49 protein-coding genes and 4 tRNA genes (2 of these 53 running past the window's edge) are annotated in these 57,479 nt (G+C 73.4%); 10 read left to right on the top strand and 43 right to left on the bottom strand.

From position 1 onward, the window contains the following. Positions 1-347, top strand: partial view of an LLM class F420-dependent oxidoreductase gene (locus tag ACWIX6_RS03770; RefSeq protein WP_448615515.1) — the end only. Its footprint begins 700 nt before the window's first position; 347 of the gene's 1,047 nt are visible here — the last part of the coding sequence; its start codon lies beyond the left edge, outside the window; its stop codon occupies positions 345-347. Between the two features lie 217 nt (positions 348-564). Here the strand turns inward: ACWIX6_RS03770 and ACWIX6_RS03765 are convergent, their stop codons facing one another. From ACWIX6_RS03765 to ACWIX6_RS03725, 9 genes are all read right to left on the bottom strand, one after another. Further along, the gene (locus ACWIX6_RS03765) at positions 565-4,470 is read right to left on the bottom strand and encodes a DNA-directed RNA polymerase subunit beta' (protein WP_448615514.1); all 3,906 of its coding nucleotides are present in this window, start codon (positions 4,468-4,470) and stop codon (positions 565-567) included. Between the two features lie 150 nt (positions 4,471-4,620). Beyond that, positions 4,621-8,130 (bottom strand): DNA-directed RNA polymerase subunit beta, encoded by a 3,510-nt coding sequence (gene rpoB, locus ACWIX6_RS03760; protein ID WP_448615513.1) that lies wholly within the window; start codon positions 8,128-8,130, stop codon positions 4,621-4,623. 494 nt (positions 8,131-8,624) lie between these two features. After that, entirely contained in the window at positions 8,625-9,014 is a 390-nt protein-coding gene (rplL, locus tag ACWIX6_RS03755) for a 50S ribosomal protein L7/L12 (protein ID WP_448615512.1), read from the bottom strand. Positions 9,015-9,031: 17 nt separating this feature from the next. Next, on the bottom strand, positions 9,032-9,643 hold the full coding sequence (gene rplJ, locus ACWIX6_RS03750) for a 50S ribosomal protein L10 (protein WP_448615511.1): 612 nt from the start codon (positions 9,641-9,643) through the stop codon (positions 9,032-9,034). Positions 9,644-10,084: 441 nt separating this feature from the next. Further along, positions 10,085-10,804: a 50S ribosomal protein L1 gene (gene rplA, locus ACWIX6_RS03745; protein ID WP_448615510.1), complete on the bottom strand. Its 720-nt coding sequence runs from the start codon at positions 10,802-10,804 to the stop codon at positions 10,085-10,087. A gap of 167 nt (positions 10,805-10,971) precedes the next feature. After that, a complete protein-coding gene (gene rplK / locus ACWIX6_RS03740) occupies positions 10,972-11,400 on the bottom strand; it encodes a 50S ribosomal protein L11 (protein ID WP_448615509.1) in 429 nt (142 codons plus the stop codon). A gap of 98 nt (positions 11,401-11,498) precedes the next feature. Then, positions 11,499-12,389, bottom strand: a complete 891-nt coding sequence (gene nusG, locus ACWIX6_RS03735; RefSeq protein WP_448615508.1) for a transcription termination/antitermination protein NusG — start codon at positions 12,387-12,389, stop codon at positions 11,499-11,501. Between the two features lie 44 nt (positions 12,390-12,433). Further along, complete coding sequence (secE, locus tag ACWIX6_RS03730; protein ID WP_448615507.1) at positions 12,434-13,015, bottom strand: preprotein translocase subunit SecE; 582 nt, start codon at positions 13,013-13,015, stop codon at positions 12,434-12,436. 97 nt (positions 13,016-13,112) lie between these two features. After that, a tRNA-Trp gene (locus tag ACWIX6_RS03725) sits at positions 13,113-13,188 on the bottom strand. Between the two features lie 259 nt (positions 13,189-13,447). Between ACWIX6_RS03725 and ACWIX6_RS03720 the strand changes: the two genes are divergently transcribed. Further along, positions 13,448-14,701: a pyridoxal phosphate-dependent aminotransferase gene (locus ACWIX6_RS03720; RefSeq protein WP_448615506.1), complete on the top strand. Its 1,254-nt coding sequence runs from the start codon at positions 13,448-13,450 to the stop codon at positions 14,699-14,701. Positions 14,702-14,773: 72 nt separating this feature from the next. Here the strand turns inward: ACWIX6_RS03720 and ACWIX6_RS03715 are convergent, their stop codons facing one another. The 9 genes from ACWIX6_RS03715 to ACWIX6_RS03675 all read right to left on the bottom strand — a co-directional run bounded on the left by ACWIX6_RS03715 (position 14,774) and on the right by ACWIX6_RS03675 (position 23,184). Beyond that, positions 14,774-16,237: a peptidase M1 gene (locus tag ACWIX6_RS03715; protein ID WP_448615505.1), complete on the bottom strand. Its 1,464-nt coding sequence runs from the start codon at positions 16,235-16,237 to the stop codon at positions 14,774-14,776. 11 nt (positions 16,238-16,248) lie between these two features. Beyond that, positions 16,249-16,677: a MaoC family dehydratase gene (locus ACWIX6_RS03710; RefSeq protein ID WP_448615504.1), complete on the bottom strand. Its 429-nt coding sequence runs from the start codon at positions 16,675-16,677 to the stop codon at positions 16,249-16,251. Beyond that, positions 16,674-17,120: an FAS1-like dehydratase domain-containing protein gene (locus tag ACWIX6_RS03705; protein ID WP_448615503.1), complete on the bottom strand. Its 447-nt coding sequence runs from the start codon at positions 17,118-17,120 to the stop codon at positions 16,674-16,676. The genes ACWIX6_RS03710 and ACWIX6_RS03705 overlap by 4 nt, the downstream gene beginning before the upstream one ends. Before the next feature lie 31 nt (positions 17,121-17,151). After that, on the bottom strand, positions 17,152-17,316 hold the full coding sequence (gene rpmG / locus ACWIX6_RS03700) for a 50S ribosomal protein L33 (RefSeq protein WP_014742879.1): 165 nt from the start codon (positions 17,314-17,316) through the stop codon (positions 17,152-17,154). A gap of 82 nt (positions 17,317-17,398) precedes the next feature. Beyond that, a tRNA-Met gene (locus tag ACWIX6_RS03695) sits at positions 17,399-17,472 on the bottom strand. A gap of 43 nt (positions 17,473-17,515) precedes the next feature. Further along, positions 17,516-17,588: transfer RNA gene (locus tag ACWIX6_RS03690), tRNA-Thr, on the bottom strand. Between the two features lie 253 nt (positions 17,589-17,841). Next, on the bottom strand, positions 17,842-20,376 hold the full coding sequence (locus ACWIX6_RS03685) for an EAL domain-containing protein (protein WP_448615502.1): 2,535 nt from the start codon (positions 20,374-20,376) through the stop codon (positions 17,842-17,844). Positions 20,377-20,833: 457 nt separating this feature from the next. Continuing rightward, positions 20,834-22,906 (bottom strand): hypothetical protein, encoded by a 2,073-nt coding sequence (locus tag ACWIX6_RS03680; protein WP_448615501.1) that lies wholly within the window; start codon positions 22,904-22,906, stop codon positions 20,834-20,836. Continuing rightward, positions 22,903-23,184: a hypothetical protein gene (locus ACWIX6_RS03675; RefSeq protein ID WP_448615500.1), complete on the bottom strand. Its 282-nt coding sequence runs from the start codon at positions 23,182-23,184 to the stop codon at positions 22,903-22,905. Before ACWIX6_RS03675 ends, ACWIX6_RS03680 begins: the two co-directional genes overlap by 4 nt. Before the next feature lie 165 nt (positions 23,185-23,349). On the opposite strand from ACWIX6_RS03675, the gene ACWIX6_RS03670 reads away from it, so the two are divergent. Then, positions 23,350-23,790 (top strand): pilus assembly protein TadG-related protein, encoded by a 441-nt coding sequence (locus ACWIX6_RS03670; protein ID WP_448615499.1) that lies wholly within the window; start codon positions 23,350-23,352, stop codon positions 23,788-23,790. Positions 23,791-23,885: 95 nt separating this feature from the next. Here the strand turns inward: ACWIX6_RS03670 and ACWIX6_RS03665 are convergent. Next, positions 23,886-23,967, bottom strand: a tRNA-Tyr gene (locus ACWIX6_RS03665). 95 nt (positions 23,968-24,062) lie between these two features. Here ACWIX6_RS03665 and ACWIX6_RS03660 point away from each other — a divergent pair. From ACWIX6_RS03660 to ACWIX6_RS03650, 3 genes are all read left to right on the top strand, one after another. Further along, positions 24,063-24,554 (top strand): YajQ family cyclic di-GMP-binding protein, encoded by a 492-nt coding sequence (locus tag ACWIX6_RS03660; protein ID WP_448615498.1) that lies wholly within the window; start codon positions 24,063-24,065, stop codon positions 24,552-24,554. 84 nt (positions 24,555-24,638) lie between these two features. Then, a complete protein-coding gene (locus ACWIX6_RS03655) occupies positions 24,639-24,782 on the top strand; it encodes a hypothetical protein (RefSeq protein ID WP_448615497.1) in 144 nt (47 codons plus the stop codon). A gap of 75 nt (positions 24,783-24,857) precedes the next feature. After that, positions 24,858-25,256 (top strand): GyrI-like domain-containing protein, encoded by a 399-nt coding sequence (locus ACWIX6_RS03650; RefSeq protein WP_448615496.1) that lies wholly within the window; start codon positions 24,858-24,860, stop codon positions 25,254-25,256. Positions 25,257-25,299: 43 nt separating this feature from the next. Here the strand turns inward: ACWIX6_RS03650 and ACWIX6_RS03645 are convergent, their stop codons facing one another. The 3 genes from ACWIX6_RS03645 to htpX all read right to left on the bottom strand — a co-directional run bounded on the left by ACWIX6_RS03645 (position 25,300) and on the right by htpX (position 27,509). Continuing rightward, positions 25,300-25,686: a hypothetical protein gene (locus tag ACWIX6_RS03645; protein WP_448615495.1), complete on the bottom strand. Its 387-nt coding sequence runs from the start codon at positions 25,684-25,686 to the stop codon at positions 25,300-25,302. A gap of 4 nt (positions 25,687-25,690) precedes the next feature. Then, a complete protein-coding gene (locus tag ACWIX6_RS03640) occupies positions 25,691-26,560 on the bottom strand; it encodes a hypothetical protein (RefSeq protein WP_448615494.1) in 870 nt (289 codons plus the stop codon). Positions 26,561-26,633: 73 nt separating this feature from the next. Next, the gene (gene htpX / locus ACWIX6_RS03635; RefSeq protein ID WP_448615493.1) at positions 26,634-27,509 is read right to left on the bottom strand and encodes a zinc metalloprotease HtpX; all 876 of its coding nucleotides are present in this window, start codon (positions 27,507-27,509) and stop codon (positions 26,634-26,636) included. Positions 27,510-27,667: 158 nt separating this feature from the next. On the opposite strand from htpX, the gene ACWIX6_RS03630 reads away from it, so the two are divergent. Together ACWIX6_RS03630 and ACWIX6_RS03625 are read left to right on the top strand one after the other, a co-directional pair. Further along, entirely contained in the window at positions 27,668-29,644 is a 1,977-nt protein-coding gene (locus tag ACWIX6_RS03630) for a 2-oxoacid:acceptor oxidoreductase subunit alpha (protein ID WP_448615492.1), read from the top strand. After that, entirely contained in the window at positions 29,641-30,774 is a 1,134-nt protein-coding gene (locus tag ACWIX6_RS03625) for a 2-oxoacid:ferredoxin oxidoreductase subunit beta (protein ID WP_448615491.1), read from the top strand. Before ACWIX6_RS03630 ends, ACWIX6_RS03625 begins: the two co-directional genes overlap by 4 nt. Before the next feature lie 102 nt (positions 30,775-30,876). Here the strand turns inward: ACWIX6_RS03625 and ACWIX6_RS03620 are convergent, their stop codons facing one another. The 18 genes from ACWIX6_RS03620 to ACWIX6_RS03535 all read right to left on the bottom strand — a co-directional run bounded on the left by ACWIX6_RS03620 (position 30,877) and on the right by ACWIX6_RS03535 (position 52,273). Next, the gene (locus ACWIX6_RS03620) at positions 30,877-32,076 is read right to left on the bottom strand and encodes a PQQ-dependent sugar dehydrogenase (protein WP_448615490.1); all 1,200 of its coding nucleotides are present in this window, start codon (positions 32,074-32,076) and stop codon (positions 30,877-30,879) included. A gap of 51 nt (positions 32,077-32,127) precedes the next feature. Next, positions 32,128-33,195, bottom strand: coding sequence for a polyprenyl synthetase family protein (locus ACWIX6_RS03615; RefSeq protein WP_448615489.1), 1,068 nt, complete (start codon positions 33,193-33,195; stop codon positions 32,128-32,130). 49 nt (positions 33,196-33,244) lie between these two features. Beyond that, on the bottom strand, positions 33,245-34,789 hold the full coding sequence (gene nuoN, locus ACWIX6_RS03610) for an NADH-quinone oxidoreductase subunit NuoN (RefSeq protein ID WP_448615488.1): 1,545 nt from the start codon (positions 34,787-34,789) through the stop codon (positions 33,245-33,247). Continuing rightward, positions 34,789-36,444: an NADH-quinone oxidoreductase subunit M gene (locus ACWIX6_RS03605; RefSeq protein ID WP_448615487.1), complete on the bottom strand. Its 1,656-nt coding sequence runs from the start codon at positions 36,442-36,444 to the stop codon at positions 34,789-34,791. The genes nuoN and ACWIX6_RS03605 overlap by 1 nt, the downstream gene beginning before the upstream one ends. Next, positions 36,441-38,354 carry an NADH-quinone oxidoreductase subunit L gene (gene nuoL, locus ACWIX6_RS03600; RefSeq protein WP_448615486.1) on the bottom strand — a complete coding sequence of 638 codons (1,914 nt, stop codon included), beginning with the start codon at positions 38,352-38,354 and terminating at the stop codon, positions 36,441-36,443. The genes ACWIX6_RS03605 and nuoL overlap by 4 nt, the downstream gene beginning before the upstream one ends. Positions 38,355-38,375: 21 nt before the next feature. Beyond that, the gene (nuoK, locus tag ACWIX6_RS03595) at positions 38,376-38,675 is read right to left on the bottom strand and encodes an NADH-quinone oxidoreductase subunit NuoK (protein ID WP_448615485.1); all 300 of its coding nucleotides are present in this window, start codon (positions 38,673-38,675) and stop codon (positions 38,376-38,378) included. Between the two features lie 52 nt (positions 38,676-38,727). After that, complete coding sequence (locus ACWIX6_RS03590) at positions 38,728-39,621, bottom strand: NADH-quinone oxidoreductase subunit J (RefSeq protein ID WP_448615484.1); 894 nt, start codon at positions 39,619-39,621, stop codon at positions 38,728-38,730. Then, positions 39,618-40,241 (bottom strand): NADH-quinone oxidoreductase subunit NuoI, encoded by a 624-nt coding sequence (gene nuoI, locus ACWIX6_RS03585; RefSeq protein ID WP_448615483.1) that lies wholly within the window; start codon positions 40,239-40,241, stop codon positions 39,618-39,620. Before nuoI ends, ACWIX6_RS03590 begins: the two co-directional genes overlap by 4 nt. Continuing rightward, positions 40,234-41,709 (bottom strand): NADH-quinone oxidoreductase subunit NuoH, encoded by a 1,476-nt coding sequence (gene nuoH / locus ACWIX6_RS03580; protein WP_448615482.1) that lies wholly within the window; start codon positions 41,707-41,709, stop codon positions 40,234-40,236. The genes nuoI and nuoH overlap by 8 nt, the downstream gene beginning before the upstream one ends. Further along, entirely contained in the window at positions 41,706-44,207 is a 2,502-nt protein-coding gene (locus ACWIX6_RS03575; protein WP_448615481.1) for an NADH-quinone oxidoreductase subunit G, read from the bottom strand. Before ACWIX6_RS03575 ends, nuoH begins: the two co-directional genes overlap by 4 nt. Next, positions 44,204-45,532: an NADH-quinone oxidoreductase subunit NuoF gene (gene nuoF, locus ACWIX6_RS03570; RefSeq protein ID WP_448615480.1), complete on the bottom strand. Its 1,329-nt coding sequence runs from the start codon at positions 45,530-45,532 to the stop codon at positions 44,204-44,206. Before nuoF ends, ACWIX6_RS03575 begins: the two co-directional genes overlap by 4 nt. 2 nt (positions 45,533-45,534) lie before the next feature. Then, complete coding sequence (gene nuoE, locus ACWIX6_RS03565; protein WP_448615479.1) at positions 45,535-46,590, bottom strand: NADH-quinone oxidoreductase subunit NuoE; 1,056 nt, start codon at positions 46,588-46,590, stop codon at positions 45,535-45,537. A gap of 73 nt (positions 46,591-46,663) precedes the next feature. Beyond that, positions 46,664-47,986: an NADH-quinone oxidoreductase subunit D gene (locus tag ACWIX6_RS03560; RefSeq protein WP_448615478.1), complete on the bottom strand. Its 1,323-nt coding sequence runs from the start codon at positions 47,984-47,986 to the stop codon at positions 46,664-46,666. A gap of 13 nt (positions 47,987-47,999) precedes the next feature. Continuing rightward, positions 48,000-48,719 (bottom strand): NADH-quinone oxidoreductase subunit C, encoded by a 720-nt coding sequence (locus ACWIX6_RS03555; RefSeq protein ID WP_448615477.1) that lies wholly within the window; start codon positions 48,717-48,719, stop codon positions 48,000-48,002. Beyond that, complete coding sequence (locus ACWIX6_RS03550; protein WP_448615476.1) at positions 48,716-49,390, bottom strand: NuoB/complex I 20 kDa subunit family protein; 675 nt, start codon at positions 49,388-49,390, stop codon at positions 48,716-48,718. Before ACWIX6_RS03550 ends, ACWIX6_RS03555 begins: the two co-directional genes overlap by 4 nt. A 27-nt stretch (positions 49,391-49,417) precedes the next feature. Continuing rightward, on the bottom strand, positions 49,418-49,780 hold the full coding sequence (locus ACWIX6_RS03545) for an NADH-quinone oxidoreductase subunit A (protein WP_448615475.1): 363 nt from the start codon (positions 49,778-49,780) through the stop codon (positions 49,418-49,420). A gap of 85 nt (positions 49,781-49,865) precedes the next feature. Beyond that, positions 49,866-51,158, bottom strand: a complete 1,293-nt coding sequence (locus ACWIX6_RS03540) for a geranylgeranyl reductase family protein (protein WP_448615474.1) — start codon at positions 51,156-51,158, stop codon at positions 49,866-49,868. Between the two features lie 389 nt (positions 51,159-51,547). Beyond that, positions 51,548-52,273, bottom strand: a complete 726-nt coding sequence (locus ACWIX6_RS03535; protein ID WP_448615473.1) for a demethylmenaquinone methyltransferase — start codon at positions 52,271-52,273, stop codon at positions 51,548-51,550. A gap of 38 nt (positions 52,274-52,311) precedes the next feature. Here ACWIX6_RS03535 and ACWIX6_RS03530 point away from each other — a divergent pair, with 38 nt between their 5' ends. After that, on the top strand, positions 52,312-53,586 hold the full coding sequence (locus tag ACWIX6_RS03530) for an isochorismate synthase (protein ID WP_448615472.1): 1,275 nt from the start codon (positions 52,312-52,314) through the stop codon (positions 53,584-53,586). An 87-nt stretch (positions 53,587-53,673) separates the two neighbouring features. On the opposite strand, the gene ACWIX6_RS03525 is transcribed toward ACWIX6_RS03530, so the two are convergent. From ACWIX6_RS03525 to ACWIX6_RS03515, 3 genes are read right to left on the bottom strand one after another with little or no spacing between them, the layout of a single operon-like run. Further along, the gene (locus tag ACWIX6_RS03525) at positions 53,674-54,438 is read right to left on the bottom strand and encodes a DUF427 domain-containing protein (RefSeq protein WP_448615471.1); all 765 of its coding nucleotides are present in this window, start codon (positions 54,436-54,438) and stop codon (positions 53,674-53,676) included. A gap of 60 nt (positions 54,439-54,498) precedes the next feature. Beyond that, a complete protein-coding gene (menD, locus tag ACWIX6_RS03520) occupies positions 54,499-56,193 on the bottom strand; it encodes a 2-succinyl-5-enolpyruvyl-6-hydroxy-3-cyclohexene-1-carboxylic-acid synthase (protein WP_448615470.1) in 1,695 nt (564 codons plus the stop codon). Continuing rightward, entirely contained in the window at positions 56,190-57,149 is a 960-nt protein-coding gene (locus ACWIX6_RS03515; RefSeq protein ID WP_448615469.1) for an o-succinylbenzoate synthase, read from the bottom strand. The genes menD and ACWIX6_RS03515 overlap by 4 nt, the downstream gene beginning before the upstream one ends. A gap of 63 nt (positions 57,150-57,212) precedes the next feature. On the opposite strand from ACWIX6_RS03515, the gene menE reads away from it, so the two are divergent. After that, positions 57,213-57,479: the 5' end (the start) of an o-succinylbenzoate--CoA ligase gene (gene menE / locus ACWIX6_RS03510; protein ID WP_448615468.1), read on the top strand. The gene runs 882 nt beyond the window's last position; only the first 267 of its 1,149 coding nucleotides appear in the window; its start codon is at positions 57,213-57,215; the stop codon falls past the right edge of the window.

Below are 57,479 nucleotides of genomic sequence, written 5' to 3'. Positions count from 1 at the left end.
ACCTGCTGGAGGCCGTCCGCCCGAGTCTCGCGTTGTACGTCGGCGGCATGGGCGCGAAGGGCAAGAACTTCTACAACGACCTCGCCCGGCGCTACGGGTACGAGGAGGAGGCCGCGACCATCCAGGACCTCTACCTCGCCGGCCGCAAGGACGAGGCCGCGGCCGCCGTCCCCGAGGACCTGGTGCGGGCCACGTCGCTGATCGGCCCGGAGTCCCACGTCGCCGAGCGGATCGCCGCGTTCGCCGAGGCCGGCGTCACCACGATCAACGTGCAGCCGATGGACGACACCCGCGAGAGCCGGCTGCGCACCGTGGAGACGATGCGCCGGCTCTGTGACGCCCTCTAGTCCCTCGGCCCCGGCCGGAGGCTCGCCCCGAGCCTGCGAGGGGTGAGCGGGCCGGGGTCCTTCTGCTCCGGGCCCCGTCGTCGGAACGGACGCGGCTTCCGCCGCGGGGTGGCACCCGTCCCCGACGTGGCCCGTGGTCACGTCACGTGACGCCCGCACGACGGCGAGAGGCCCCGGGAGCCGTGCTCCCGGGGCCTCTCGTCACTCACTCAGCGCGTCAGCGCCAGTCGTACTCCTCGAGCCGGACCGCCTCGCCGGAGCCCTGACCGAAGACGTCGGGGCTGTAGTACTGCCCGTCGTCGTAGCCGGCCATGGTGTACACCGCCGCGCGGGCCTCCTCGGTGGGCTCGACCGTGATGTTCCGGTAGCGGCTGATGCCGGTGCCGGCCGGGATCAGCTTCCCGATGATCACGTTCTCCTTGAGCCCGAGCAGGCTGTCGCTCTTGCCCTGGATCGCCGCGTCGGTGAGCACCTTGGTGGTCTCCTGGAACGAGGCCGCGGACAGCCACGACTCCGTCGCCAGGGACGCCTTGGTGATCCCCATCAGCACCGGACGGGCCGAGGCGGGCTCGCCGCCCTCGGCGACCACCCGACGGTTCTCTGTCTCGAACAGCGTCCGCTCGACCAGCGCACCGGGCAGGAACTCGGTGGCGCCCGAGTCGATGATGGTCACCCGCTTCAGCATCTGGCGGATGATCACCTCGATGTGCTTGTCGTGGATCGACACACCCTGGCTGCGGTAGACCTCCTGGACCTCGCGGACCAGGTGCAGCTGGACCTCGCGGGGGCCCATGATCCGCAGCACCTCGTGCGGGTCCACGGCACCCTCGGTCAGCTGCTCGCCGACCTCGACGTGGCCGCCGTCCTCGACCCGCAGCCGCGAACGCCGCGACAGCTTGTCGTAGACGACCTCGTCGGACCCGTCGTCCGGGGTGATGGTCAGCTTGCGGAACTGCTCGCTGTCCTCGATCCGGACCGACCCGGCCAGCTCGGCGATCGGGGCCTTGCCCTTGGGGACACGGGCCTCGAAGAGCTCGACCACGCGGGGCAGACCGTGGGTGATGTCCGAACCGGCCACACCACCGGTGTGGAAGGTGCGCATCGTCAGCTGGGTGCCCGGCTCGCCGATGGACTGGGCGGCGATGATGCCGACCGCCTCGCCGACGTCCACGAGCTTGCCCGACGCCAGCGACCGGCCGTAGCAGGTCGCACAGGTCCCGAGCAGCGACTCGCAGGTGAGGACGCAGCGGACCTTCACCTCGGAGACGTTGGCGTCGACCAGCTGGGCGATGAGCACGTCACCCAGGTCCGCGCCGGCCTGCGCGATGACCGTCCCGTCCTCGGCCACCACGTCGGCGGCCAGGGCGCGGGCGTAGACGCTGGTCTCCACGTGCGGGTCACGGCTGACCCGGCCGTCGACCAGCGTGCCGATCGGCATGACCACGCCACGCTCGGTGCCGCAGTCCTCCTCACGGATGATGACGTCCTGCGAGACGTCGACCAGCCGGCGGGTGAGGTACCCGGAGTCGGCGGTCCGCAGCGCGGTGTCCGCCAGGCCCTTGCGGGCGCCGTGCGTGGAGATGAAGTACTCCAGCACGGACAGACCCTCCCGGAAGTTGGCCTTGATCGGCCGCGGGATGATCTCGCCCTTCGGGTTGGCCACCAGGCCGCGCATGCCGGCGATCTGGCTGATCTGCATCATGTTGCCGCGGGCGCCGGAGTTGACCATGACCCACACCGGGTTGGTGGTCGGGAAGTTGTCCACCATGGCCTGGCTGACCTCGGCCCGCGCGCGGGTCCAGATCTCGATGAGCTCGGCACGCCGCTCGTTGTCGGTGATGACACCGCGCTCGTACTGCCGCTCGATCTTGCCGGCCTCGTCCTCGTGGCGGTCCAGGATCGCCTGCTTGGACGGCGGGGTGACGACGTCGTCGATGGCGATCGTGATGCCCGCGCGGGTCGCCCAGTGGAAACCGGCCGACTTCAGGGCGTCCAGCGTCGCCGCGACCTGCACCTTGGGGTAGCGCTCGGCGAGGTCGTTGACGATCGCCCCGAGCTCCTTCTTCGGCACCTGGTAGTTGACGAAGCGGTAGTCCTCGGGCAGCGCCTCGTTGAACAGCACCCGGCCCAGGCTGGTGTGCACCAGCGCCGGCCGACCCGGCTCCCAGTCCTCGGGGGCCTCCCACGGCTCGTTGACCTTGCCGTTGTCGACGCCGAAGACCTCGTCCAGGCGGATCCAGACCCGCTCCTGCAGACCCAGCGCGCCCTTGTCGTAGGCCATGATCGCCTCGGACGTGGACGAGAAGGCCTCGGGCAGCGCGCCCTCGACGGCCTCCGTCGGCGACGCGACGAGGGTCGTCAGGTGGTAGAGGCCGAGCACCATGTCCTGGGTGGGCGCGGTGATCGGGCGGCCGTCGGCGGGGCTCAGGATGTTGTTCGAGGACAGCATCAGGATGCGGGCCTCGGCCTGCGCCTCGGCCGACAGCGGCAGGTGGACGGCCATCTGGTCGCCGTCGAAGTCCGCGTTGAACGCGGTGCAGACCAGCGGGTGGATCTGGATGGCCTTGCCCTCGACCAGCTGCGGCTCGAAGGCCTGGATGCCCAGGCGGTGCAGCGTCGGCGCCCGGTTCAGCAGCACCGGGTGCTCGGTGATGACCTCCTCGAGCACGTCCCAGACGACCGGCCGCGCGCGCTCCACCATCCGCTTGGCGGATTTGATGTTCTGCGCGTGGTTGAGGTCGACCAGCCGCTTCATCACGAAGGGCTTGAACAGCTCCAGCGCCATCTGCTTGGGCAGGCCGCACTGGTGCAGCTTCAGCTGCGGGCCGACGACGATGACCGAACGGCCGGAGTAGTCGACGCGCTTGCCCAGCAGGTTCTGCCGGAACCGGCCCTGCTTGCCCTTGAGCAGGTCGCTCAGGGACTTCAGCGGGCGGTTGCCCGGCCCGGTGACCGGACGGCCGCGGCGGCCGTTGTCGAACAGCGCGTCCACGGACTCCTGGAGCATCCGCTTCTCGTTGTTGACGATGATCTCCGGCGCGCCCAGGTCGAGCAGTCGCTTCAGCCGGTTGTTCCGGTTGATCACCCGGCGGTACAGGTCGTTCATGTCGCTGGTGGCGAACCGGCCACCGTCCAGCTGCACCATCGGGCGCAGGTCCGGCGGGATGACCGGGACGCAGTCCAGCACCATGCCCATGGGCGAGTTCTGGGTCTGCTGGAAGGCCGCGACGACCTTGAGCCGCTTCAGCGCGCGCAGCTTGCGCTGCCCCTTGCCGCTGCGGATGGTCTCGCGCAGGGAGACGGCCTCGGCGTCGAGGTCGAAGTCGGCGAGCAGCTTCTGCAGCGCCGCGGCGCCCATGCCGCCCTCGAAGTACTCCCCGAAGCGGTCCCGCAGCTCCCGGTAGAGGCCCTCGTCGGCGATGAGCTGCTTGACCTCGAGCTTGCGGAAGGTGTCCATCACCTCGTCGAGGCGGTCGATCTCCCGCTGCGCGCGGTCGCGCATCTGGCGCATCTCGCGCTCGCCGCCCTCGCGCACCTTGCGGCGCACGTCGGACTTGGCGCCCTCGGCCTCGAGCTCGGCGAGGTCGGCCTCCAGCTTCTGCTGGCGACCCTCCACGTCGGCGTCCCGTCGGGACTCCAGGTTGTGCTTCTCCGCGCTGATCTCCGCCTCGACGGTCGGCAGGTCGCGGTGACGCGCCTCGTCGTCGACGGTGGTGATCAGGTAGGCGGCGAAGTAGATGATCTTCTCGAGGTCCTTGGGCGCCAGGTCGAGCAGGTAGCCCAGGCGGGAGGGGACGCCCTTGAAGAACCAGATGTGGGTGACCGGCGCGGCCAGCTCGATGTGGCCCATCCGCTCGCGGCGGACCTTGGCCCGGGTCACCTCGACGCCGCAGCGCTCACAGATGATGCCCTTGAAGCGGACGCGCTTGTACTTCCCGCAGTAGCACTCCCAGTCCCGGGTGGGACCGAAGATCTTCTCGCAGAAGAGACCGTCCTTCTCCGGGCGGAGGGTGCGGTAGTTGATGGTCTCCGGCTTCTTCACCTCACCGTGCGACCACTGGCGGATGTCATCGCCGCTCGCAAGGCCGATACGCAGTTCGTCGAAGAAGTTGACGTCGAGCACTCTGTGACCCCCTTCAGGGGCTAGTTACTGCAATCTCTGCTGTTTGTCCTGAGCTGCTGGGGGCGCTGGTCCTCAGCGCCCCCAGCAGCGGCCCCCTCCCAGGGGCCCGCCCGGCGCGGGAGCGTCGGATGGGAGGGAGGGGGTCCTTCGTCAGACGTCCTCGACGGACGACGGCTCGCGGCGGCTCAGGTCGATGCCCAGCTCCTCCGCGGCCCGGAAGACCTCGTCGTCGGTGTCGCGCAGCTCGATCGCCTGCCCGTCACCGGACAGCACCTCGACGTTGAGGCACAGCGACTGCAGCTCCTTGAGCAGCACCTTGAACGACTCGGGGATGCCCGGCTCGGGGATGTTCTCGCCCTTGACGATGGCCTCGTAGACCTTGACCCGGCCGAGGATGTCGTCGGACTTGATGGTGAGCAGCTCCTGCAGCGCGTACGCGGCGCCGTAGGCCTGCATCGCCCAGCACTCCATCTCACCGAAGCGCTGGCCACCGAACTGGGCCTTACCGCCCAGCGGCTGCTGGGTGATCATCGAGTACGGGCCGGTCGACCGGGCGTGGATCTTGTCGTCGACCAGGTGCAGCAGCTTCAGGATGTAGACGTAGCCGACCGAGATCGGCTCGGGGAAGGGCTCCCCGGAGCGGCCGTCGAACAGCCGCGCCTTGCCGGTCTCCTTGACCATCCGCTCGCCGTCCCGGTTGGGGGTCGTCGAGCCGAGCAGGCCGATGATCTCCTCCTCGCGGGCACCGTCGAACACCGGCGTCGCCGTCCGGGTGCCCGGGCCGGCCGAGCGCGAGCCCTCGGGGAGGTTGGCCGCCCAGTCGGGGGTGCCCTCCACCTGCCACCCGGTCTTGGCCACCCACCCGAGGTGGGTCTCCAGGACCTGGCCGACGTTCATCCGGCCGGGCACGCCCAGCGGGTTGAGCACGATGTCGACCGGGGTGCCGTCCTCGAGGAACGGCATGTCCTCCTGCGGGAGGATCTTGGAGATGACGCCCTTGTTGCCGTGGCGGCCGGCCAGCTTGTCGCCGTCGCTGATCTTGCGCATCTGGGCCACGTAGACCCGGATGAGCTCGTTCACGCCGGCGGGCAGCTCGTCGCCGTCCTCGCGGGAGAAGACCCGGACGCCGATGACCTTGCCGGACTCACCGTGCTTCACCTTGAGGCTGGTGTCGCGGACCTCGCGGGCCTTCTCGCCGAAGATCGCCCGCAGCAGCCGCTCCTCGGGGGTCAGCTCGGTCTCGCCCTTGGGCGTGACCTTGCCGACGAGGATGTCGCCGGGGACGACCTCGGCACCGATGCGGATGATGCCGCGCTCGTCGAGGTCGGCGAGGACCTCCTCGGAGACGTTCGGGATGTCCCGGGTGATCTCCTCGGCACCGAGCTTGGTGTCGCGGGCGTCGACCTCGAACTCCTCGATGTGGATCGAGGACAGGACGTCGTCCTGCACGAGGCGCTGCGACAGGATGATCGCGTCCTCGTAGTTGTGGCCCTCCCACGGCATGAAGGCGACGAGCAGGTTCTTGCCCAGCGCCATCTCGCCCTCGTCGGTGCACGGCCCGTCGGCGAGCACCTGGCCCACCTCGACCCGCTGGCCCTCGTCCACGACGGGGGTCTGGTTGATCGAGGTGCCCTGGTTGGAGCGGCGGAACTTCAGCAGCCGGTAGGTCTGCCGGGTCCCGTCGTCGGCCATGACGGTGACGTAGTCGGCGGTGGAGTCCTCCACCACACCGGCCTTGTCGGCCACCACGACGTCGCCGGCGTCGACGGCGGCACGCAGCTCCATGCCGGTGCCGACCAGCGGCGCCTCGCTGCGCAGCAGGGGGACGGCCTGACGCTGCATGTTCGCGCCCATCAGGGCGCGGTTGGCGTCGTCGTGCTCGAGGAACGGGATCATCGCCGTCGCGACCGAGGTCATCTGCCGCGGCGAGACGTCCATGTAGTCGACGTTCTCCGGGGCCAGGTAGTCGACCTCACCGCCCTTGGTGCGGACCAGGACCCGCTCCTCGGCGAGCCGGCTCTGCGCGTCCAGCGGTGAGTTGGCCTGCGCGACGACGAAGCGGTCCTCCTCGTCGGCGGTCAGGTAGTCGATCTGGTCGGTGACGGTGCCGTTCTCCACCTTGCGGTACGGCGTCTCGATGAACCCGAAGGCGTTCACCCGGCCGAAGGAGGACAGCGAGCCGATCAGGCCGATGTTCGGGCCTTCCGGGGTCTCGATCGGGCACATCCGGCCGTAGTGGCTGGGGTGCACGTCGCGGACCTCCATGCCGGCGCGCTCACGGGACAGACCACCCGGGCCCAGCGCCGACAGGCGGCGCTTGTGGGTCAGGCCCGCGAGCGGGTTGGTCTGGTCCATGAACTGCGACAGCTGGCTGGTGCCGAAGAACTCCTTGATGGAGGCGACGACCGGCCGGATGTTGATCAGGGTCTGCGGCGTGATCGCCTCGACGTCCTGGGTCGTCATCCGCTCGCGGACGACGCGCTCCATCCGGGAGAGGCCGACCCGGATCTGGTTCTGGATCAGCTCGCCGACCGTGCGCAGCCGCCGGTTGCCGAAGTGGTCGATGTCGTCGACGCCGTGGTCGGGCTCGCCGGCGTGCAGACGCACGACGTACTCGATGGTGGCGACGATGTCGTCCTCGGTCAGCGTCGAGGTCGGCTGCGGCACGCTGACGCCCAGCTTCTTGTTCACCTTGTAGCGGCCGACCTTGGCCAGGTCGTAGCGCTTGGGGTTGAAGAAGAGGTTCTCCAGCAGCGCCTGCGCGGACTCACGCGTCGGCGGCTCGCCCGGGCGCAGCTTCCGGTAGATGTCCAGCAACGCCTCGTCCTGGCCGGCGATGTGGTCCTTCTCCAGGGTGGCCAGCATGGTCGGCGACCACTGGAAGTGCTCCCGGATCCGGTCCTCGGTCCAGCCGAGGGCCTTGAGCAGGACGCTCACCGGCTGGCGGCGCTTGCGGTCGATCCGGACGCCGACGGTGTCGCGCTTGTCGACGTCGAACTCCAGCCACGCACCACGGCTGGGGATGACCTTCGCGCTGTAGACGTCCTTGTCCGACGTCTTGTCCAGCGACTTGTCGAAGTAGACGCCGGGGCTGCGGACCAGCTGGGACACGACGACGCGCTCGGTCCCGTTGATCACGAACGTGCCCTTGCGGGTCATGATCGGGAAGTCGCCCATGAACACCGTCTGGCTCTTGATCTCGCCGGTGGTGTTGTTCATGAACTCGGCGGTGACGAACAGCGGCGCCGCGTAGGTCATGTCCTTGTCCTTGCACTCCTCGAGGGACGCCTTGACGTCCTCGAAGCGCGGGTTGGAGAAGGACAGCGACATCGAGCCGCTGAAGTCCTCGATCGGGGAGATCTCCTCGAGGATCTCGGCCAGGCCGCCGACCGCGTCGGCCTGCTCGGCCTCGGGGAGGGTGGCCCGCCACTCGGGGCTGCCGACGAGCCAGTCGAAGGAGGCGGTCTGCAGCGCGAGCAGGTCCGGCACCTCGAGGGGCTCGCGGATCTTGGCGAAGGAGACACGGAGCGGGGCGCCGGGGATCTTCTGGAAGTCGGCGCCACCGGTGCGGGGGCCGTCCTGCGGCTCCTGCGGGGTGGTCTGGGTGGTACCGGACTCGGTGGTGCTGGGGGAGATGCTGGTGGGGCGAGAGCCTGCCAAGATGCGTCCTTCCAAGGACCTCACGACGTGCGGGCGTTCGGTGCGGGTCGTCCAGGGTCGTCGTCGGTTTCGGCGGGGCTGCCCGGTACGGCGGGACACCGCCGACTGGTCAACGCGGGGTGACCGGCAAGGGATTCCGGGCACTCCAGGTGGCCCGTCTCGGCGGGGGAACAGTCGGAGGGCAGCGCAACAGGAGACCCTACCCCTGCTCGACGCCGATGTCCACGCGCGACCGCAGGAGCGATCGGGGACACACCCGCGAGGGGTGCTGGGCGGAGCGGGCCGGGTGCTGCCGGGTGCCGATGATGCCAGTGGCGGGCTCCGATGGGGACCGCCACGCCCAGGAGGACCCGTTCTCGTCACGCTCGCAGGCTCGGCGCGAGCCTCAGCACGGGGCCGGACGGACCACGCAGCAGGGGCCGACCCACCGGAGTGGATCGGCCCCTGCTGTGCGGTGCGGGTCGTGCAGCGCCCGGCTCAGGCCGAGCAGTGGGTCACTTGACGGTGACGGTGGCGCCGGCGCCCTCGAGGGCCGCCTTGGCCTTCTCAGCGGCGTCCTTGGCGACCTTCTCCAGGACCGGCTTCGGCGCGCCGTCGACCAGGTCCTTGGCCTCCTTGAGGCCGAGCGAGGTCAGGCCGCGCACCTCCTTGATGACCTGGATCTTCTTGTCGCCGGCAGCCTCGAGGATGACGTCGAACTCGTCCTGCTCGGCCGGGGCCTCGGCAGCGGCGCCACCAGCGGCGGGGCCGGCCGCGGCGACCGCGACGGGGGCGGCGGCGGTGACGTCGAAGGTGTCCTCGAACTGCTTCACGAAGTCCGACAGCTCCAGGAGCGTCATCTCCTTGAAGGCGTCGAGGAGCTCGTCGGTGGAAAGCTTGGCCATGGTGTCTCCTTGGGGGGTCAGTCGGTGCTGGCCGCGGTGTCCGCGGCAGCATCGGTGGTGTCGGGGGTGGTGTCAGCAGCAGCGGTGTCCTCGGCAGGAGCCGGGGAGCCCTCGGCGGACTCCCGCTTCTCCTGCAGCGCGGCGGCCAGCCGGGCGACCTGCGACAGCGGGGCCTGGAACAGCCCGGCAGCCTTGGTCAGGTTGCCCTGCATCGCGCCGGCCAGCTTGGCCAGCAGGACCTCACGGGACTCGACGTCGGCGAGGCGGGTGACCTCGGCGGCGTCCACCGTGCGGCCCTCGACGACGCCGCCCTTGACGACGAGCATCGGGTTGGCGCGGGCGAAGTCACGGATGGCCTTGGCGGCCTCCACCGGGTCGCCCTGGATGAAGGCGATCGCGGTCGGGCCGTTGAGCAGCGGGCCCAGGTCGGCGAAGCCGACCTCGTCCGCCGCACGCTTCGTCAGGGTGTTCTTGACGACGGCGTAGCTGCTGCCCGCACCGAGGGAACGGCGCAGCTGGGTCAGCTGCGCCACGGACAGCCCGCGGTACTCGGTGAGCACGGCTGCGCTGGACTCCTGGAACCGACTGGTGATCTCGTCGATCACCGCGGCCTTGGCCTGCGTGGGCATGGGCCTCCTCTCGTCTGTCGGGCACCACCGGCCGGCGACGACACGGGCGGCGAGGACCCCGGAGACGAGGAACGCCCCGGCGCAGGGCGCACGGGGCGAGGCACGGCAGCGACCGGCGGGCGCGAGCCCGGGTCACCGTCCGTCACACGGACCGTCCACCTGCGCGGGCCGCCCGGGGACTCCGGGACCTTCGACCGCACGCGAGCGTGCGACGACCAGCGGTCTTGGGGGGAACCCGTCCGAGAGTACGCCATCGGCGCGGACCTGCGGTCGGCGGTGCCTGAGCGCGGTCGCCGTCCACCGGGGAGGTCGGCCCGGCCGGCGCGACCAGGGACCGCTGGGCGCCTGACGGTGTCCCCGCGCGCCAGGTACGACGAAGGCCCCGCAGCAGTCGCTGCGGGGCCCCGTCGGACGGACCTGCCCTCTGGGCAGGGTCCTTCGTCAGGCGGTGGGCTCGTCCACCAGCAGGTTGCGGGTGCGGTTCGGGTCGACCGGGATGCCCGGGCCCATGGTGGTGGAGACGGTGACCTTGCGGACGTAGCGGCCCTTGGCGGCCGACGGCTTGGCGCGGAGCACCTCGTCGAGGGCGGCGGCGTAGTTCTCCACCAGCTTGGCCTCGTCGAAGCTGACCTTGCCGATCACCAGGTGCAGGTTGGACTGCTTGTCGACGCGGAAGTTGATCTTCCCGCCCTTGATGTCGTTGACGGCCTTGGTGACGTCGGGGGTCACGGTGCCCGTCTTCGGGTTCGGCATCAGGCCACGGGGGCCGAGGATGCGGGCGATGCGGCCGACCTTGGCCATCTGGTCGGGGGTCGCGATCGCGGCGTCGAAGTCCAGGAAGCCGCCCTGGATGCGCTCGATCAGGTCGTCGGAGCCGACCACGTCGGCGCCGGCGGCCTCGGCCTCGGCGGCCTTGTCGCCGGTCGCGAAGACGATGACCCGGGCGGTCTTGCCGGTGCCGTGCGGCAGGTTGACCGTGCCGCGGACCATCTGGTCGGCCTTGCGGGGGTCGACCCCGAGCCGCATGGCGACCTCGACGGTGGCGTCGTACTTCGTGGTGGAGGTCTTCTTCGCCAGGCCGGCGGCCTGCAACGGGCTGTAGAGCGTGCCCTCGTCGACCAGCTCCGCGACCTTGCGGTAGTTCTTGCCGTGCTTCGCCATGGTGTTTCCTCTCGGCCGCCCGTACGGACGGCGGTCACGTGGTGAACGGGCCAGGCGCTGGCCCTCCCACGACTACGGGGTGGAACGGTCCCGGTGCAGGAGCACCGGGTGGCCCCCTCGCAGGGACCCGCCCTGAGCTTGCGAAGGGCGGGGGGCGAGGGGGTCCTTCACTTTACGGTGATGCCCATCGACCGGGCGGTGCCGGCGATGATCCGCTCGGCCTGGTCGAGGTCGTTGGCGTTCAGGTCGGCCATCTTGGTCTGGGCGATCTCCCGGACCTGGTCACGCGTGACGGTGGCGACCTTGGTCTTGTGCGGCTCGCCCGAGCCCTTCTCCACCCCGGCGGCCTTGAGCAGCATCCGTGCGGCCGGCGGCGTCTTGGTGACGAAGGTGAACGAGCGGTCCTCGTAGACCGAGATCTCGACCGGGATGACGTTGCCGCGCTGCGACTCCGTCTCGGCGTTGTAGGCCTTGCAGAACTCCATGATGTTCACGCCGTGCTGACCGAGGGCGGGGCCGACGGGCGGCGCGGGCGTGGCCGCACCGGCGTTGATCTGGAGCTTGATGACCGCGGTCAACCGCTTCCTGGGGGGCATGACTTCTTTCCTTCGATCGTGGCTACGTGGTGTGGGCTGGAAGGCCTTGCTGCAGGGTCCCGCCCCGCGCGGAGCGTGGGGTGGGGGGCAGCGAGGTCCTATATCTTCTGGACCTGGCTGAACGACAGCTCGACCGGGGTCTCGCGGCCGAAGATCGAGACCAGCACCTGCAGCTTCTGCTGCTCGCCGTTGATCTCGTTGATGGTGGCCGGCAGGGTGGCGAACGGACCGTCCATGACGGTGACCGACTCGCCGACCTCGAACTCGACGACCGGGGCGGGGCCACCGGTCGCGGTGGCGGCCTCGGCGGCGGCGGCCTGCTTCGGCGCGGTCGCCGGCACGAGGATCTTCACGACCTCGTCGAGGGTCAGCGGCGAGGGCCGGGAGGTGGCGCCGACGAAGCCGGTGACGCCGGGGGTGTTGCGCACCGCGCCCCACGACTCGTCGTTGAGGTCCATCCGGACGAGCAGGTACCCGGGGAAGACCTTGCGGTTGACCTGGGTCCGCTTGCCGTTCTTGATCTCGGTGACCTCCTCGGTGGGCACCTCGATCTGGTAGATGTAGTCCTCCATGTCCAGCGACGTGATGCGGGACTCGAGGTTGGTCTTGACCTTGTTCTCGTAACCGGCGTACGAGTGGACGACGTACCAGTCGCCCGGGGCCGTCCGGAGCGCCTTGCGCAGCGCCTCGGCGGGGTCCTCGTCCTCCTCCTCGGCCGCGGCGAGGGTCTCGGTCACGAGCGGGTCGTGGTCGGGCGCCGGAGCGGCCAGCGGGTCGCCGACCAGGGAGTCGCGGCCCCCGCTGGGGGCGACGTCGGCGACGCCGCTGAAGGTGTCCTGGTGGGCGGTGTCGGAGGAGCCCTCGGCGGACCCGGGCTCGCCGGCACCGGTCTCGAGGTCGGCGGTGCCGCGCTCGTCGAACCGGGCGTCGTCGAGGTCGGTCCCCTCGATGGCGCTGTCGGTCTCGAACGGCTCGCGGGGGTCAGTCACGGGGTCTCTTCCTTCTCGGGTGTGGTGCAGTCGCAGGGGGCGGGTCAGCCGAAGACGGCGACCACTCCCTTGGCGAAGAGGATGTCCAGGCCGGCCACCAGGGCGACCATGACGGCCACGAAGATGATCACCACGGTCGTGTAGGTGATGAGCTCCCGGCGCCCGGGCCAGATGACCTTGCGGAGCTCGGCCACCACCTCGCGCAGGAAGCGGCCGAGGCTGCGCTTCTCCGTGAGCTCCGCGGCGCGGGCCCGCTCGGCGGCGGCCCGGGTGCGGGTGCCCTCGCCGGTGCGCTCGGTGGACCGGTTGGCCGGGCGGGCCGCGGTCCGGCGACGGGTGGTCGGGGTGGCCACGACCTTGTCCTCATCGTCGTGGGCCTCGGCGGCGATCTCGGCCTCGGCCGCCTCCAGCGCCGACGCGTCGTCGACGCCCGGGGCCTCCTCGTCGATCTGCTCGTCGGTCAGCGGGCCGTCCTGCCCCGCCGCGCCGTCCTGCCCGGCCGCGCCGTCCTGCGCCGCCGGGTCGTAGGCCGTGGCGCCGGTGGGCGTCCTGCCGTCGGCGTCGGCACCGTCGGGACCGGACGGGCGGGTCGGCCCGTCCTCGCGTCCCGGCTTGTCCTCGCTCACAGCGCCTCGCTCGTCTCGGCTTGTCGTGCTCGGTCAGGTGGGTGTTCCGTCGTGCTGGTGCTCGACCGGGCGCTGCCCGGTCGTGCGGCTCGTGCGGTGGCAGGGGTGACAGGACTTGAACCTGCAGCCTGCGGTTTTGGAGACCGCTGCTCTGCCAGTTGAGCTACACCCCTAGAACCTGCCCGAGCTCGTACGGAGCTCGGCGGGCGGTGCCGGGACACGGACCGCGTCACCGCACGACCGGACCCGGTACGGGCCCCGGGCATGCCGGTGGCGGGGTCCCACGGCCCCAGGACGTCGAGTGTACGGGACCGCGGGGACCGGGAGCCAACACGCACGTCGACGGGGTGCGGCACTCCCCCGCCGGCCGTGCGGACCCCGGTCTCACCGGCGGGCGCGCGCACCGGGCGCCGGCCCTGCCACGATGGGCGCATGACCGCCGTGTTCCCGTCGGAGCCCGCTGCCCTGTCCGACCTCCCGCCCGCCGAGCGGCGCATCTCCCGACGGGTGGGGGCCATCACCGAGTCCGCCACCCTCGCCGTGGACGCGAGGGCCAAGGCGCTGAAGGCCGCCGGCAAGCCGGTGATCGGCTTCGGCGCCGGTGAGCCGGACTTCCCGACGCCGGATTACGTCGTCCAGGCCGCCGTCGCGGCCGCCGCCGACCCGCGGTACCACCGGTACACCCCCGCCGGTGGCCTGCCCGAGCTCAAGGAGGCCATCGCGGCGAAGACCGCGCGGGACTCCGGCCTGACCGTCACCCCCGGCCAGGTGCTGGTCACCAACGGCGGCAAGCAGGCGGTGTACGAGGCCCTGGCCACCATGCTCGACCCGGGTGACGAGGTGCTGCTCCCCGCCCCGTACTGGACCACCTACCCGGAGGCGATCCGGCTGGCCGGTGGCGTGCCGGTGCCCGTGGTCGCCGACGAGCAGAGCGGCTACCTGGTGTCGGTGGGCCAGCTCGACGCGGCCCGGACCCCGCGCACAAAGCTGCTGCTGTTCTGCTCCCCCTCCAACCCCACCGGCGCGGTGTACCCCCGGGAGCAGGTGGAGGAGATCGGCCGCTGGGCGCTGGACGCCGGGCTGTGGGTGCTGACCGACGAGATCTACGAGCACCTGACCTACGGCGGGGTGACCGCGCCGTCGATGCCGGTGGTGGTCCCGGAGCTGCAGGACCGGTGCGTGGTGGTGAACGGCGTGGCGAAGACCTACGCCATGACCGGCTGGCGGGTCGGCTGGGTGGTCGGCCCGGCCGACGTGGTGAAGGCGGCGACCAACCTGCAGTCGCACGCCACCTCGAACGTGGCCAACCTCTCCCAGGTCGCGGCCGTCGCGGCACTGACCGGAGACCTGTCGGCGGTGGCCACCATGCGGGAGGCGTTCGACCGGCGGCGGCAGACGATCGTGTCCATGCTGCGCGAGATCCCGGGCGTCGCCTGCCCGGAGCCGCAGGGGGCGTTCTACGTCTACCCGTCGGTGAAGGCGCTGCTGGGCCGGCCGATCGCGGGGCGGACCTGTCACTCCAGCGTGGAGCTCGCCGAGTTCGTGCTGGAGGAGGCGGAGGTGGCGGTGGTCCCGGGCGAGGCGTTCGGCACGCCGGGGTACCTGCGGCTGTCCTACGCCCTCGGGGACGAGGACCTGGTGGAGGGCGTCAGCCGGATGCAGCGGCTGCTGGGCACCGCCGGCTGAGACCCGGCAGGGGCGGCCCCGTCCAGAGGCTCGCCCCGAGCGTGCGAGGGGTGAGGGGGACGGGGTCCTTCCTCATCCGGGCAGGTCGCCGGGGTCCAGCGCGCCGGCCCGGACGAGGACGTCGAGCGCCGCCGGCAGGTCGGCGAGGGCGCCGGCGACGTCCCTGGGGGTGGCCGTCCGCCAGGCCTGCGCGTTGGCGTAGCAGCGCAGCGCGGCGTCGAACTGCTCGGCCCCGGCGGCCTCCCGGGCGGTGAGCAGCATCGCCCCGCCCTTGCCGTAGACGGTGCTGACGTAGCCGCGGTCGTCGGCGAAGGCCCCCATCGAGGCGCCGACGTCCCCGGGGCGGTCGAGCACGGCGGCCGTCCGGGCCGGGTCCCGCTCCTCGGTCACCGACTCGGTGTAGCTGGCGAACGCCTCGTCCAGCCACGGGTCACGGTACTGCGAGTTCCCGACCATGCCGTAGAACCACATGTGCCCGACCTCGTGCACCAGCACCCCGTCGTCCCCGCTGGCCAGCAGGATCGACGACGGGTACTCGACACCGCCCCCGTAGTCCCCCAGCGAAGGGACGGTCAGGGTCCGGTACGGGAAGGGCCCGAAGCGCGCGCTCAGCGCCTCGATGGCCGCCACGGTCTCCGCGGCCAGCTCCTCGGCCTGCCGCCGGGCATCGCCCTCGTCCTCGCCGGCGAGCACGCCGGTGGTCACCCGCACGCCCGCGACGTCGGTCTCGGCGGTGGTGAACTCCCCCACCGCGACGCTCACGTCCCGGGCGACCGGCTCCACCGCCGTCCAGGTGCGCCGCCCGTCGACGGGCGCGGTGGGCGGCTGCTGCTCCCCCGTCATGAGCACCGTGAGGGCCGCCGGCGCCTCGACCGTGACGGTCGTGTCGGCCGCGGGGCTGGACGAGGTCTCACCGAGGACCTCGACGAACGGGTCCCGGGCCCAGCCCACACCGGGCTCCCAGGCCAGCAGCGGTGCGCCGCTGGCCCACCAGGAGACGTCCTCCGCGGCGCCGACCCGGTCGAAGGCCGCCTCGCCGAGGCGGAGGGTGAAGTCCAGCTCGAGCTCGACGGACCCACCTGCGGCCAGCACCGCGGTCAGCGGCACGACGTAGAGACCACCGGGCTCGTCCGCGCCGGCCGCCTCGTACCCGCCGGCGCCCAGGCCCGGCCCGCGGACGGCGTCCACGGTCAGCCGGTTGCCGCGCGCCGCGGTGTCCGGCGCGTTCGGGACCAGCCGGAAGACCAGCTCGTCGACGGGCAGGTCGGGGGTGAAGACGACGCGCTCGGTGCCGGTGACGGTGCGTCGGTCGTCGGACAGGGAGAAGTCGAGGTCCACCACCGGGCGGTCGGGGTCGGGGGCGGCACGCTCGTCCGGGCACCCGCCGGCCTGCGCCGGCGGAGGCGCCGGACCCGGGACGGGGGCCGGCCCGGACGTCAGCTGCCGCCGGTCGTGCAGGACCAGGGCGACGGCGAGGGCCGCCACCACCAGCAGGGCCAGGACGGCCGCGCCGGCCCGACGCGCCCGCCCGGCCACGAGGACCCGGGTCAGCTCAGCGCGACGACGGCGCGGGCCAGCGAGAGGACCTTCTCGCCTCCACTGGTGACGGTCAGGTCCACCCGGACCCGGCCGTCGTCGAGCAGTGCCGCGACGCGGCCGCGGACGGTGACCTCGGCGCCGTCCTCGTCGTCGGGCACGACCACCGGCCGGCTGAACCGGACCTGGTAGTCCTGCACGGCCGCCGGGTCGCCCACCCACGACGTCACGGCCCGGGCCGCCAGCGCGGCGGTGAGCATGCCGTGGGCGATGACTCCGGGAAGGCCGACCTCACGGGCGACGCGCTCGTTCCAGTGGATGACGTTGAAGTCCCCCGACGCCCCGGCGTAGCGGACCAGGTCGGCGCGGGTGACCCGGGAGACCTGCTCGGGCAGTTCGGTGCCGACGGCGACCTCGTCCCGCTCGACCCGGGCGGTCATGCGGTGCCCCGGGCGACCAGCATGGAGGTGGCGGTGCAGACCGGTTCGCCGTCCTCGGTGGCCAGGTCGACGCGGGTAGTCAGCATGTCGTTGCCGGCCACGGAGCGCACTACGTCGATGGAGGCGGTGGCGACCAGCCGGTCCCCGGCGGTGATCGGCCGGTGGTGGGTGAAGCGCTGCTCGCCGTGCACGACCCGGCTGTAGTCGATGCCCACGTCGGGGTCCTCGACCACCACGTCGGCCGCGCCCAGGCTCAGCACGATGGCGAACGTGGGGGGCGCGATCACGTCGGGGTGCCCCGCGGTCCGGGCCGCCTCCGGGTCCCGGTAGACCGGGTCGGGGTCGCCGATCGCGGCGGCGAACTCGGCGATCTTCTCCCGTCCGACCTCGTAGACGGCAGAGGGCGGGTAGCTGCGCCCGACCAGTCCTGCGTCCAGCGCCATGCTCCCGCCCTCCGTCCCGCGACCGCTGCGGTCAGCGGGTCTCGCGGTGGACCGTGTGCTTCCGGTCGGTCGGGCAGTACTTCTTCAGCTCGATCCGGTCGGGGTCGTTGCGCCGGTTCTTGCGGGTGATGTAGTTCCGGTTCTTGCACTCCTGGCACGCCAGGGTGATCTTCGGACGGACGTCAGTGGCTGCCATGAGCTTCCTCGCCTTGTCGTTCTCGGGTGGCCGGCTGGTGCCGGACACGACGACGGACCCCGAGCTCGGGGTCCGTCAGGGGTAGCGGTGACCGGACTTGAACCGGTGACACAGCGATTATGAGCCGCTTGCTCTACCAGGCTGAGCTACACCGCCGGGTGACCGCACGGCCCGGTCTCGCGACTGGACCGGTGGTCGGAGCCCCTTTACGGAATCGAACCGTAGACCTTCTCCTTACCATGGAGACGCTCTGCCGACTGAGCTAAAGGGGCGTGCTCGGGCTCGCGGGAGACTCTACCAAGTCGCTGTCGGCGACGGGCGGACCCCCTCGGACCGTGCCGGACGACTGTATCAGCCGCTCCCCCGGCCCCGGCCCGGGGCTCGCCCGAGCGCGTGACGCGATGGAGCGGCCCCCCGTCAGGGCTCCGCCGTGAGCGGGTGACGTGCCGGACCGGCCCCGCGTCAGGGCCCCGCCGCGAGCTCGCGAGTGGTGGGGGGACGCGGGGTCCTTCGTGGGGTGCTTAGTCAGGTGCGGACGAAGAGCCGACGGTGGGTCGCGCCCGGCGCGGCGGTTCGGACGCCGGTGCGGGCCAGCAGCCAGCCCTCCAGCCGGTCCTCCGGCAGGGGGCGGCTGACCAGGAAGCCCTGCACCTTGTCGCAGCCCATCTGGGCCAGCAGGTCGCGGGTGACCTCGTCCTCGACCCCTTCGGCGACCACCCGCAACCCCAGGTTGTGGGCCAGCTCGACGATCGAGCGGGCGATGAACGACTCGTTCTGGCTGGTGGACATGCCCAGCACGAAGGACTTGTCGATCTTCAGCTCGTCGATCGGCAGCTGCCGCAGCTGGGAGAGCGAGGAGTAGCCGGTGCCGAAGTCGTCCATGGACAGCCGCAGCCCGAGCGAGTGCAGGTCGGCCAGCACGGTGCTGTTGCGGACGGTGTCGTCGACGACGCTGCCCTCGGTGAGCTCGAGGGTGAGCAGCTCGCCGGGGACCCCGTGGTGCCGCAGCGCACGGCGCACCCGGTCGACCAGGTCCGGCTCGGCCAGGCAGCGCGCCGAGAGGTTGACCGCCACCGACAGGGCGATGTCCTGGTCCAGCCAGCGCCGGCAGCGGTCCAGCGCCCGGTCGAGCACGTAGTCCGTGAGCGGCCCGATCCGGCCGATCTGCTCGGCCAGGCTGATGAAGTCGTCCGGCGGGACGTTGCCGTAGCGCGGGTGGGCCCACCGGACCAGGGTCTCCACCGAGACGATGTCGGAGGTGCGGGTCTCCACGATCGGCTGGAAGACCACGGTGATCTGCTCCTCCGCCATCGCCGTCTCCAGCTCCGTGCCCAGCTGCAGCCGCCGGAGGCTCTGCTGGTCCAGCACCGGGTGGTAGGTGGCCACGCCGCCCGAGGCGTGGGCGGCGAGCAGGGCGACGTCGGCGCGCTGGATCAGCGTGCCGGAGTCCTGGCCGTGCACCGGGGCGGCCGCGACCCCGATCGTCAGCGAGACCTCGAGGTCCAGGCCGGCGACCTGGGCCCGGGTGGACGCGGCCTCGCGGAGCCGGCGGGCCGCCCGCTCGGTCGCGGCGAGCGAGAGGCCGGGGAGCAGGACGGCGAACTGCCCGCCCTCCATCCGGGCCACCATGGCCTGGGGCGAGGCGTGCTCCCGCAGCAGGCCGGCCGTGACCAACAGCAGCTCGTCACTGGCCGCGTGACCCAGGGTGTCGGTCACGTTCGTGTAGCCGTCCAGGGAGGCGAGCACCAGGCCCACCCGGGCGGCCGGCTCGGCGAGGAGCAGGGCGTCGACCTCGGCGGCGAGCCGCTGCCGGTTGGGCAGGCCGGTGAGCCGGTCGTGGTCGGCGTCGTAGCGGATCTGGCTGAGCAGCTGCTGCTGCCGGATCGCGGCGTTGACGTGGGTGAGCATCGACTCCAGCGCGCTGCGGTCGCCGTTGATGAACGAGACGATGTCGCCCTGCCGGTCGCAGACCTCCAGGTAGCCGGGCTCGCCGGCGGCGGTGGTCACGGGTGCGCCGAGCACCTCCCGGGCGCCGCGCCGCTCCAGGGCGGCGACCTCCTGGCCGTCGGCGCGGCCCGCCGACACGAGCACGGGCCCGTCGGCGGCAGGGGCCACCGCCCGACGACGGATCAGGTCGTCGGGGTCACCGGGGCCGTCGTACCACTCCAGGTCGCCGTCGGCGGCGTCGATGACCAGCCGCGGTCCCTCGTCGAGGTAGGGGGGCAGCCAGAGCGCCACCCGGTCGGCGTTGAGCAGCTCACGGACGGCGCTGACGATCTCGCGGGTGCCGGCCTCGTCGGGGGTGACCAGCTCGACCCGCCGGGCGAAGTCGTACACCCGCTGGACGGTCCGCCGTTCACGGGAGGCCCGCGCCGACTGCCGGAAGATCGCGATCACGCCGAGCAGCATGAGCACGATGAGCACCCACGCCCACGGCGTCCGACGGGCCAGCAGCATGGCGATCACGCCCACCACGACGCTGAGCGGGGCGACCAGGACGCTGGGCAGCGCGGCGACCCAGAAGCTCCAGCCGGGGAAACCGGCGGTCACGCTGATGGCGGCGCCCACGCCGACCATGGAGACCAGGTTGGTCACCAGGATCGCCAGGGTGAGGGACGCCCAGGTGACCGGGTCGTCGATGTCCAGCGGTGGGAGCAGCGAGAGGACGGCCACCGCGGCGCACAACTCCGTCGTGGCGATGGCCGCGTTGAACGTCAGCTTGGCCAGCGGGTACCCCTGCCAGACCATCACCAGCGCCGACGCGCCCAGGCGGGCGGCGGCGGTCCACAGACCACCGACCTCCACGAGGCCCACCACGACGACGAGGTCGGTCGGTGACAGCGAGATGGTCTGCTTGCCGACCTCGAAGTCGACCTGCACCGACTCGGTCAGCGCGAACCCCGCGAAGAGGGCGACCACCATCCAGGCCGCCGGGGTCGACCAGGCGCCCGGCAGGATGGACGCCGCCAGCCCGGCGGCGACCGCGCTCCCCAGGACGGCGATCGCCCACGGGCGCCGGATGAGCGCCCCAGGCTGCGCGTGATCAGTGGGCTCGGCCAACGTCAGCCTGTCTGTCGGGGGAGCGGCGTCGATCGAAGGTAGCAGCGCCAGACGCCTCGGGGGGTGGGGACTCACCCCGTGGGGGCAGCGCGTGCCGGTACGCCCCCGTCCCGGTCAGCCGCCGGAGGTCAGCGACCCCACTTCCACCCGCGGCCCCACTTCCAGCCACGGGTGGCGTCAGCGGAAGCGGAAAGGGTGGTGGCGGCGGACATGGTGCCTCCTCAGGCATGGATGGACTGCTTGGTGCGGCAGCCACCCACGCGGGGGCAGAGCGAGATCCGGCAACAGACCGCGCCCGAGAGACTGCAAGGTGTCACCCGTCCGGGGCAAGCATTGACTCTGCAGCGGAGCGCGTGTCGCGTGCGTCGTCACTCCGCGTCGACCTGCCTGACTCCATCGTCACCGTTTGGGTGACCCTCCGGAGGATGCCGGCGCCCGGACTGCGGCCCGGTGCGGCTCATCGGCCGCGCGCCGGACCGCGGGTCGGCCGCCGGTCGTGCTCCCGATCGGGCGGCTCGAACCGGTCGAGCACGTCGATCGACTCCTCGGCGACAGGTGGGACCCCCAGGACCGCCGCGGTCCGCTGGAAGCCGCCGTGCGCCGCCTGTTCCAGCACGGCCGCCGCGGTCCCCGGCCCGGACGGGTCGGCGGCCGGCCGGGACAGCACCGCGAACCGGGTCGCGTCCTCCTCGGTCCGCACCACGCCGGTGTCGTCGGGTGGGGCGTACTCGCCCTCGGCGTCGACCGCCACGGCGAGGCCGTCGACGACGGCGTCCGCGAGCTCCTCCCCCAGCGGCGCCACGCGGCCCAGCAGCTCCCGGGGCACGGCCGTGGGCATCCGCACCAGGACGTCGAAGGTCACCCGCCGCTCGGCCGCGTCCGCCAGGCCCTCGGCGCAGGCCAGCGCATGCCGCAGCCGCTCCCCGTACTCCTGGACCGCCACGAAGCCGCCAGCCACCGCGGCGGCCTCGACCGCCGGGATCGTGCCCGCGCGGAGGGCATCGGCGAGCGCACCGACCAGCACCGCCTGCTGGCCCGGCTGCAGGAGCAGCCGGGCCAGGCCCCGCAGCCGTGCGTCGACCGTCGCGTCCGGCAGGCCGCCGGCCGCCACCGGACCCAGCATGCCCACGACCTCCTGCACCTGCTCGGCCAGCAGCCCCCCGAGCACGTCCCGGACGGTGGCCAGCGTCTCCTCGTCGCCGGTCACCGTGCGGTCGGTGCCCGGCTGGAGCCCCTCGCCCAGTGCGGCCAGCGCGGCACCCCCCGCGACGCCGCCCTCCCGGGAGGCTCCGGCCAGCCCGATCACCCGCGCGAGCGCCGCACCCCCGTCGGGCCAGGGGCGGGCCAGCGCCGCCGCCCAGGCCTCCGGCGTCGCGAGCAGCTCCGCGGCCGCGCGCCGGTCCCCGGACGCGGCCAGGACCCGCAGCGCGGTGTCGGCCGGGTCGGGCGCGGTCGGCGTCGTCCGGGCCACCGGGCTCGCGCCCTGCGCCCGCTCACGTTCCAGCAGCGCACGCCCCCACGAGGCGGCCAGTCCCGGCGACACCCCTGGCACGGCCAGCACCCGACCCATCGCGACGGCGACCGCGTCCACGGCGGCATCGGGGTCCCGCGGGGGCAGCAGCCGTCCTGTCCCGGAGCGGCCGGTCACCCCGGCCACCCGCAGGTCCTCCGTCCCCGCCGCCGTCAGCACCCTGGCCAGCAGCACGGCCAGCGGAGCCGGGCCCTCTCCTCCCCCGCCGCTGGGGCCCGCGGCGGCCGACGAGGCCAGCAGGTGCGCGACCCCGTCCGCGCCCAGTCCGGCGACCAGGGCGACGGCGAACGCGGGGACCCCCGCGTAGGGGGCGGAACGGAGCGCGGCCGCCGTCAGGTCGTCCGCCGTGCCGGGGCCGGTCAGCTCGCGGGCCGCGCGGGCGCCCAGACCGGCCATCAGACCGGTCCCCCAGCCGGGCAGCGCGGCGGCCAGGTGCACCCGGACCCGGGCGGCGTCCCCTCGCCGTCCGGTGCCGCCGAAGGACCCGCCGGCGTCCTCCAGCACCGCTGCCGTCCGGTCCGCGTCGTCCGCCAGCTCGGCCAGCAGCTCCCGGTGCTCGGCGGCCCGCGCGGACTCGTCCGCCTCCACCTCCTGGAGGAGCGCCGCGGCGTCCGGCGGCACGACCGTCACCGACGGGTCGGACGCCACGGCCAGCCGCGGGGAGGCGGACGCGAACTGCGCCTCCTGCTGACGGCGGAGCTCGTCGACCCGCCGCTCGACCAGCTGCCAGGTCTCCGCGTACGCCTCCAGCCGGCCGATCGCGGCGGACAGGGCCGCGTGCAGCCGCCCGGCGACGGCGGTCGCCGCGGCCACCTCCGCGCCCGCCACCGCGGCGTCCGCTCCCTGCCAGCCCTGCAGCACCGCCACCGGCTCCAGCAGGTGCGACACCGTCCCGGCAGCGAATGCGGCTCCGGTCAACTGCTCCAGTGCCGCCTCGAGCAGCTGGGGTGACCCCGGAGGGCCGGGCAGGTCGACCGGCGCGGGCAGCACGGCGGTCACCGCGGGAGCACCGCCCCGCGCGCCGGCAGCACCGAGGCGTCCAGCCCCGCCCAGGAGTCCGCGGCGGCGGCCACCGCCCCGCCCAGCCAGCGGAGCTCCCCGGCCAGGCAGGCACCCGCCGTCCCGACCGCCTCGCAGAACGCCGCCACGGCCGGGCCCACCGCACCCCCGCCCGCCCCGCCGGGCACCGCGGCAGAGCTGCGGGCGGCCTGGTCGGCCGCCGCGTCCAGGACCGCGGCCAGGGCGTACAGCTCCGCGGGCGCCACCTCGATCACCATGCCCGGGAGTCTGCGGCGTCCCCACCACCCTGCCGGGGTCCCTCCACAGGCCGGGCCCCGGGGGACGGCCTCGGCACGGACGTCGTCCACACCGTCCACAGCGCCCGTCCACAACCGGTGGACGACGGGGACCGTCAGCCGCCGTCGCCGCTCTAGGCTGCCCGGATGCCCGCCCCCGCGCTCCCGGACCGGGATCCCGAACGCGGGTCGACCCTGCCGTTCGTGCTGGTCTGCTGGCTGGTGGCCGCGCTGATGTCGTTCGGCGCGGTGGCCGCGTCGGACGCCTTCCTGGAGCAGCAGCGGGTGCAGTCGGTCTGCGACGGGGCCGCGCTCGCCGCGGCGAACCAGGCCGACGTGGCGGCGCTCTACACCCGCGGGGTGGGGACGGAGCTCCCGCTGACGCAGGCGAGCACGCAGGCGGCGGTGGCCGACCAGCTCGCCGACGCCGGGACCGAGCTCGACGCGTGGGCGTCGGACACCGACGGCGTCGAGGTGACCGTCCGGTGCACGCGGACGGTGCAGATCGCGTTCGGATGGCTGTTCCTGGGTGGCGCGCCCCTGGACCGGACCGCCGTGGCCAGCGCCCGCGCGCCGACGGCGCCCTGACCGGCCGCGGTCCAGGGGCCGGCGCGACACGGCGGCACCGGGGCCCTCACGGCGACGGCCCCCGACCAGGCGGTCGGGGGCCGTCGTACCGGGGGTGGCGGGTGAAGGATTCGAACCTTCGTAGGCTAAGCCGACGGATTTACAGTCCGCTCCCATTGGCCACTCGGGCAACCCGCCCCGGGGCGGTACCGGGAGATCGTACAAGACACGGGCAGCCCGGTCCGCCGGGTCCCGACACCCGGGGCCCCGGCCCCGGGAGAGGAGGAACCGAGATGGCCGATGCGTCCTTCGACGTCGTCAGCAAGGTCGACCGCCAGGAGGTCGACAACGCCCTGAACCAGGCGGCCAAGGAGCTGTCGCAGCGCTTCGACTTCCGCGGCACCAACGCCACGATCGCCTGGGCCGGGGAGGAGGCGGTGACACTGTCCGCCGACACCGAGGAGCGGGTCACCGCTGCGCTCGACGTCTTCAAGGAGAAGCTGGTCAAGCGGGGCATCTCGATGAAGGCGCTGGACGCCGACGAGCCGCAGGCGTCGGGGAAGAGCTACAAGCTGTCCGCGCGCATCCAGCAGGGCATCGCCTCGGACAAGGCCAAGCAGATCGCCAAGGCCATCCGCGACGAGGGACCCAAGGGCGTCCAGGCGCAGATCCAGGGCGACCAGCTGCGGGTGAGCGGCAAGAAGCGGGACGACCTGCAGGCGGTGCAGCAGCTGCTGAAGAGCAAGGACTTCGAGATCGCCCTGCAGTTCGACAACTACCGCTGACCCGTCAGGTCGTCCCGCCCGTCGCGGCCGACCTGGTGGCCGGGGCGGGGACCCCGACCACGGGGGCGGAGAGCGGGGAGGACCGTGGACCACTACGACGTCAAGAAGGCGTGGCCGGCGCTGTACGCCCCCCGGGGGAGCGACTTCCGCGTCGTCGAGGTCCCCGAACTGTCGTTCCTCATGGTCGACGGGCACGGTGACCCGAACACCTCATCCGCTTACACGTAGGCCGTCCGGGCCCTCTTCACCCTGTCCTACGCCGTCCGCGCCATCGCGAAGAGCGAGCTGGGGAGGGTCCACACCGTGGGACCGCTCGAAGGGCTGTGGACCGCCGAGGACCCGGGCGCCTTCGTCGCCGGCGACAAGAGCGCGTGGCACTGGACCCTGCTGGTCTCCCAGCCCGCGTGGGTCACCCCCGACCTCGTCGGGGCGGCGGTGCAGAAGGCGGCGGCGAAGGCCCCCGCGGGGCTCAAGCGCGTGCGCCTCGAGTCGTACACGGAGGGCACGAGCGTGCAGGTCCTGCACGTCGGCTCCTTCGAGTCCGAGGCGCCCGTCCTCGCCCGGCTCCACTCCGGGTACCTGCCGGCCCACCGCCTGACCTTCGACGGCCCGCACCACGAGATCTACCTGTCCGATGCCCGCCGCACCGATCCGGCCGAGCTGCGCACGGTCCTCCGCCAGCCCGTCTCCCCGGTCCCCTGAGTCGCCCCGCGAGCGGTCCGGTCCGGGACGCGGCGACGCCGGTTCAGGCGCCGGGGCAGCCCGGTGCGCCGACCTCGGCCAACTGGGCGACCAGGTCCGGCGAGTCGACGAGTGCGTCGTGCCAGTCCTTCCACTGCGCGTGCGTGAGGCGGACAGCGGCCAGCCGGCCGTCCAGGTCCGCCGTGATGCCGGACTCCTCGGGGAAGGTCAGCGAGCCGACGGCGCACTGCCGGGCCACCTCGACCTCGGCGATGCGCTGGGTGAGGGCGTCAGCGGCCATGCCGGTCGCCGGCCCGTCGGCAGGCGTCCCGGCCGACGCCTGGTCGGCTCCGCACCCGCTGAGCGCGAGCGCGGCGCAGGCGCCCAGCGAGACCAGGGCCGCCACCGGCGTCCGTCGCGCTCCCCCGGTGCGCGAGCGCCCGGTCTGCACCCGGTCAGGAGACAACGAGGGTCACCGTCCCGTTCGTCGTGACGGGCGCCGCGGCGGTGTAGCTGATGGTGAGCGGGATGGTGTACCTGCCTGGGGGTAGGTCGGTGGCCACGAAGCGGATCCCGACGTGGTCGGCGTGCCGGCCCAGCAGGCTGCTGCCGCCGTTGAGCCTGCTGGCGGGCCCGTCTCCGGCGTAGGCCACCTGCAGGCCCGCCGGCAGCGCGCCGACCCGGACGGCGAAGTCCGCGAGGTCGGTCCGCCCTCCGGTGAACCCGATCTGCTGGAAGGTGTCGCTGCTCCCGGCGATCGCGACCTGCGTCGTGTCCTGGGTGAAGGGAGCGCCCACCGCGGGCTCCACGGGGACGAGCACGGTCGCCGACGTGGTGCCGGTCCGGTCGTCGTTGCCGTCCCCCTGGTTCTTGCACTGCCCGTTGTCACCGCACAGCGTGTAGGTGGTGGTGACCGTGACCGGGAAGCTCGCGCCCTGACCGTGGGGCACGGCGAGCTTGAAGGCGGTGAAGTCCCGCGTCGTGCCGACCAGGGTCGCCGAGCCGTACAGCGAGGTGTCCGCGCCGCCGCGCGTGGTCGGGTAGGTCACCGCCACCCCGGCCGGCGCGGTCACCGTCGTCGACCAGTCGGTGACCGTCTGGTCCGCCGTCCACACGACCGCCACCCACGCCGACTCACCCGGTGCCAGCGGAGCCGTCTGCGACGTCACCGTGCGCACCCCGCTCTTGTCCACCCAGGCGTGCGCGGCCGTCGCCGGGAGCAGCAGCGAAGCGGCGAGCACCGACGTGACGAGCGCGAGGAGGGCGACGGCGCGACCGCGCCGCCGGTCCGTCCGGGGCCGCAGGGCCGCCGTTGCGTGGGTCACCTGGGGTACATCGGCGAGTGGACGGCGATCTACAGGCCACCGCCCTGCATCCCGCCCCCGCCGTCCAGCCGGCTCAGTGCTGGCCCATCTCCCTCGCCAGCTGCTGCAGCCGCGCGATGCGCTCGGGCATCGGCGGGTGGGTGGCGAACATGGAGGCCATGCCCTGTCCACGGAACGGGTTGGCGATCATGAGGTGGCTCTGGGTCACCAGCCGGTCGTCCTGCGGCAGCGGCCGGGCGGCCACGCCCCGTTCCAGCTTGTGCAGCGCACTGGCCAGCGCGAGCGGGTCCTGCGACAACTGCGCTCCGGAGGCATCGGCCTGGTACTCGCGGCTGCGGCTCACGGCCATCTGGACCAGGCCTGCGGCCAGCGGGCCCAGGAACAGCAGCAGCAGTCCGCCCAGCGCGTTGCCGCCGCCGCGGTCGTCGGACCGGCCGCCGAACAGCGAGGCGAACATCGCCATGTGCGCCAGGTAGGTGACGACGGTGGCCATGGCCCCGGCCACCGAGCTGATCAGGATGTCCCGGTTGTAGACGTGGGAGAGCTCGTGGGCGAGCACGCCCCGCAGCTCCCGCCGGTCCAGCAGCTCCAGGATCCCCTGGGTGCAGCACACCGCGGCGTTGCGTGGGTTGCGCCCCGTGGCGAAGGCGTTGGGCTGGTCGGTGGGGCTGACGTACAGCCGGGGCATCGGCTGGCGGGCCTCGGTCGCCAGCTCCCGCACCATGGCGTACAGCTGCGGCGCCTGCGTCTCGGTGATCGGGAAGGCATGCATGGCCCGCAGTGCGAGCTTGTCCGAGTTGACGTAGGCGTACCCGTTGACCCCCAGCGCGACGACGAGCGCGACGAGCAGACCCCCGCGGCCGCCGAGCGCCGCACCGACGGCCAGGATGAGCCCGCCCATCAGGCCGAGCAGCAGTGCGGTCTTCAGGCCGTTGGTCCAGCGGTGCACGCCCGCTCAACGCCCGTCCCGAGATCCCCGTTCCCCCGGCCGGACCGGTGGCCGGGCCACGGGCACGTCGGCGCCTGTGGCCTGCCACACCATGCGCAGCAGACCGGTCCGGGCCCGGCAACACGCACGTAACCTGGCACGCCGGAGGTACCAGACACATGACCGAGACCAGCTCCGCAGCCCCCGTCGATGCTCCGCTCTCTGCCCCGGGTGGGTTGGTGAAGAGTGTGGTGGCGCTGGATCGGGTGGTGATCCGGTTGGCGGGTGACTCCGGTGATGGGATGCAGCTGACCGGTGGGCGGTTCACGTCGGAGACGGCGTCGTTCGGGAACGACTTGTCGACGTTGCCGAACTTCCCGGCGGAGATCCGGGCGCCGACGGGGACGCTGCCGGGTGTCTCGAGTTTCCAGTTGCACTTCGCTGATCACGACATCATGACCCCGGGGGATGCGCCGGACGTGTTGGTGGTGATGAACCCGGCGGCGTTGAAGGCGAACCTGCCGGATCTGCCTGGTGGTGGGTTGTTGATCGCCGACGCGGATGAGTTCACGCCGCGGAACCTGGCCAAGGTCGGCTACGCGTCCAACCCGTTGGAGGACGGGTCGCTGGACCGGTGGCAGCTGGTCAGCGTGCCGTTGACGAGCATGACGACGCAGGCGTTGGCCGGGTCGGGGTTGGGGAAGAAGGAGGCCGAGCGGTCGAAGAACATGTTCACCCTGGGCCTGTTGTCCTGGATGTACCACCGGCCGACCGAGGGCACGGTGCGGTTCCTGGAGCGGCAGTTCCGGCGTAAGCCGCAGATCGCCGCGGCCAACATCGCCGCGTTCCGGGCCGGGTTCAACTACGGGGAGACCACCGAGGCGTTCGCGGTCTCCTATGAGATCAAGCCCGCGCCGATGGCGCCGGGGGTCTACCGGCAGATCTCGGGCAACCAGGCGCTGGCGTTGGGCATCGTCGCCGCGGGCCGGCGGTCGGGGCTGCCGGTGTTCCTGGGCGCGTACCCGATCACCCCGGCCAGCGATGTGTTGCACGAGTTGAGCCGGCACAAGGCGTTCGGGGTGCGCACGTTCCAGGCCGAGGACGAGATCGCCGGCATCGGCGCCGCCCTGGGTGCGAGCTTCGGGGGTGCGCTGGGGGTCACCACCACCAGCGGGCCGGGGGTGGCGTTGAAGGCGGAGACGATCGGGCTGGCGGTGATGACCGAGCTGCCGCTGGTGATCGTGGACGTGCAGCGCGGCGGGCCCTCCACCGGGCTGCCGACCAAGACCGAGCAGTCCGACCTGCTCCAGGCCCTGTACGGGCGCAACGGGGAGGCGCCGGTGCCGGTGATCGCCCCCCGCTCGCCGGGGGACTGTTTCGACGCCGCGCTGGAGGCCGCCCGGATCGCGTTGACCTACCGCACCCCGGTGATCCTGCTGTCGGATGGGTATCTGGCCAACGGCGCCGAACCGTGGGCGGTGCCGACCGAGGACTCCCTGCCCGACCTGTCGACCGGGGTGCGGTTCGCCACCACCCCCAACGGTGAGGACGGGCAGTTCCTCCCCTATGCCCGGGACCCGGACACGTTGGCGCGGGCGTGGGCGGTGCCCGGCACCGCGGGGTTGCAGCACCGGATCGGGGGGCTGGAGAAGGCCGACCGGACCGGGAACATCTCCTACGACCCGGCCAACCACGACTTCATGGTCCGCACCCGCCAGGCCAAGATCGACGGCATCGCCGCCTCGCTGCCGGCGACCGAGGTCGACGACCCCGACGGCGACGCGACCGTCGCCGTGATCGGCTGGGGCTCCACCTACGGGCCGATCGGGGCGGCGTGCCGGCGGATCCGGGCCTCGGGCCGGCCCGTGGCCCAGGTCCACCTGCGCCACCTCAACCCCCTGCCCGCCGACCTCGGGGACATCCTGGCCGGGTATGAGCGGGTGGTGTGCCCGGAGATGAACCTCGGGCAGCTGGCCATGGTGCTGCGCGCCAAGTACCTCATCGACATCACGTCGCACACCCAGGTCCGCGGGCTGCCCTTCCGCGCCGCCGAACTGGCCGCCGTCGTCCAGGACGTCATCGACGGCACCACCGGCACCCTGCCCACCGACGACACCAGCTCCGACCACCCCGCAACCACGGGAGCCACACTGTGACCGCGCTCGAATCCACCTCCGCCCACATCCACGCCACCGGCGGGCAGGTGCACGACCTGGGGATGCCCGGCAACCCGATCTCCGCCGCGGTCGCCGAGTCCGTGGCACTGGGTGGGGACAAGCAGGCCGCGCTCAAGGCCCGCGACTTCAAGACCGACCAGGAGGTGCGCTGGTGCCCCGGCTGCGGGGACTACGTGATCCTCAACGCCGTGCAGTCCTTCCTGCCCTCGCTGGGGATCGCCCGGGAGGACATGGTCATCGTGTCCGGGATCGGCTGCTCGTCGCGGTTCCCGTACTACATGAACACCTACGGCATGCACTCCATCCACGGCCGGGCCCCGGCGATCGCCACCGGCCTGGCCGCCTCCCGCCCCGACCTGAGCGTGTGGGTGGTCACCGGCGACGGGGACGCGCTGTCCATCGGCGGCAACCACCTGATCCACACCCTGCGGCGCAACGTGAACCTGACGATCCTGTTGTTCAACAACCGGATCTACGGGCTGACCAAGGGCCAGTACTCACCCACGTCCGAGGTCGGGAAGGTCACCAAGTCCACCCCGATGGGCTCCCTGGACCACCCCTTCAACCCCGTCTCCCTCGCCCTCGGGGCTGATGCGACCTTCGTCGGCCGGGCGATGGACTCCGACCGGGCCGGGTTGACCGACGTGCTCCGCCAGGCCGCCGCCCACCCGGGCACCTCCCTGGTGGAGATCTACCAGAACTGCAACATCTTCAACGACGGCGCCTTCGAACTCCTCAAAGACCCGGCCACCGGCCCCATGTGGACCATCCCCCTCCAGCATGGCCAGCCGCTGGTGTTCGGCCCCGACGGCGCCTCCTGCGTCGTCCGCGACGACTTCGGTGGCCTCCGCATCGCCGAGACCAACCAGGTCCAGCCAGCCGACATCGTCGTCCACGACGCCCACCGCACCGACCCCTCCTACGCCTTCGCCCTGTCCCGACTCTCCTCCCAAGACCTCCGCTACACCCCCATGGGCGTCTTCCGCTCGGTCGACAAACCCGTCTACGACCAGATGATGGCCGACCAACTCCACGACGCCCGCACCCACCACCCCGCCGACCTCGACACCCTCCTCGCCGGCACCGACAACTGGACCGTCACCGCCTGAGGCCGGACTGCTACGCGCTTTCGGTACCGAAAGCACCGGGGCGCTTCCGGTACCAGAAACATCGGGCACCGGCTCTAACCCAGGCGACGTCCTCGGTCCGGATCACGGTGTGCTCGGCGTGACCCGGAGCAGCTGGTCCTCGTCGTCGCCGTTGTCGGTGGTGACGTACAGGACGCCGTCCTCACCGGCCTGTGGCGTGCGGATCCGCCCGTAGCGGTCCTCCAGCTCGGGCAGCCGGAACTGCTCGACCAGGGCGCCGGCCTCGTCGAGCCGGAGCGCGAGGACGCCGGTGTCCTTCTGCACCCCCACGAGCAGCAGTCCCTCGTAGCCACCCCACGCGGAGCCCTGCAGGAACGTCAGCCCGGAGGTGGCGATCGTGGGGTCGCCGGAGCTCCACACCTCGCGGACGACGCCGGGGATGTCGAGGTCGGTCATCGGGACCGACTCGTCGTAGTCGTCGCCGTCCCCGTCCGGGTCGTAGCCGTAGTTGCCGCCGGGGACCGAGCGGTCGACCTGGTCGTCCCGCCAGGTGCCCTGCTCGGCGGTGTAGACCTCGCCGGTCCCGGGCCGGACGGCGATGCCCTGCACGTTCCGGTGCCCGTAGCTGAGCACCCGCTGGGTGAGCGGGTCGTCGTCGTCAGCGAAGGGGTTGCCGTCGGCCGGCCCGCCGGTGTCCGGGTCGATCCGCAGCACCTTGCCGGCCAGCGTGCCGAGGTCCTGCGGGTTGCTGCCGACTGCGTTGTCACCGGTCCCGACCAGGAGGGCGCCGGTGGGGTCGAAGCGCAGCCGGCACCCGCCGTGCCGGCCGGTGGACCTGTTGACCGGGATCTCCCCCAGCAGCGGGTCGGCGACCCGGGTGGCCGACCGCCACTGCGGGTCGACCGTCCAGGTGATCACCTCGATGGCCGGTCCCCCGTCGCGGGCACCGTCGTCGACGCCCTGGCAGGTGTGGAAGCGCCGGTTGCCGGCGAAGTCCGGGTCCAGCACCAGCCCCATCAGGCCGGTCTCGCCCTCGGCGAACAGGTCATCGAAGTCGGCGTCGACCTGCTGCACGGAGCCGTCGGGCCGCACGGCGGTGAACCCGCCCGCCCGCTCGTCCAGCAGCAGGGTGCCGTCCGGTGCCCGGGCGACGTCCCAGGGGTGGTCCAGGCCGTCGGCGAGCACCTCGACCTGCAACGCCGGCGCCCCGGGCGCCGGGCTGGGCGAGGCGTCGTCGGGCACTTCCGCGGCCGCCGTCTCCCCCTGCGCCCCGGGAGTCACACTGCAGCCGGCCAGGGCAGCCACGAGGAGCCCAGCAGCCATGCAGGGTCCCGCTGCGAGCTTGCGAGCGGCGGGGGGCATGGCGGTCCTTCCTCAGCTGGTGCGGGTCACCACGTAGGTGCACAGCCCGGACAGCGCCTCGCGCACCGGGCCGTCGGGGACGCCGTCCAGCCGGGCGCGGGCCCGGTCGGCGTACTCCTCCAGGACCTGGGTCGCCCGGGCCAGGGACGCCGAGGAGCGCAGCAGCTGCAGGGCCTCGGCGTGTTCCACGTCGTCCACCACGGGACGCCCCACCAGCTCCCGCAGCCGGGCCTCGGCGGGGTCGCCGCCGGCGAGAGCGAACAGCGCGGGGAGGGTGGCGATGCCCTCCCGGAGGTCGGTGCCCGGCGACTTCCCGGAGGCACCGCCCTCGCTGACGATGTCGAGCAGGTCGTCGGAGAGCTGGAAGGCGACACCGACCTCCTCCCCGAAGGCGGTGAGCGCCAGCACCAGGTCCGGCGCCACACCGGCGAAGGAGGCCCCGAACCGCGCCGACGTGGCCACCAGCGACCCGGTCTTGTCGGCCAGGACGCCGAGGTAGTGCGCGACGGCGTCCTCGCCGGGGGCGGCCCCGACGGTCTCCCGCAGCTGGCCGGTGACCAGCCGCTCGAAGGTGCGGGCCTGCACGCGCACCGCCTCGGGACCCAGGTCGGCGAGCAGGTCGGACGCCCGGGCGAAGAGGAAGTCACCGGTGAGGATGGCGACGCTGTTGCCCCACCGGCTGTTGGCGCTGGGTGCGCCGCGGCGCACGGCGGCCTCGTCCATGACGTCGTCGTGGTACAGGGTGGCCAGATGGGTCAGCTCGCAGACCACCGCCGCCTCGACCACCCCGGGCGCCGTCGGGTCGCCGAGCTGCGCGGCGAGCAGCGCCAGCATCGGGCGGAACCGCTTGCCGCCGGCGGCCATCAGGTGCCCGGCGGCTTCGCTGACGAACGGGTGCTCGCTGGTCACCGAGGACGTCAGGGCGTCCTCGACCCGGGCGAGGCCGTCGGCGAGGGCCTCCCCGAGGTCGCCGTCGGGCAGCCAGGGTCCGATCGTCGAGGCAGGGGTGGACGGCCGGTGCCACAGCTGGGTGTCGCTCCCGCCGCCGCCCCGTGCGCTGGTGGTGCCGGCTCCGGTCATCAACCGTGGAAGATAGCCGTCGAGACCGCCGGCCGGAGCACCGGGCCGCTCACCCCACCAGCACCGCGGCCGACTCGGCCAGCGACAGCACCGCTCCGGGCACGACGCCAAGCACCAGCGTGGCCGCGGCGGTGACCGCGAGGACCGTCGTCGTCGGCAGTCCGGGGACGCCGACGGTGGGGCCGTCCGGGACGGCGTCGGAGAAGTACATGAGCACGACGATCCGCAGGTAGAAGAAGGCCGCGATCGCACTCGCCAGCAACGCCACCACCGCCAGCGGCCAGGCCCCCACCTCGATGGCGGCCCGGAAGACGGCGAACTTCCCGGTGAAGCCGCTGGTGAGCGGGATCCCGGCCAGGGCGAGCAGGAAGAAGGTCATCAGCGCCGCGGTCAGCGGTGACCGCTGGGCCAGACCGGCCCACTGGGACAGGTGGGTGGCCTCGCCGTCGCCGTCCCGGACCAGCGTGACGACGGCGAAGACCCCGAGGGTGGTGAGCCCGTAGGCCAGCAGGTAGAACATCGTCGCGGCCAGGCCGGACCCGGTGCCGCCGGGGCCCAGCCCGATGACGCCGGTGAGCAGGAACCCGGCGTGCGCGATCGAGGAGTAGGCGAGCATCCGCTTGACGTCGGTCTGGGTGAGCCCCAGCACCGCCCCGACCACCATCGAGACGATCGCCAGGCCGTAGACCAGCGGCCGCCACGTCCAGTCGGCGGTGCCGAAGGCGACGTAGAGCAGCCGCAGGATCGCGCCGAAGGCGGCGACCTTGGTGGCCGCGGCCATGAAGGCGGTGACCGGGGTAGGCGCGCCCTGGTAGACGTCCGGCGTCCAGGTGTGGAACGGCGCGACGCTGGCCTTGAACATCAGCCCCACGACGAGCAGGCCGAGCCCCAGGGTGAGCAGCACGTCGGTGCCCGGGCCGCCGGCGGCCTGGCGGATGTCGGCCAGCCCGATGCGGCCGGTCGCGCCGTAGACCAGCGCCAGGCCGTACAGGAAGAAGGCCGAGGCGAAGGCACCGAGCAGGAAGTACTTGACCGCGGCCTCCTGGGACAGGAGGCGGCGGCGCCGGGCCATGCCCGACATGAGGTACAGCGGCAGGCTCAGCACCTCGAGCGCGATGAACATGACCAGCAGGTCGTTGGCCGCGGTGAACAGCATCATCCCGGCGACGGCGAAGGACGCCAGCGGGTAGATCTCCGTCTGCACCTGCTCCGAGGACGCCAGCTCCGCGTCCCGGGCGCTGCCGGCCGGCACCGCGGCGGAGGCGACGAACGCCGACCGGGCCGGGTCCAGCGACCGCTCGGCGAACAGCAGCACCGACAGCGCACCCAGCGCGGCGATGGTGGCCTGCAGGAACAGTGCGGCGCCGTCGACGGCGAGCGCCTCCCCGGCGGTGACGTCGCGCGTGCCGGCCAGCAGCACCGTGGACACGAAGGCGCCCACCGTGCCGACCAGCGCGATGGCGACCTGGACCGGGTGCCGCCGGGCCCGCGGGGCGAAGGCCTCGACCAGCACGCCGACCGCGGCCGCGCCGAAGACGAACAGCAGCGGGGTCAGCGCCGCCAGCGAGAGGTCGGGGGCCTGGATGGCACCCATCAGTTCTGCTCCCCTTCGGTCGTGGGCTCACCGGCGGACGGCGTCGTCCCGCCCGGGTCGGCACCGACGTCGTCCATCGTGGCCTCGACGGCCGGGGTGACCAGGTCGATCAGTGGCTGCGGGTACACGCCGAGCACCAGGATCAGCGCGACCAGCGGGGCGACCACGGCCAGCTCGCGACGGTCGAGGTCGCGCACCCGCAGGGTCCGGGTCGCCGCTGCCGGGGCGTCCAGCACGGCGGTGGCGGTCGCCCCGCCGGAGCCCGCGGCGGGAGCCGGGGGGTCGGCGGGCGGGGTGCCGTCGTCCTCGAGCAGCACGCCGCGCGCCGGGCCGTGCATGGTGCGCTGGTACATCAGCAGGATGTACAGCGCGGCCAGCACGATGCCCAGGGTCGCCAGGACCGTGAACACCGGCCGGGTCGGGAACGAGCCGATCAGCACGAGGAACTCGCTGACGAAGCTGTTGGTCCCCGGCAGCGCCAGCGAGGCGAGCCCGGCGAGCAGGAACACCCCGGCCAGCACCGGCGCCTTGGCCGCCAGACCGCCGTAGTCGCGGACCTGCCGCGAGCCACCGCGGGCGATGAGCATGCCGACCACCAGGAACAGCAGGCCGGTCGCGATCCCGTGGTTGACCATGTACAGCACCGCGCCGGTGGTCGCCTCGGTGGTGAAGGCGAAGATGCCGAGCGCGATGAAGCCGAAGTGGGCGATCGAGGTGTAGGACACCAGCCGCTTCATGTCGCTCTGCCCCATCGCCAGCAGCGCGGCGTAGAGGATCCCGGCGACGGCCAGCACGAGCACGTACGGCGCGAGCTCGCGGGAGGCGTCGGGGAACAGCGGCAGGCAGTACCGCAGGAAGCCGAACGTGCCCACCTTGTCCAGGACCCCGACCAGCAGCACCGCGCCGCCGATGGGGGCCTCGGCGCCGGAGTCGGGCAGCCAGGTGTGGAAGGGCACCAGCGGGGCCTTGATGGCGAAGGCGAGGAAGAAGCCGGCGAAGAGCAGCTTCTGCACGCCCGGGTCGATGTCCAGCTGGCGCAGCGCGTCGAAGGCGAAGGTGCCCTCGCCCAGCTGCGAGCTGCTGACCACGTACAGCCCGATGACCGACGCCAGCATGACCAAGCCGCCGACCAGGCTGTAGAGGAAGAACTTCATCGCCGCGTACTGCCGGCGCGGTCCGCCGAAGCTGCCGATCAGGAAGTACATCGGGACGAGCATCGCCTCGAAGAAGACGTAGAACAGGAAGACGTCAGTCGCGGCGAAGACGCCGACCATCATCGCCTCGAGCAGCAGCAGCCAGGCCACGTAGGTCCGCATCGACCGGCGGGCCGGGGCGGTGTCCTTCCACGAGGCGAGCAGGACCACCGGCACGAGCAGCCCGATGAGCAGCAGCATGGACAGCGCGATGCCGTCGACGCCCAGGGCGAAGTCGACGCCGAAGTCGGGGATCCACGGCACCGACGTGGTCAGCTGGAACCGCGGCCCGGCGGTGTCGAAGGCGACGGTGGCGAGCACCGCCAGCACCAGCACGACGAGGCTGATCCCGAGCGCGAGCTGCTTGGCCAGCAGGTCCCGCCCGCGGGGCAGCGCCGCGACGGCGGCGCTGCCGAGCGCGGGCACGGCGATCATGGCCAGCAGCCAGGGGAGGTCGCTCATCCTGCGGTCACCGCCACCAGTGCCCCGGCGACCAGCACCGCGCCGCCCAGCATGCCCAGCGCGTAGCTGCGCACGAACCCGGTCTGCGCGCGGCCCAGCCGGGACGACGAGCCGCCCAGCGCCGCGGCTGTCCCGTTGACCACGCCGTCCACCCCTCGGTTGTCGACGAACACCAGAGCCCGGGTCAGCCACATCCCGGGGCGCATGAACAGGGACTCGTTCACCGTGTCGGCGTAGAGCGCCCGGCGGGCGGCGCGCACCACCGGGGAGACCCGGGCCGGCGCGGTCACCGGCACCTCGCGGCGGCCGACGAACAGCCACGCCACCGCCACGCCGGCGAACATCACCAGGGTCACGACCAGCCCGACCGTCCACGGTGCGATCACGTGCTCGGCGGCCTCCGGCTCGCCGAACACCGGCGCCAGCCACGACTCCAGCGGGAAGACCACCACCAGCAGCAGCCCGGCGAACACCGACCCCACGGCCAGCACGACCATCGGCACGGTCATCACCGGTGGCGACTCGTGCGGATGCACCCCCTCGGCCCAGCGGGCGCGGCCGAAGAAGGTCATCAGCATCAGCCGGGTCATGTAGAACGCAGTCAGCCCGGCACCGAGCACGGCCACCCCGGCGAGCACGTACCCGGCGGTGTCGTGCCGGTCGAGCGCGGCCTCGATGATCGCGTCCTTGGTGTAGAAGCCGGACAGGAACGGGAAGCCGATCAGGGCCAGGTAGCCCAGCCCGAAGGTCACGAAGGTGACCTTCATCTTCCCGGCGAGTGCGCCGAACCGGCGCATGTCGGTCTCGTCGCCCATGCCGTGCATCACCGACCCGGCGCCGAGGAACAGCCCCGCCTTGAAGAAGCCGTGGGTGAGCAGGTGCGCCAGGCCCGCGACGTAGCCGGCCGGTCCGAGCCCGACGGCCAGGAACATGTAGCCGATCTGGCTGACCGTGGAGTAGGCCAGCACCTTCTTGATGTCGTCCTGGGCGCAGCCGACGACCGCCCCGATGAGCAGGGTGAGCGCCCCGACGGCGAGCACGACGTTGCGCGCGGTCGGGGTGGCGTCGTAGATGGGGGCGCTGCGGGCGATCAGGTACACCCCGGCGGTGACCATCGTCGCGGCGTGGATCAGCGCCGACACCGGGGTGGGGCCCTCCATGGCGTCGGGCAGCCAGGCCTGCAGCGGAAACTGGCCGGACTTGCCGCACGCCCCCAGGAGCAGCAGCAGGCCCAGTGCGGTGACGGTGCCCCCGGCCAGCAGCCCGACCGAGCCGTGCACGCCGGCGTAGTCCGTCGTCCCCAGCTGGGCGAACATGATGAAGACCGCGAGGGCCAGGCCGACGTCGCCGACCCGGTTCATGATGAAGGCCTTCTTGGCCGCCGTGGCGGCGGTGGGCCGCTGGTACCAGAAGGCGATCAGCAGGTAGGACGCCAGGCCGACGCCCTCCCAGCCGACGTAGAGCGCCACGTAGCTGTCCCCGAGGACGAGCAGCAGCATGGCGGCGACGAAGAGGTTCAGGTAGGCGAAGAACCGGCGGCGGGCGTGGTCGTGCTCCATGTAGCCGATCGAGTACACGTGGATCAGCGCGCCGACCCCGGTGATCAGCAGCACGAACATCGCCGACAGCGGGTCGAACAGCAGCCCGGCGCTGACGTCGAGCGTGCCGGTCTGCATGAAGGTGAAGAGGTCGACCTGGACCGACCGCCCCTCCGTGCCGGTCAGCTGCAGCGTGCACAGCAGGCCCAGCACGAAGGCCGCGACCACGGTCGCGGTGCCCAGCAGGTGCCCCCAGCGGTCGGTGCGCCGCCCGCCCAGCAGCAGCACCGCGGCGCCGGCCAGCGGCAGTGCGATGAGCAGCCAGGAGGCGGCCAGCAACCCGTCGGCGGGCAGCGTCTCAGACCCGGTCACAGCGCGGTGTCCCCGTCTCGCTCAGTACTTCAGCAGGTTGGCGTCGTCGACGGACGTCGAGCGCCGGGTCCGGTAGATCGACATGATGATGGCCAGGCCGACGACCACCTCGGCGGCCGCCACGACCATCACGAAGAACGCGATGAGCTGGCCGTCGATGGTGCCGGTGGTGCGCGCGAAGGTGACCAGGGTGAGGTTCACCGAGTTGAGCATCAGCTCGACGCACATGAAGACGACGATCGCGTTGCGCCGCACCAGCACGCCGACGGCGCCGATGGTGAACAGCACCGCGGCCAGCACCAGGTAGTTCGCGATGCTCATCGACCGGCCTCCGGGGCAGGGACGGGACGGTTGCGCGTTGCTCCGGGGTGCCTCACCGCGGGGGGCCCTCTCCACTGCCGGGCGTCGGACCGGTGGTCCCGCCGCCGATGGCGCCCAGCGCCGCGTCGGTGCCGCCGCTGTGCCGCAGCCCGGCCCGCTCGGCGCCGACGCTGCCGGTGTGCGGGAGCTCGTCGACGACCTGCGGCTCGACCCCGGTGCTGAAGCTGGCCGGGGCCGGCGAGCCGTCGGGCAGCCGGCCGGGCGCGGCGATGGAGTTCGCCCGCGCGTAGACGCCGGGACCGGGGAGGGTCTGCGGCTGCTCGCTGGTGAGGAACCGGGCCCGGGACAGCTCCTTCTGGGTCTGCCGGGTGCCGGGCTCGCGTTCGGTGTGCGCGAGCACCATGGCACCCACGGCCGCGGTGATCAGCAGTGCGCTGGTGACCTCGAAGGCGAGCAGGTACCGGGTGAACAGCAGCTCGGCGATCGCGTCGATGTTGCCGTCGGCCGCGCCGCCGGCACCGCCCTGCACGTCGGCCAGCCCGCGCACCACGGTGCCCTCGGCCGCACGCGCGATGCCGGCACCGACCAGCCCGGCGAAGCCGATGCCGAGCACGATGCCGGCCACCCGCTGCCCGCGCAGGGTCTCCACCACGGAGTCCGAACTGTCCCGGCCGACCATCATCAGCACGAACAGGAACAGGATCATGATCGCGCCGGTGTAGACGATGATCTGCACCGCGCCGAGGAACGGCGCCTCCTGGACGACGTAGAACACGCCCAGCGCCAGCATGGTGTTGACCAGCCACAGCGCGGAGTGGACGGCGTTGCGGGACAGCACCATGCCCAGCGCCCCGGCCAGCGCGATCGGCCCCAGCACCCAGAAGACGACGGCCTCCCCGGTGCCGATCACCACCTCGGTGTCCGCCGCGGCGGCCAGCACCGTCATGCCCGCTCCTCGGTGACCGGCTCCGCCGGGGACCCGGCACGCGGGTCGCGCACGTAGTAGTCCTTCTCGTCCGAGCCCAGCCGCATCGGGTGCGGCGGGGCCTCCATGCCCGGCAGCAGCGGGGCCATCAGCTGCTCCTTGGTGAAGATGAGGTCCTGCCGGTTGTCGTCGGCCAGCTCGAAGTCGTTGCTCATCGTCAGCGAGCGGGTCGGGCAGGCCTCGATGCACAGGCCGCAGAAGATGCAGCGCAGGTAGTTGATCTGGTACACCGCGCCGTACCGCTCCCCCGGGGAGAAGCGCGCGTCCTCGGTGTTGTCCCCGCCCTCGACGTAGATGGCGTCGGCCGGGCAGGCCCAGGCACACAACTCGCAGCCCACGCACTTCTCCAGGCCGTCGGGGTGCCGGTTGAGCACGTGCCGGCCGTGGTAGCGGGGCTTGGTGACCTTGGGGACCTCGGGGTACTCCTCGGTCGTCACCTTCTTGAACATCGTGGCGAAGGTGACGCCGAAGCCCTGCGCCGGGCCGGGCAGCCAGCTGGCCCGCTTGGCCGGGGGTGCGCCGGTCTCGGCGGGGCGCGCGACCTCCGCGCCGCCGCGCCGGGCGGGGGTCTGCTCAGACATCGCCGTCCTCCTGGGGTGTGCTGCCGGAGCTGCGGCGTCCGCTGCCGACGACGCCGCCGGCCACGACCGTCTCGCGGCGCAGCCGGGGCGAGGGCGGGACCTTGAGGTCCATCGGCGGGATCGGGTACCCGCCCTCGGCCCGCTCGGGGCCGGTGCGGGTGGCCGGCCGGTGCCGGGGACCGGCGGCCGGGAGGACCTCCGGTTCGGGCTCGGTCGGCCGGATGGAGCCGGCGGCCGCGTTGGCCGCGGCCAGCCGGGTGGAGCGGTTGCTGGCCCGGGACGCGATGAGCAGTCCGGCGAGGACCAGCAGCGCGATCGGGACGCCGACGAACAGTGCGACCTCGCCGCCGTCCAGGTCGGCCTCCCGGGAGACGGTGCGCATGGTGGCGACCACCAGGATCCAGAGGAGCGCGGTCGGCACCAGGACCTTCCAGCCGAAGCGCATGAACTGGTCGTAGCGCAGCCGGGGCAGGGTCCCGCGCAGCCACACGAAGACGAACAGGGCCACCACGACCTTGGCCAGGAACCACAGCAGTGGCCACCAGCCGGTGTTGGCGCCGTCCCAGATGGAGATCGGCCACGGTGCCCGCCAGCCGCCGAGGAACAGCGTGGCGGCCAGCGCCGAGACGGTGACGATGTTGATGTACTCGGCGAGGAAGAACAGCGCGAACTTCAGCGACGAGTACTCGGTGTGGAACCCGCCGACGAGCTCGCTCTCGGCCTCGGGCAGGTCGAACGGCGCCCGGTTGGTCTCGCCGACCACGGCGATCACGTAGATGACGAAGGAGACCGGCAGCAGCAGGGCGTACCAGCTGGGGCCGGTGACCTCGAAGCCGAAGACGCTCAGCCGGGTGCCGTCGGCCTGGGCGGCGACGATCTCGGAGGTGGACATCGAGCCGGCGTAGAGGAAGACCGCCACGATGGACAGCCCCATGGCGATCTCGTAGCTGACCATCTGGGCCGCGCTGCGCAGCGAGCCGAGCAGCGGGTAGGTGGAGCCCGACGCCCAGCCGCCCAGCACGATGCCGTAGACGCCCATCGCCGAGCAGGCCAGCACGATGAGCACCCCGATCGGCGCATCGGTGAGCTGCAGCGGGGTGCGCTCGCCGAAGATGCTGACCGTGGGGCCCAGCGGGATCACCGAGAAGGCCAGGAAGGCCGGGATGGTGGCGATCACCGGGGCCAGGAAGTACACCGGCCGGTCGGCCAGCGTCGGCATGATGTCCTCTTTGAAGGCCAGCTTCAGGCCGTCGGCGAGGCTCTGCAGGTAGCCGCGGGGGCCGACCCGGTTGGGGCCGATCCGCTGCTGCATGCGCGAGACGACCTTGCGCTCGAAGACGATCGCGAAGAGCGTCATCAGCACCAGGATGCCGAAGACGCCGACGATCTTGATGAGCACGATCCACCAGACGTCGGAACCGAAGTCCTCGAGCGTCGGCTGGTCTGCTGCGGCGAGAACGCCGGTCATGCGGCACCTCCGGGACGGGGGACGGAGATGCGGACGACGGAGCCGGGGCCGGCGCCGAGGTCGGTGCGCACCGAGCAGCCCGGGGAGCGCATCGGCAGCCACACCACGCGGTCGGGCATCTCGACCACCCGGACCGGCAGGGTCACCGACCCGGCCGGGCCGGAGACGGTGAGCGGGTCGCCGTCGGCCAGGCCGAGCCGGAGCGCGGCCTCCTTGCCCAGCCGCGCGGCCGGCGGGCGGGCGGTCCCGGCCAGGGCCGGCTCCTCGCGCTGCAGCGTGCCCACGTCCAGCAGCTGCCGCCAGGAGGCCAGCAGCGCCTCCTCGCCGGTCTCGTCGCCGGTGAGGACGGGGACCGGCGCGGGACGCACGGTCAGCCCGCGGGGGGTGGCCGCCTGCGCGGCGCCACCGAGGGTGATGAGCTCGTCCCGGGCCGCGGGGACGGTGGGCAGCCGCAGGGCCACGCCCATCTCGTCGGCCAGGCCGTGCAGGACGCGGGCATCGGTCAGCTGCCCGGTGCCGTGCAGGGTGGCGTCGAAGGGCCGGACCCGGCCCTCCCAGTCCAGGTAGGCGCCGGCCTTCTCCGGCGCGGCGGCGACCGGCAGCACCACGTCGGCGCGGGCGGTGACGGCGCTGGGGAACAGCTCCAGGCTGACCACGAAGCCGGCGGCGGCCAGCGCGGCCTCGGCCAGCCCGGGGTCGGGCAGGTCACCGGGGTCGACGCCGCCGACCAGCAGGCCGCCCAGCACGCCGTCGCGGACCGCGGTGAGGATGCCGGTGAGGTCCCGGCCGGGGGTATCGGGCACCTCCGCGCCCCAGACCGCCGCCACCTCCGCACGGGCGGCCGGGTCGGTGACGGTGCGGCCGCCGGGCAGCAGCCCGGGCAGTGCGCCGGCCTCCAGGGCGCCGCGCTCCCCCGCCCGGCGGGGCACCCAGCCGATCCGGGCGCCGGTGGCCGCGGCGAGCGCGGCCAGCGCGGAGAACCCGCCGGGGACCTCGGCCAGCCGCTCGCCGGCCAGGAGCACCGCGCCCGGACGGCGGAGGGCCGCCACGTGGGTAGAGCCGTCGTCCTCGGCCAGCGCGCGCAGCGCACGGGCCTCACCGCCGGGTGGGGTGGCCAGGGTGGTGGCCTTCAGCTTCTCCGCGGAGCGGGTGACGTACGGGGCCACGTCGAGCACCTGCAGACCGGCCGTGCGGACCGCCCGGCGCAGCCGCAGGAAGACGATCGGCGACTCCTCCTCCGGCTCGAACCCGACCAGGAGCACGGTGGGGGCGGCGGAGAGGTCGTCGTAGGTCACCGCGCCGGCGCCGGGGGCGGTGCCGGCCACGGACGCGGCGAGGAAGGCGAGCTCCTCGCCCGAGTGCGCGCGGGCGCGGGCGTCCACGTCGTTGGTGCCCAGCGCCACCCGGGCGAACTTGGCGTAGGCGTAGGCGTCCTCGACGGTCAGCCGGCCCCCGGGCAGGACGCCGACGCCGCCGGCTGCGCGGGCGGCGGTGAGACCGGCGGCCGCCGCGGCCCAGGCCTCGGGCCAGGACGCCGGCTGCAGCTCACCGTCGCGCCGGACCAGCGGGCCGGTCAGCCGCTCGTTGGAGACCGCGTACCGGAAGGCGTAGCGCCCCTTGTCGCAGTTCCACTCCTCGTTGACCGCCGGGTCCTCGCCGGCCAGCCGGCGGGTGACGACGCCGCGGCGGTAGTCGGTGCGCTGGGCACAGCCGCTGGCGCAGTGCTCGCAGACGCTGGGCTCGCTGCGCAGGTCGAACGGCCGGGCCCGGAACCGGTAGGTGGCGCTGGTGAGCGCCCCGACCGGGCAGATCTGGGTGGTGTTGCCGGAGAAGTAGGACTCGAACGGCTCGTCCTCGTAGACGGCCACCTGCTCCAGGGCGCCGCGCTCGAACAGCTCGATGAACGGGTCGCCGGCGACCTGCTGGCTGAACCGGGTGCACCGGGCGCACAGCACGCACCGCTCGCGGTCCAGCAGCACCTGGCTGCTGATCGGCAGCGGCTTGGGGTAGGTGCGCTTCACGTCGGTGAAGCGGCTCTCGCTGCGGCCGTTGCTCATCGCCTGGTTCTGCAGCGGGCACTCGCCGCCCTTGTCGCACACCGGGCAGTCCAGCGGGTGGTTGACCAGCAGCAGCTCCATCGTGCCCTGCTGCGACTTGTCGGCGACCTCGCTGGTCAGCTGGGTCCGCACCACCATGTCCGGGCTCACCGGGGTGGTGCACGACGCGACCGGCTTGCGCTGGCCCTCGACCTCGACCAGGCACTGCCGGCAGGCACCGATGGGGTCGAGCAGGGGGTGGTCGCAGAACCGGGGGATCTGCACGCCGATCTGCTCGGCGGCCCGGATGATCAGCGTCCCCTTCGGGACGGCGACGTCGAAGCCGTCGATCGTGCAGCGCACGGCGTCGGGCGGGGTGTGCGGACCCGGCGCGCCCGGCGGCAGCGCGGCTGCCGGCTCCGGGGCGGCCGGGGTCGTCGGGGTCGTCGGGGTCGTCGTCACGACGCAGCTCCCACGGGCTCGAGTCGGAGGGAGCGCCCCAGCCGTCCCTGCTCCTCGGCCGGGAGCAGGGCGACGTAGTCGTCCCGGAAATACTTCAGTGAGCTGGCGATGCAGCTGGTCGCGCCGTCGCCGAGGGCGCAGAAGGAGCGCCCGAGGATGTTGTCGCAGGTGTCGGTGAGCAGGTCCAGGTCCGCCGCGCGGCCGTGCCCGGCCACTAGACGTTCCAGGATCTGGACCAGCCAGTAGGTGCCCTCGCGGCAGGGGGTGCACTTGCCGCAGCTCTCGTGGGCGTAGAACTCGGTGAACCGCAGGGTCGCCTCGACGATGGAGTCGGTCTCGTCGAAGACCATCAGCGCGGTGGTGCCGAGCATCGACCCGGCGGCGGCGACGGAGTCGAAGTCGAGCGGGACGTCGAGGTGCTCGGCGGTGAAGTACGGCGTGGAGGAGCCGCCGGGGGTCCAGAACTTCAGCTCGTGCCCGGGACGGACGCCGCCGGCCATCTCCAGCAGCTCGCGCATCGTGGTGCCCATCGGCGCCTCGTACTGGCCCGGACGCACCACCCGACCGGACAGCGAGTAGATCTTCGGGCCGGGCGACTTCTCCGGCCCGAACGCCTTGAACCACGCCGACCCGCCGCGGACCACGAACGGGACGCTGGCCAGCGTCTCGACGTTGTTGATCACGGTCGGGGCGCCGTAGAGACCGGCGACCGCGGGGAACGGCGGCTTGAGCCGCGGCTGCCCGCGGTAGCCCTCGAGGGAGTCCAGCAGCGCGGTCTCCTCCCCGCAGATGTAGGCGCCGGCGCCGGCGTGCACGACCAGCTCCAGGTCGTAGCCGGACCCGAGGACGTCCCGGCCCAGGTAGCCGGCGGCGTAGGCCTCGTCGACCGCGGCCTGCAGCCGGCGGTGCGCGTGCACGGCCTCGCCGCGGACGTAGATCACCGCGAAGTGCGAGCGGATGGCGTAGGCGGAGATCGCCACGCCCTCCACCAGCGAGTGCGGGTCGGCCATCATCAGCGGCAGGTCCTTGCAGGTGCCCGGCTCGCCCTCGTCGGCGTTGACCACCAGGTACTTGGGGGCGGCGGCCGGGCCGGTCGGCGTCTCCCCCGGCTTGGGCTGCGGGATGAAGCTCCACTTCAGGCCGGTGGGGAAGCCGGCGCCGCCGCGGCCGCGCAGGCCGGAGTCCTTGACCAGCCCGACCAGCTCGTCGGGGGTCATGGACAGTGCCGTGCGCAGCGCGCGGTAGCCGTCCAGCCGCTCGTAGGTCTCCAGGGTCCAGGAGCGGTCGGCGGCGAAGCGCTGGGTGAGGACGGGGGTGAGGGGCACGGTCAGTTCTCCCGCTCGGTCGACTGCTGGGTGGGTCCGGCGGCGGGTCCCTGGTAGCCGGCGCCCGGCTCGGCCGGGGCCGGGGTGGACGTGCCGCCGCGGGGGCTCCGCTCGGTGCGCCGCCGCCCGTACTCGGTGCCGCGGTCGGGGTGGGCCTCCTCGGCCCCGGCCCGCTCGGCGGGGTTGTCGGCAGCCGCCACGCGCGCCTCGGCGGCCTCCTTCTCCGGTGTCTGACCGCTCTCCCCCGTCGGCCGGGTGGCGGCGGCCGGCTGCTCGGGATCAGGGGTCGCGCGGGGGGCCTCGGACATCGGCGGGGCGGACTCGCCCCGCTCGGCGGCCAGCCGGACGCCGATCAGCGTCGGCTCCCCCACCCCGGGGCCGTCGACGGCGGCGCGGGCGGCGGCGGCGTCGGCGTGCTGGGAGAACCCGGCCAGCTGGCGGGAGATGCCGCGGAAGTCGGTGAGCGGCGCGCCCCGGGTGGGGGCGGGCTTCTCGCCGCGCCGCAGGGCCGCGACCAGGTCCCGGGCGCTCTGCACGTCCTGTTGGTCGTAGAACTCGTAGTCGACGGTGACGACCGGGGCGTAGTCGCAGGCCGCGAGGCACTCGGCGTGCTCGAGGGTCACCGAGCCGTCGGCCGCCGTCTGGTCGTGCCCCACGCCCAGGTCCGCGGACACGGCGTCGTAGATCCGCTGCCCGCCCAGCACGGCGCACAGCGTGTTCGTGCACACGCTCACCAGGTGCCGGCCGGTCGGGTGCCGCTTGTACATCGTGTAGAACGTCGCGACCGCGCCCACCTCGGCCTTGGTGAGGCCCAGCAGCCGCGCGCAGAAGCCGACGCCCTCGGGGGACACGTAGCCCTGCACCGACTGGACCAGGTGCAGCATCGGCAGCAGCGCCGACCGCGGCTGCGGGTAGCGGGCGATGATCTCCAGCGCCTCGGCCTCGGTCTGCGCCGTCAGCGGCGGCAGCTGGGCGAGCACCTCGGGGCGGGCCTCCACCGGGCTGTCGTCCAGCCCGGTGGTCGCCGCCCCCTCGTATGAACCAGGAAGCGCACTCACGTCATCTCCTCGCTGGCGCTCGTCGACGCCGCTCGCGGCACTGCTGTGGTCCTGGGTGAGCTCGCCAGCTCGCTCACCTGTCCACTCCCCCCATCACGGGGTCGATCGAGGCGATCGCGGCGATGACGTCGGCGATCATGCCGCCCTCGCTCATCGCCGCCGTCGCCTGCAGGTTGGTGAAGCTTGGGTCCCGCACGTGGACGCGGAACGGTCGGGTGCCGCCGTCGCTGACCACGTGGTAGCCCAGCTCGCCGCGGGGCGACTCGATCGCCGAGTACACCTGGCCAGCCGGCACCCGGAACCCCTCGGTGACCAGCTTGAAGTGGTGGATCAGGGCCTCCATCGACTGGCCCATGATGTGCCGGACGTGGTCGAGGGAGTTGCCCATGCCGTCGGCGCCGAGGGACAGCTGCGCGGGCCAGGCGATCTTCTTGTCCTCGACCATGACCGGCCCGGGCGTCAGCTTGTCCAGCGCCTGCTCGATGATCTTCAGCGACTCGCTCATCTCGGCCACCCGGACCAGGTAGCGCCCCCACGCGTCGGCGGTGTCGGCGGTCGGGACCTCGAAGTCGTAGGTCTCGTAGCCGCAGTACGGCTCCACCTTGCGCAGGTCCCAGGGCAGCCCGGCCGAGCGCAGGATCGGGCCGGTGACCCCGAGGGCCAGGCACCCGGTGACGTCGAGGTAGCCGACGTCCTTGAGCCGGCGCTGCCAGATCGGCTGGCCGGTGAGCAGGCGGTGCATCGCGGCGAGCCGCTCGGGCATCAGGTCCAGGAACTCCCGGATGCGGACCTCGACCCCCTCGGGCAGGTCCTGCGCCAGGCCGCCGGGGCGGACGTAGGCGTGGTTCATCCGCAGCCCGGTGATCTCCTCGAGCAGGTCCAGGACGATCTCGCGCTCCCGGAAGCCGTTGGTCATCCCGGTGAGCGCGCCCATCTCCATGCCGAAGGTCGCCAGGCCGACCAGGTGCGAGGCGATCCGGTTGAGCTCCATCACCAGCACCCGGATCGTCTGCGCGCGCGGCGGCGCCTCGATGCCCAGCAGCTTCTCCACGGCCAGGCAGTAGGCGGTCTCGTTGAACAGCGGCGCCAGGTAGTCCATCCGGGTCACGAAGGTCGTGCCCTGGGTCCAGGAGCGGTACTCGGTGTTCTTCTCGATGCCGGTGTGCAGGTAGCCGATGACCACCCGCGCCTTGGTCACCGTCTCGCCCTCGAGGTCCAGCACGAGGCGCAGCACCCCGTGCGTGGACGGGTGCTGCGGCCCCATGTTGACCACGAGGCGCTCATCGGTGTGCGGATCGGCGCCGAGGGTGGCGTCCCAGTCGCCACCGGTGACGGTGTAGACCCGCCCCTCGGTGGTCTGCCGGGAACCGGCGTACGGGTCGCTCGTCGTGGTCATGGTGCGCTCCCGCTCATCGGTAGCTCCTGCGCTCGTCCGGCGGCGGGATCTGCGCGCCGTGGTACTCCACCGGCACCCCGCCCAACGGGTAGTCCTTGCGCTGGGGGTGGCCCTCCCAGTCGTCGGGCATGAGGATCCGGGTGAGGGCCGGGTGACCGTCGAAGACGACGCCGAACATGTCGAACGTCTCCCGCTCGTGCCAGTCCGCGGTCGGGTAGACCGCGGTGACCGAGGGGACGTGCGGGTCCTCGGCGGTGACCGCGAGCTCCAGCCGGATCCGCCGGCGGTAGGTCATCGACGTCAGGTGGTAGACGACGTGGAACCGGGGGCGGCCCGGGGTGGCCGCGGGCCCGCCGCTGTCCAGGTAGTCGACGGCGGAGACGCTGCTGCACAGCTCGAAGCGGAGGGCGTCGTCGTCGCGGAGCGCGCGGACCAGGGTCAGCAGGTGCTCGCGCAGCACGAAGTAGGTGATCTCCCCGCGGTCGACCAGGACCCGCTGGACGGCGGCCGCGTAGGTGGCCTCCCCCACCGCCTCGATCAGCGCGTCGGTGACCTCGTCGAACCAGCCGCCGTAGGGCCGGTCGGTGCTGTGCAGCGCGACCGCGCCGCCGGGCTCGACGCGGACCAGCCCGCCGAAGCCGGAGGTGTCCCCGCTGCCGCTGACACCGAAGGCACCCTTGCGGAAACCCCCGCCCGACGCGGTGGCCTGACCCCAGCCCGCTTCCTCGCTCATCTGCGGTCCCCGGCACCGGGCAGGAGCACGGCGTTCCCGCCGCGCTGCTCGATGGCGAACTGGCCGGTGCGCCCGGCGGCCGCTGCCTCCTCGTACGCACGCCGCTTGGCCTTGTCGACCCGCACCGTGGAGGGCATCTCGATGTGCAGGTCGGGCGCCGTACCGTCGGCCCGGGCCTCGGCCAGCTCCTTGGCGCGCTTGGCCCCCAGCGGCTCGTGCTGGATCTTGTGGTGCAGCTTGAGGATGGCGTCCATCAGCATCTCCGGCCGGGGCGGGCAGCCGGGCAGGTACATGTCGACCGGGACGATGTGGTCGACGCCCTGGACGATGGCGTAGTTGTTGAACATCCCGCCGGAGCTCGCGCAGACCCCCATGGCCAGCACCCAGCGCGGCTCGGGCATCTGGTCGTAGATCTGCCGCAGCACCGGGGCCATCTTCTGACTCACCCGGCCGGCGACGATCATCAGGTCGGCCTGGCGCGGCGAGGCGCGGAAGACCTCCATGCCGAAGCGGGCCAGGTCGTACCGGCCCGCGCCGGACGCCATCATCTCGATGGCGCAGCAGGCCAGGCCGAAGGTGGCCGGCCACAGCGAGGACTTGCGGGTCCAGTTGACCAGCTTCTCGACGCTGGTCAGCAGCACGCCGCTGGGCAGCTTCTCCTCGAGTCCCATGTCAGGAAACGTCCTCTCGTGTGTGGGTCACTCCCACTCCAGACCGCCGCGGCGCCAGACGTAGGCGTAGGCGATGAAGACCGTGAGGATGAAGACCGCCATCTCCACCAGGCCGAAGACGCCCAGCGCCTCGTTGGCCACGGCCCAGGGGTAGAGGAAGACGATCTCGATGTCGAAGACGATGAACAGCATCGCCGTCAGGTAGTACTTCACCGGGAACCGGCCGCCGGTGAGCGGCTGGTCGACCGGCTCGATGCCGCACTCGTAGGCCTCGAGCTTGGCCCGGTTGTAGCGGCGCGGGCCGATGAACGGCGCGGCCGCCACCGAGAACAGCGCGAACCCGGCGGCCAGCACGAACAGGCCGACCAGCGGGACGTAGGTCGAGAGCATCAGCGGCACCCTACGGTGATGGTGGTCACGTTCCGTGCACCGGGTCGTGACAGGGACAACATGTCGGACCGCATGTCGACGGGCATCACGCCACCCGGGCCAGTGTGGTCAAGGAGGCGACGGCGCGGTCCACGGCGTCGCCGTCCCGGCCGTCGCTGAGGTTGCCGATCAGCCGCAGCGCGGCGCGCACCAGCACCGGGCGCTTGAGCCCGTGCGCGGTGGCGAAGCGCACCAGTTCCGGGTGGCGCAGCAGGGCCAGGAAGCCCGCGCCCAGGCGGTGGTGGCCGCCGTACTCGGCGTCCAGCCGCTCCGGGTACCGGCGCAGCACCGCCTCGCGGGCCGGCCCCTCGGGGGCGGCGAGCGCCTCGGCGGCGGTCTCGGCGGCCATCCGGCCGGTCTCCATGGCGTAGCTGATGCCCTCGCCGTTGCAGGGGCTGACCGTGCCGGCCGAGTCGCCGGCCAGCAGCAGCCCGCGGGTGTAGGCCGGGCGGCGGTGCAGGCCCATCGGCAGGCCGGCGCCGCGCACCGGGGAGACGGCGTGCTCGTCGTCGAGCTCCCACTCGGGGGGCAGCGTGGCCAGCCAGTCCCGCAGCACGGCGCGGTGGTCGACGTCGCCGGCCCGGCGGGTGTCCAGCAGGCCGTAGCCGACGTTCGCCGTCCCGTCGCCCATCCCGAAGACCCAGCCGTAGCCGGGCATCGACTCCCGGCTGGGGCCGTGCGGGGTCAGGTCGAAGGAGACGTCCAGGAAGTCGTCCTCGCCGCGGGGGCTGGCGACGTACCGGCGGACGGCGACCCCGAGCGGCCGGTCCTCCCGGCGGAGCAGGCCCAGGGCCTTGGCGAGCCGGCCGGAGAGGCCCTCCGCCGACACGACCAGGCGTGCCCGCCAGGTCTGCGGGACCCGGTCGTCGCCGGCCTCGGCCCGCACCCCGGCCACCCGCCCGGCGTCGTCCAGCAGCGGAGCGGTGACCGCGACGCCCTCGTGCACCCGCGCCCCGGCCGCGGCGGCGTGCCGGGCCAGCAGGGAGTCCAGCTCGCGGCGGCTGCGGACCAGCCCGAAGTCCGGCCAGGAGGACAGCCGCGGCCAGTCGACCTCGACGACCGAGCCACCGCCGTGGACGCGCAGGCCCCGGTGCCGGACCCAGCCCGCGGCCGGTGAGGTGTCCACGCCCATGGCCTGCAGGGCTGCCACCCCGCGCGGGGTGAGGCCGTCGCCGCAGACCTTCTCGCGCGGGAAGGACGCCTTCTCCAGGACGGCGACGTCCAGGCCCGCGGTGGCCAGCCAGTAGCCGGCCGCGGACCCGGCGGGGCCGGCGCCGACGACGAGCACGTCGGCGACCCGGTCCGCGGCGTCCGCCACGCACGGCACGGCGCTGGGCACGGCACGACCTCCACTCCCGCCGGCGGAGGCCGGCGGTGACGCTTGTGAACAACTTCACAAAGTCGGACGATGGAAGCCTATGCCTGCTCGGTGACGAAACCCAAGCACGCCCCCGGTAACGGTTCAGCCACTCCTCCGGACCGCCGCCCGTCGACCGGCACGGCCGTGCCGGGAGGGGTCAGAGGGGACCGGGTGACGGTTGCGGCGGTGGCGCGGTGGGGTCGGTGGGACCCGGCTGGGGCACCGGCGCCGGCGTCGGCGGCGGCACGGGGTCGACCGGGGAGGGCGACGGGGACGGCGGCTGGGGCGCGGGCACCGGTGGTGAGGTCATGGCCGTCCCGTGCCCGGGCGCTCCCCGGCGAAACGACCCGCGGGACGGGGCGAGGGGTTCAGGCCCGGGTGCCGCGGTGCAGCGCGACGACGCCGCCGGTGAGGTCCCGCCACTCCACGCCGGCCCACCCGGTCTCCTGCAGCCAGGTCGCCAGCTCCGCCTGGGCCGGCCACGCCCGGATCGACTCGGCCAGGTAGACGTAGGCCTCCGGGTTGCTGCTCACCGCCCGGGCGATCCGCGGCAGCGCGCGCATCAGGTACTCCGTGTAGACGGTGCGGAACGGCGCCCAGGTCGGGCTGGAGAACTCGCAGACCACCAGCCGCCCGCCCGGCCGGGTGACCCGGGCGAACTCACGGAGCGCCGCCCGGGGGTCGGCCACGTTGCGCAGTCCGAAGGAGATGACGACACCGTCCACGCTCTCGTCGGCCAGCGGCAGCGCCATCGCGTCACCGGCCACCTTGGGCACCGGCCGGGCGGCGCCCGCGCGGAGCATCCCCTGGGAGAAGTCGCAGGCGATCGCCAGCACACCGTCGGCGGCCAGCTCGACGGTGGACACCGCGGTGCCCGCGGCGACGTCCAGCACCGTCGACCCCGGGGTCGCCCCCAGCGCCGCCCGGGTGGCCCGGCGCCACCCGGCGTCCAGCCCACCGGACAGCACCGTGTTGGTCAGGTCGTACCGGCCGGCGACCCGGTCGAACATCGCCGCCACCTCGGCCGGCCGCTTGTCCAGCCCCGCCCGCACCCCCGCCGACGGGGCCCCCGCCTGTCCTGCCCCGGTCGCCACGTCGGCGACGCTACCGCCGGGCCTCCTACCCTGGAGCGGTGACCACGGCCGCGCTCCGCCCGACGCCCGCAGCGGCCGGCTCGGCGGACGTCCTGGTCACCACCCCGCTCGAGGACGGCGGCGCGCTGCTGGACCTGCTCCCCGACGCCGGCGCGATGTCCTGGGTCCGGCGCGGCGAGGGGCTGGTCGGCTGGGGCGAGGCGGCCCGGCTGGAGGTCAGCGGCCCCGGCGCGCTGGCCGAGGCGGACGCCTGGTGGCGGGCCCGGGTCCGCGAGGTGGGCGTCGTGGACCCGGTCGGCGTCCCGGGCTCGGGCGCCGTGGTGTTCGCCGGCATCGCCTTCGACCCGGCCGCCGGGACGTCGGTGTTCGTCGTCCCCGAGGTGGTCGTGGGCCGCCGCGCCGGCCGCAGCTGGGTGACCGCCGCCGCCGGCGTCGACCCGGTCGACGTGATCCGCCGGACCCCGCCGGTCGACGTCCCGGTCGGTTCGCTGCGCTACGCCGACGGTGCGCTGGACCCGGTCACCTGGGAGTCCGCGGTGCAAGCAGCGCTGGCCAGGATCGCGGCCGGCGAACTGGACAAGGTGGTGCTGGCCCGGGACCTGCTGGTCACCGCGGACGACCCGATCGACCCCGGGCGGCTGCTCCGCCGGCTGGCCGCCCGGTTCCCCGACTGCTGGACCTTCGCCGTCGACGGCCTGGTGGGCGCCACGCCCGAGCTGCTGCTGCGCCGCACGGGCCGGGAACTGTCGGCCCGGGTGCTGGCCGGCACCGCACCGCGCGGCGCAGGACGCGAGGACGCCCGGCTGGCCGCGGCGCTGCGGTCCTCGGCCAAGGACCGCGCCGAGCACGCCTACGCGGTCGGCTCGCTGGTCGACGCGCTACGGCCGTTCTGCAGCTCGCTGGACGTGCCGCCCGAGCCGGAGCTGCTGACCCTGCCCAACGTGCGGCACCTCTCCACCGACCTGCGGGGCCGGCAGCGGTCCGGGGACGGGGCCGGGCTGCTGGACCTCGTCGGCGCCGTGCACCCGACCGCGGCGGTCTGCGGGACGCCGACGGCCCGCGCCGCGCAGGTCATCTCCGAGCTCGAGGGCATGGACCGCGGCCGCTACGCCGGACCGGTCGGCTGGCTGGACGGCCGCGGCGACGGCGAGTTCGGGCTGGCGCTGCGCTGCGCCGAGCTGACCGGCGCCGAGGGCGGCCGGCAGGCCCGGCTGTTCGCCGGCTGCGGCATCGTGGCCGGCTCCGACCCGGCCGCCGAGCTCGCCGAGACCCAGTCGAAGTTCGCCGCGGTCCAGGCGGCGCTGGAGGACTGACGAAGGACCCTCCTGCCCCCCACCCCTCGCTGACGCTCGGCGTGGGCCCCTGAGAGGTGGCCGGGGCCTCGTACGGGGGCCGGTCCGTCAGGAGAAGGGCGTCGTGGGGCGCTCGAGCAGCTCGCCGTCGAGGACGTGGTCGACCTTCTCGTTTAAGAAGGCCACCAGCCCGGCGATCGGCAGCACCTCGCGCGTGGGGAAGTCGTAGCACCAGGCGAGGTCGGGATCGGTCCGGTCGCCGACCCGCACCGACCACCACGCGCTCGTCGTGCCCTTGTACGGGCAGGAGGTGACGGTCCGGCTGGGCACCAGGTGCTCGAACCGCACCGCGGTGCGCGGCAGGTAGTAGCGCGTGGGCAGTCCGGTCTCGAAGACCATCACCGGCGACGTGCTCTCGGCGAGGACGACGCCGTCCAGCTCGACCCGGACCGTGCGGCTGGAGCGGACGGCGTCCACCCGGGCGTAGGGGTTCCGCGGGTGGACGAAGACCTGTTCGTCCTCCTCGTACCAGGCGTCCATCGCCGCCCAGTCGAACCGCACGGTCCCGGCCACGCCCTCGGCGGCGTCCTCGCGGTAGACGTCGGCGGCGTCCGGCCGGCTGGTCTCCCCCACGCGGACGCCGTGCCGGTGCGCCGTCCCCCGGGCGGCGCGCCGCGACCGCTGCTCGTCGACCAGGACACCCGGGCGCACGTCCGCCAGCGGCAGGTAGTACTGCGGATAGGGCGGCCATTCCCACACGTAGCGGGCGCGGGTGGTGTCCACCACCGTCGTCCCGGCGAGGACCGCGCGCACCCGCCGCGGCACGGGCTCGACCTGGTCGGGCGGGGTGATCGCCTGCGGGTAGTCGCTCACGGCACCTCCTTGACCTCGTGCTCGGGCACGGGTGTACCCGGGCCCGCCCGCCTCACGCCGTCAGCGCAGCGCCGCGGCCGCCGCCTCGCGCAGGTGGGTCGCCAGCGTCGCCTCGGCGCGCTGGTCGGTGCGGACGACGACCACCCGCGGACCGCCGGCCGACAGCGCGGACCCCAGCTCGTCCGGTGCGGTGACCCGGGACGCCGCCCACCCCAGGGACGCGGCCACCGCCACCAGGTCCCGCCCGTGCGGGGTGCCGAACACCCGCCGGTAGCCCGCCGCGTACTCCGGCCGGCCCGGCTCCAGCTGGGCGAAGATCCCGCCGCCGTCGTTGTCCGGGACGACCACGGTCAGGTCGGGCACCGGCTCCCCCTCCCCGACGAGCAGGCCGGTCAGGTCGTGCAGGAACGTCAGGTCGCCCATCAGCGCGAACGCCGGGCCGCCGTGCACCAGCGCGGCGCCGACCGCCGTGGAGACCGTCCCGTCGATGCCCGCGACGCCCCGGTTGGCCAGCACGGTCACGTCCCCCCGGGGTGCGGCCAGCCGGTCGACGTCGCGCACCGGCGTGGAGGAGCCCAGCACGAACAGCGCCCCCGCCGGCAGCGCGGCGACGACGTCCCGGGCCAGCCGCGCGGCGGTCAGGCCCGGCGTGGCGTCCAGCACCGCGTCGACCGCCGTCCCGACCCGGTCGGCGGCCGACCGCCACTCGGCCAGCCACCCGCCCTCGACGGCTGCGCCCTCGCCGGGGCCGGTGGAGAACCCGAGGCCGACGGAGGAGCTGGACCGGCTCGCGTCGGGCCACCGCGGCGTGCTGACGACCGATTCGACCTCCACCCGCGGGTCGGCGAGCAGCGCGGCGACCGGGCGGGACAGCGTCGGCCGGCCCACGACCACCACCCGGTCCGGGCGGTGCCGGTCCAGCCACTCCGCGGACCCGAGCAGGAGCACCCCGCTCCGCACGGCGTCCCGGGTCCAGGCCCCGCTGGTGGGCTCGGCGACCACCGGCAGCCCACGGCCGGCCGCGGCGTCCGCGGCGACCCGCCCCCGGGACGGAGGCCCGTCCCCGGCCACCACCAGCGTCCGGGGCCGCCAGGCCGTCACCACGGAGCTGGGGTCGGTCGCCTGCTGCGCCGCCGTCCACGGCGCGCCGCCGGGCCGGCCCGCCCACGGGCGCTCCAGGACGGCGGGCGGCTCCCCGTCGGGCAGCAGCGGCTCGCGCAGCGCCAGGTTCAGGTGCACCGGCCCGGGGTCGCCGGACAGGTCGCCGCGGGCCACCACCAGCGCGCGGGCCACCAGCGAGCGCCAGTAGCGGTTCTGCGGCTCCTCGCGGCCGGCCTCCGGCACGCCGACGTCGACCGCCCAGCGCACCGCCCCGCCGTACAGGCCGGGCTGGTCGACCGTCTGGTTGGCGCCGGTGCCGCGCAGCTCCGTTGGGCGGTCGGCGGTCAGGGCCAGCAGCGGCACCCCGCTGTGCGAGGCCTCCAGGACGGCGGCGTGCAGGTGCGCCGTGGCCGTCCCCGAGGTGGTCAGCACCGGGACCGGCCGGCCCGACGCCCGGGCCAGCCCCAGGGCGAGGAAGGCCGCGGTGCGCTCGTCGATCCGCACGTGCAGCCGCAGCCGGCCGGTCGCCTCGGCAGCGGCCAGCGCCAGCGCCACCGGCGCGGACCGGGAGCCCGGCGCCAGCACCGCGTCGGTCACCCCGCCGCGGAGCAGCTCGTCGACCAGCACCCGGGCGAAGGCGGTGGAGGGGTTCACGCCAGCACCGCGGCCAGCCGGCCGCGCCAGCGGCGGTCGGTGTCCGGGTCGGCGGCCAGGTCGGCCAGCCGGTCGGGTGCCACCGGGCGGACCGGCAGCGCACCGTCCACCGGCAGCATCGGCTCGGCGGTGACGTCGGCGGTGAACAGCGCGACGGTGGCCAGCCCGCAGGCGTACGGCAGCTCGGGGAGCGCCGCGGCCAGCGCGACCCCCGCGGCGATGCCGACCGAGCTCTCCAGCGCGGAGGAGACCACGCAGGGCAGCCCGTGTGCCTCGGCGACCTGGAGTGCCGCGCGCACCCCGCCGAGCGGCTGGACCTTGAGCACGACGACGTCGGCGGCCTCGCGCAGGTCGACCCGGCGCGGGTCGGGCGAGCGGCGCACCACCTCGTCGGCGGCCACCGGGACGTCGACCCGGCGGCGCAGCGCGGCCAGGTCGGCCAGCGTCGCGCACGGCTGCTCGGCGTACTCCAGGCCCACCCGGTCCAGCTCGCGCAGCCGGGCCACCGCGGTGTCGACGTCCCAGGCGGCGTTGGCGTCCACCCGGATGGCGCCGTCCGGGCCCAGCGCGTCCCGGACGGCCTCGACCCGGGCCACGTCCTCGGCCGGGGACTGCCCGGGCTCGGCGACCTTGACCTTGGCGGTCCGGCAGCCCGACGCGGTGACGACCGCGTGCGCGTGCTCCGGGCCGACCGCCGGCACGGTCACGTTGACCGGGACGCGGTCGCGGACCGGCGGGGGCCAGCCCAGCGTCGCGGCCTCGTGCGCGGCGCCCCACCACCGGCGGCTCTCGGCCACGTCGTAGTCCCAGAACGGGGAGAACTCGCCCCAGCCGGCCGGACCGTGCACCAGCACGCCGTCGCGGACGTCGATGCCGCGGAACCGGGTGCGCAACGGCACGCGGTAGACGTGCGCCCGCAGGGCCGGCTCCGCGCCGCCGGCTGCCGGGGCGATCACAGGGGCCAGCGTAGTTCGGAGCGCGCCGCAGCCGTCGCCGGTCGCGCCGTAGGCTGGCTCCTCGTGGCCCGGCACCTGACCCTCGTGCCGTCCCCCGGCCCCGACGACGCCGGCGCGGTCCTCGACACCGTCTGGCCGGCGGTCCGCGACTGCCTGGACGGGGGTGCGCCGCTGGCCGTGCTCCCCGCCGGCGCCGGCCCGGCCGCCGCCGCCCGGGCGGTGCTGCGGCCCGACGTGCCCCTCGAGCCGGGCGCCGACCTCGTCGTCGTCACCTCCGGGTCCACCGGCGCCGGGCGCGGCGTGCTGCTGCCGGCCGCGGCGGTGCGGGCC

Source organism: Modestobacter sp. URMC 112 (genome assembly GCF_053502575.1).
Note: the sequence above shows the minus strand (reverse complement) of the source record. Positions and strands in the feature narration are given on the sequence as shown.

Excerpts from the sequence above, each read along its gene's own strand:
- nuoH (WP_448615482.1), bottom strand. The coding sequence starts at position 41,709 with ATGACCGGCGTTCTCGCCGCAGCAGACCAGCCGACGCTCGAGGACTTC.
- ACWIX6_RS03670 (WP_448615499.1), top strand. The coding sequence starts at position 23,350 with ATGCCCGCCCCCGCGCTCCCGGACCGGGATCCCGAACGCGGGTCGACC.
- ACWIX6_RS03555 (WP_448615477.1), bottom strand. The coding sequence starts at position 48,719 with ATGAGCGAGGAAGCGGGCTGGGGTCAGGCCACCGCGTCGGGCGGGGGT.
- ACWIX6_RS03705 (WP_448615503.1), bottom strand. The coding sequence starts at position 17,120 with ATGGCGCTGGACGCAGGACTGGTCGGGCGCAGCTACCCGCCCTCTGCC.
- ACWIX6_RS03660 (WP_448615498.1), top strand. The coding sequence starts at position 24,063 with ATGGCCGATGCGTCCTTCGACGTCGTCAGCAAGGTCGACCGCCAGGAG.
- nuoN (WP_448615488.1), bottom strand. The coding sequence starts at position 34,789 with ATGGGTGCCATCCAGGCCCCCGACCTCTCGCTGGCGGCGCTGACCCCG.
- nuoI (WP_448615483.1), bottom strand. The coding sequence starts at position 40,241 with ATGTCTGAGCAGACCCCCGCCCGGCGCGGCGGCGCGGAGGTCGCGCGC.
- ACWIX6_RS03560 (WP_448615478.1), bottom strand. The coding sequence starts at position 47,986 with ATGACCACGACGAGCGACCCGTACGCCGGTTCCCGGCAGACCACCGAG.
- ACWIX6_RS03590 (WP_448615484.1), bottom strand. The coding sequence starts at position 39,621 with ATGACGGTGCTGGCCGCCGCGGCGGACACCGAGGTGGTGATCGGCACC.
- nuoK (WP_448615485.1), bottom strand. The coding sequence starts at position 38,675 with ATGAGCATCGCGAACTACCTGGTGCTGGCCGCGGTGCTGTTCACCATC.
- ACWIX6_RS03710 (WP_448615504.1), bottom strand. The coding sequence starts at position 16,677 with ATGACCGCCCGGGTCGAGCGGGACGAGGTCGCCGTCGGCACCGAACTG.
- rpmG (WP_014742879.1), bottom strand. The coding sequence starts at position 17,316 with ATGGCAGCCACTGACGTCCGTCCGAAGATCACCCTGGCGTGCCAGGAG.
- ACWIX6_RS03605 (WP_448615487.1), bottom strand. The coding sequence starts at position 36,444 with ATGAGCGACCTCCCCTGGCTGCTGGCCATGATCGCCGTGCCCGCGCTC.
- rplJ (WP_448615511.1), bottom strand. The coding sequence starts at position 9,643 with ATGCCCACGCAGGCCAAGGCCGCGGTGATCGACGAGATCACCAGTCGG.
- ACWIX6_RS03615 (WP_448615489.1), bottom strand. The coding sequence starts at position 33,195 with ATGACCGGAGCCGGCACCACCAGCGCACGGGGCGGCGGCGGGAGCGAC.
- ACWIX6_RS03550 (WP_448615476.1), bottom strand. The coding sequence starts at position 49,390 with ATGGGACTCGAGGAGAAGCTGCCCAGCGGCGTGCTGCTGACCAGCGTC.
- ACWIX6_RS03675 (WP_448615500.1), bottom strand. The coding sequence starts at position 23,184 with ATGGTGATCGAGGTGGCGCCCGCGGAGCTGTACGCCCTGGCCGCGGTC.
- rplK (WP_448615509.1), bottom strand. The coding sequence starts at position 11,400 with ATGCCCCCCAGGAAGCGGTTGACCGCGGTCATCAAGCTCCAGATCAAC.
- rplL (WP_448615512.1), bottom strand. The coding sequence starts at position 9,014 with ATGGCCAAGCTTTCCACCGACGAGCTCCTCGACGCCTTCAAGGAGATG.
- ACWIX6_RS03720 (WP_448615506.1), top strand. The coding sequence starts at position 13,448 with ATGACCGCCGTGTTCCCGTCGGAGCCCGCTGCCCTGTCCGACCTCCCG.
- ACWIX6_RS03545 (WP_448615475.1), bottom strand. The coding sequence starts at position 49,780 with ATGCTCTCGACCTACGTCCCGCTGGTCGGCCTGTTCGTGCTGGCCGCC.
- ACWIX6_RS03620 (WP_448615490.1), bottom strand. The coding sequence starts at position 32,076 with ATGGCTGCTGGGCTCCTCGTGGCTGCCCTGGCCGGCTGCAGTGTGACT.
- ACWIX6_RS03630 (WP_448615492.1), top strand. The coding sequence starts at position 27,668 with ATGACCGAGACCAGCTCCGCAGCCCCCGTCGATGCTCCGCTCTCTGCC.
- rplA (WP_448615510.1), bottom strand. The coding sequence starts at position 10,804 with ATGGCGAAGCACGGCAAGAACTACCGCAAGGTCGCGGAGCTGGTCGAC.